Genomic DNA, 57,671 nt, shown 5'->3' with positions numbered 1-57,671 from the left:
TTGATTCGCTTAGAGGTTTCTTGAATCTGCTCGCGAATGGTATTCATACCTTCAATCGAGCGCTGTACCACCTCGGCACCATTATGGGCAATGGCGACCGACTGCTGCGCAACCGACTCTGACTGCGCGGCATTTGAAGATACTTGCTCAATTGAGCTCACCATGTGATCAATCGCAGACGATACTTTGGCAATCTCTTTCGACTGCTGCTCGGAGGCATCTGCAAGCTCGGTTGCAGTAAGCTGAGTTTTTTGCGATGAATCAGCAACGTTTGATGCGGTAGTATTAATTGCCTGCACCAGTTGACGTAGCTGATCAATAGCATAGTTTACTGAGTCTGCAATGGCACCGGTAATATCTTCCGTTACAGTGGCATTGGCTGTCAAATCACCATCAGCCAAATCTCCTAACTCATCAAGCAGGCGTAAAATCGCTTGCTGATTGCGCTCGTTCTCTTCTTGAACCGCTTGTGCGCGCTGAAACTCGACATCCATCTCATCGCGCTGACGCAGTGTCTCTTTTTCGATCAATAAGCGCTGCGTATCACGCCCTGCTTGATATAAGCGATATAGTGCATACAACGTACCTAAAAAGCCTAATAAAAACAGCAAGGCAGGAATGATGATATTGTTACGCGCTAAGATATTTCGGTTAATATCCGCTAAGTTGTCCTGCGTCTGGGCCGCAAAGCTACTGACCGTATTGGCTCTATTTTGAAGCGCTTCTGTTGTCGCCGCTTGGTCTTCTGCGTTAGTGTCAGCTGCAACCTGTGCGCTACTATTAATCACAAACTCAATATCAGGCTTAACGGATTGCCACTGCTCACCCAATGCCTGATAGACTGTTTGGTTATCTAAGGCACTATCAGAGGCATCGGCTAACGCTGATTCATAGCCATTGATGTCCTCTGATAATTGCTGATGAGCACGGCTACTAACCGCAGTATCATTAGAAAAAACGGCATCATTTACGTGGCGAACCAGATTGGATGAGGTCACCTCAAGCTGATTGACGCTACTAACGTAACTGGTGACTTTGTTTAAGGTAACCGTCAAGTACAACAAACTAATCAAGCTTAATAAACCAAAGCCAATTAAAATATAAAGCCATTTTTTTTGATTGCCATCGACCGCTGATAGTGACTTGGTGTTTTGAGAGTGATTGGTATTGCGGGCAGGCACATGGGCTGCATTGTTCATTAGGGGCTATCCTTAAGTTAAGTCTTTTTCACGCGTGGTCGCACACGGCATGGATTATTATTAATGTATTATTTGGGTAATGGCTATTGAATATGCCGTGTGGTATGTCATCTGTCCATGATTATTCTACGCCATAATATGCACAGGTCAGTTAATATCCATAGACTGCTCAACATCCAATTGCCTAGTACAAACCACCCTTATCTACAAACACTAGCAACCCGTTTTGCTACAATGCCGCATCTAAGAAACGAGGGTCTTGGGTTAACAAACTGGGCATAAAAATAGGCCAATGCTGCTCGTCTTGAACAAATTGGCCATGATTGTAAGGCAAAAAAGGAGAGTTATTAGGCAGCGTCTTGGCTAGATATTGTTCGGCAGAAAACTTTTTAATATTCCAAACACTGTCCACCAAAATACCGAACAACATGTCTTGCTGATGAACAACCAACACTTTACGGTGCGATAACTGCTGCGCACGGCTGTTTAGATTTAGAAATTTTGCTAAATCAGCCAGCGGCAAGAGCTGACCTCGCACATTGGCAATACCCAATAGCCAGGGTTTGGTCAAAGGAACAGGGGTTAAGGCAGTCGGCATGGCAATAACCTCAGCAATCTCGCCAATGGGCGCAACAAACCGCTCGCCAGCAACTTCAAAGGCCACACCTTGCCAATCTGGATCTCGATTGTCCGCATTACCTGAAAGCCTTGCCTTGGCCATGCTGTCTAAGCGCAGTAACTCTATAAATCCTTTTAAAGCCACAGCGGTTTATCCTATTACTGAATGAATGGTCGTCAATAACTCATCTTCATGTACGGGTTTGGTCAAATAAGCGCGGGCACCTTGACGCTTGCCCCACACTTTATCGGTCTCTTGGTTTTTGGTGCTAATCATCACCACCGGAATATGACTGGTGCTCTCACCACGCGCCACTTGACGGGTCGCTTGAAAGCCATTCATTTCGGGCATGACGATATCCATCAAGATGACATCAGGCAAATGTTCTATGGCCATCTCAACGCCCATTTTGCCATTGGTTGCTTCAATCACCTCGTAGTTATGCTTTTTGAGCAATTCACGAAACCGTGCCATTTCAGATTGCGAATCTTCAACCACTAAAACCTTAGCCATATTATGCTCCGTTATGCTTGTTTCTGATGCTGTCTTAACGCATCGTACAGCTCATCTTTGCTAAATGGCTTGGTGAGATATTCATCTGCGCCCACAATACGGCCTCGTGCTTTATCAAACAGACCGTCTTTGGAGGACAGCATAATAATAGGCGTATCAGCAAAATCAGGATTGTTTTTGACAATGGCACAGGTTTGATAGCCATCAAGGCGGGGCATCATAATATCGATGAAGATAATATCAGGATGATAATCGGCTATTTTTGCCAAGGCTTCGAACCCATCTACTGCTGTTTCTACTTCACAGCCGACTCTTTGTAGCAACATCTCAGCCGTACGGCGGATGGTTTTTGAGTCATCAATGACCATGACCTTTAAGCCGTCAAAACTAATATCCATTCTGATTATCCTGTGTTATAAACGCCTCTAATACACTAAAAAAGCTTTGCTTTTTATTTTCAAGCTTCGCTTTGATATGTCTATAAGTGCAGCAAAAACCAGTGCTATCACTCACAATCTCAAGAGATTGAGCTGAAAATAAGTAGCCCGTATTAAAGACGTTCTATGATTCTTTATAGTGATGCTATTTTTAGCACAAATTAGCTGCTTTTACTACCAATTTCCTAGGTTTAGCGCTCCTAAAACTCTTTAGGTCAAGACAGATAATATATTTATCTAGTCGCTAAATGCTTTTATTTATCGCTTGCTTCTATTATTCGTACTCACTAAACTCAATATTTATAAAAGACAGCCAATACCGCCCTATTAGGTGGGATTGTGTTAACGAATAATGACTCGTGTAACAATAGCGAGGAATAGTAACAATTTGTGTATTGTTAAGATATACCTTTATTAGGCATTATAGATTTAAAATTGGCATACGTATTTACTGTCTGGCGAGTGATTCAAGTCTTAATAATGAATCATAATCAACAGACCATTAGATATTGCCAAACGTATTAGAGCCTTCTACCACTTTTATAACAATTACTTTTATAACATTTGAATATTTTAAGGATAATAACGATGAGCAAACATATTTTATTAATTGAAGATGATCCAGATTTAGCCGAACTAATCAGCGATTACCTCACGATGAATTATTATGAGGTGCACCATGCCCCTACCGGTCAAGAAGGCTTGGATATCTTAGATACAAAAGAACGCGGCATTGATCTGATTATCCTAGATTTAATGCTACCAGATATGGATGGCATGCAAGTATGTCAGAAAATCCGTGGCGGCAAAAACACTCAAACGAATAAAGTGCCTATCGTGATGTTGACCGCTAAAGGCGACACTACAGACCGTGTACTAGGATTAGAGATGGGTGCTGATGATTATATCGCCAAGCCATTTGAGCCGCGCGAGCTGTTAGCACGTATTCGTGCCGTATTGCGTCGCCATGAGCAGCCAAATCAAGCGGATGGTCAGTCTGATAGTCTAACCTTTGGTCGTTTAAGTGTATTCCCAGACAGCCATGAAGTGACAATTGATGACAAACCGGTTCGCTTAACCACCCATCAATTCCAACTTCTACATTACTTTGCCACTCATGCGGGTAAAGTGTTAAACCGTGAACAATTATGGCAAGCGATGCCAAACGATGACAGTTCAGATAATATTGATCGTGCTATTGACGTGCATATATCAAGGTTAAGAGCGCTCATTGAAGATAATCCCCGTCAACCTAAGCGTATTATCACTGTGCGCGGTGTGGGTTATCAATTTGCCACAGACCAAGTGTAATAAATCGACAGTTACTCTTATATAGCCAGTTAATGGGTCCATTTGACTTAAGTTAGAGCTTTTTATGCCTCGGATTGGTTTTAAAACGGTTTTTAGTAAGCTCTTTGCCAGTGTCACTTTGACACTGGTTTTGTTTGCTATTGCTATGATTGCACTCATGAATATGGTGCATGACAATTCAGCCGACGCGCGCTGGGAAGTACTTGCTAAACAAATCGTTAGTCAGGTCGACCCTTTTATTGATGAGCTAGATAATGCTACGACCACAAACGAGCTGTTACAGGCTCGTTTTATGTTGGCCGTTATCAAAAAGAGTTTTGATATCTTTGATGAGTCGTTGCAAGCGAAAATGGGGCTATATGATCGTCAGGGTCATTTATTGATTCAGACAGATGATAGCGACTTACCTAAGACGTTACCTGAAGACCCCTCTTTAATCTCACGTATGCTACCGGCCTTTTTCTCATCTGATAAACTCAATGTGCAGGCAATGAGTGACCGCGGGTATACTTTACTGTATGAGCCACGTAACCCGCCGCAGCGCTCTGAGCTCTGGGCCGTCTTAAACCTATTTACCGGTACCTTATTACTGCTCGGTATAATGTCAGGCGTATTGTGGTGGATTGCCCGTTCTATGACGTGGCGTATTAATCAGATGAGCCGTCAAATGGCTGCACTTGGGGAGGGTAACTTTAGCGTACGTGTCCCTGCCAAAGTGACTAAAGGTACCGATGAAATCGCTAGCTTGGCGAAAGGCTTTAACCAAGCCGCTCAAAAGATAGAGCAATTAATTAATGCCAACAATCTACTGTTGGCTCATGCTTCACATGAACTACGAACCCCGATTACGCGTATTCGTTTACAAATTGAGATGATGGATATGCTCTCAAGCGAGTTGTCTGAAAACACAAAAGCACAATTCCAGAAACGGGCGCAAGCAGTCAATCGTGATTTAACCGGTCTAAATGATTTGGTTGAAAGTATCTTACTTGTCAGTCGTCTCGACGCGGGTCATGCAGCACAGTCTAATGAGAAATTAAATCTATATGATTTAGTCTGTCAAGAATGTCAGCATTATCCTGAAGCCACCCTGTACGGCAAGGCATTGACAATTGAAGGTCAACCGAAGTTGCTGATCCATCTGATTCGTAATCTATTAAATAATGCTCTGATTCATGGCAAGCCGCCTATTGACGTTCATGTCTATGGCGTGGTGAATAAAGCAGATGCTATCTATCCGCCAGAAGGCTTATTTGATTTGGCTGCACCTAGTACCGAAGAAGATATACAAGATGCAGAGCTGGTCGAGAATACAGATAATGGTATAACGACTGATAATATAGCTGAAGATAAAAACTCGATTGCTTCTAATGACCCGATAACAGAGGATGCGATTCATAGTAACTCAGTAGATTTAGGCGTTACCTCAGCTAATAATGATTCAAAGTATGTAGAGTTACTGTCCACCAATGAGCCTGATGCCAAAGTAAATACTGATGATTTCCAGAATGCTAAGAACACGTCATCTGAGGATAAAGGGAACGCGGTAGCTGAGGACAGCTCGAAAGAAAAACCTGCTAAAACGGCTAAAAAAGGGAAGCCTGAAACCAGTAAACTCAACGAAATGGGCTTTGCTAAACGTTTACGTCGTCCAAAGGCTGAGCCTGTGGTCACGCCAAACTATGCGGTAGTATCTGTTATTGACCAAGGCACCGGCATCCCACTAGACAAGCGTAAAGAGATCTTTAGTCCCTTTGTGCGCTTACAGCAGAAGAATAAAGGATCAGGCTTGGGACTGTCATTGGTTGCACAGATTGTAGAAGCGCATCAAGGCACTATCCGCACTGATACTTATAATGGGCATACGCGCTTTATCGTTGTCCTACCTATCGACGCCAAGTCTCCTACCCAAAAAGAAAAGGGTTAAACCAAGCCCATCAGTAGATGATGCTTAGGTTAACCCTTTTTTACTATCAAATTATTACCTTGGTTTAGACGCTCAATATCCATTATCTTAATAGACGTAATCTAAACCACGCTTTTTTTAATATCTCGTCATACTCTACTCTTTTTCTAACGTTTGAGTCATATGATTGCCCTGCTCTGTATTATTTTTAACTGGAATAGCCGGACTAAATTGTTCTGAGTCTGGCGTAACACCGCGCTCTGCATGCTCTTCTTTGAGTGAAGCAGCTACTTCCGGCGGCATATAGTTCTCATCATGCTTAGCCAATACTTCACTGGCAACAAACACATCGCCTTGCATCTTACCGGTGGCAACCACGCCAGAGTTTTCTGCAAATAAATCCGGTAAAATTCCTTGATAGCTGACAGGCACACTGGCATTAAAGTCAGTGATAGCAAATTGCACTTTTAACTCGTTATTTGGATCACGCTTCACGCTGTCTTTGACCACCATACCACCAGCACGAATACGTTTATTCTGCGGTGCTTCGCCAGCCGCAATTGCGGTAGGGTCGAAATAATAATCTGTCTGTTGACCGATGGCGTAAATCACCAGAACGACAGCGATAATTGCACCGAATAATGTCGCGGCGACCCAAATTAACTTCTTACGGCGTACAGCATTCATAAGATTGCCTTTCATAACCTAAAGTATCCCATCAGCATAGCCGCTAATAAGACACCAATAATGTGTGAGTGAAGAAAATCTCTCTTCGGCTTAACGAAACCTTATTATTAGTCTCTTTAATGCTAAATACATGTCTCTAATATTCAATTTCGGCATCGCATAATATGCTTATCACGATGCCATCTTTCTTTGTTCTTACACAATAATGTTATCTGTTTTGAGAGCCGCGTTTGCGCTGCTGCTGACGGGCATTTTGTATCTTAAGCTCCTTTAACAATCGGCGACGCTGATTCAAGCTATAAAATATCAGACCAAGAATAACGAGCACGGTAATGCCCCAACTACTCCAAACATACGGGCCATGTTCACCCATCGTTAAGAACTCTTGAAAGCTATAAAAATAAGGGTGCACTCTGCTCTCCTTTTAATTGCTGATAATCCAAACGCAGTCTTTTGTGCTTTGCTATTCCTAACCTATATTATGAGGCTATATTTATTACTATCCCTCAACAAAGAAACAGAGACTATTTGGACAAACGTACATACTCTTTGACCCAAGCCTTATTTTGATCACGGCGTAAAATCAATGTATTGGTACGATAGATAGCCAATGCGGCTACCAATAAATAAGTGCCTAGCATCATCATTAATAATGGCATTAACATATCAAGAGACATTTTAGGAGCATCAGTAACGGTAATGGTGGCGCCCTGATGCAGCGTATTCCACCAATTTACTGAGTATTTGATAATCGGCAAGTTAACGGCGCCGACCACAGACAAAATAGCAGCGGCTTTACCTCGGTTCGGGGTGTGTTCAAAAGCGGCAAATAATGCCATCACACCGGCGTATAAAAAGGCCAAAATAAGCATTGAGGTCAAACGCGCATCCCACACCCAAAAGGTGCCCCAAGTTGGCTTAGCCCAAATTGAGCCGGTCAGCAGACTTAATACACACAATGTGAAGCCGATAGGTGCAATCGCTTGTGCCACTAAATTGGCCGTTTTAATTCGCCATACCAAAAAGATAACGCCAAGTACCGCCATCGCAAAATAAATCGATAGCGCAATACCCGCAGCCGGCACATGAATAAAAATAATACGGTAACTGTTGCCTTGTAGATAATCAGGCGGCGCAAACGCCAAGCCCCAAATACCACCGACAACCAATAAAATAGTCGCCAAACCTGCCAACCACTTTACCCATGGCGCAAAGATACGGAAAAACTCTCGCGTGCCAACAGTGGCCAAAAAACCTTGCCAAAGACGTGAGAAAAATCCTGAGTTCTGAGGTGATGATTTAGTATTTGGCATAATAAGACGACCTTGTAAGCCACGGTGAGTTCGACTAAAGACAGATACTATAAAGGAAATCATCCCCTTTATAATTCTATATCACGATGCGTTTATTTATTTCAACAGCCAACTAATCATTCATCATCCCATTGGTATGAGACCGTACTTTCTATGACGCTGGCTTATAAAAAATATCTTGATGCTAGCAAATATTAAGTGACGTATAGATAACCTAATAAGAATCTTCCTATTATAGCAAAGATTGGTCTGATTTAAGCTAATTAAGCCACGCCATCTTTAAGGTCATGGCGATAACCCAAGGCATGACAATCACTGAAATAATACTACCTGCGGCAAGTAGCGCAAGAATCGGTAGTCCATTAAGACCTGTAGCATATAGGTCGACAGCACCGGTGGCAAAAATAAGCACTGGTAACTGCATTGGTAATGCGATGAGTGGTACTAATACTGCACCATTTTTAAGCGATAGTGTCAAACTACTGGCAATTGCCGATAACATCAGCAACATCGGGCTACCGACCAGAATTGAGACCAATAACGCTGTTGCCTCACCCCATGACAGCCCAAACAAGGGCACAGCAAGCAAGCTTAGCAAAGCGACTAAGCCACTGCTGAATACCCAGTGAATCGTCAAGCGTATCAGTACCCAAATAGGTATTGAAGTTCTTGAGACGATTAATTGGGCTAGTGTCCCGTTATCCATAGCGGGTTTAAATAGTCCGTCAACGCCCATGACTAAAGATAATAAAGCAGCAATCCACACCGCAGGAACACCCAAACGCTGTAATAATTGTGGTTCACTGCCCACCGCTAATGGAAACAGGGTGATGATTACCAAAAACAACACTAGCGGATATAGCCATTGTACTGCGCCTTGTTGTTTAACCTGCCATTCGCGGCGCCACAGCTGACGAGTACCAATGCCTGTATGGTCAGAATTTTGAGCATGGGATACAGATTCAGACATCAGTGTGCCCCCTTACTATCCGCAGAATTATCATCATCATTCGCATTAATAGCAGACTCGTAATAGATGCCGTTATCCTCATCTTCATCTTCATCTTCAAAATCATCAGGCTGATATTCAGGCAAATAATTCGATAGATTAAGGATTTTATTGGCCACATCAACATGTTGGTGACTGGTCATCAATACCGCACCCCCAGAGGCCACAAACGACTGTAGCCGCTCTTGAAGACGCGCCACCATACTCACATCTAATGCAGTAAACGGCTCATCAAGTAGCCATAAAGGCGTCTGCTCTGGGGTCATAAGATATAAACGAGCCAACGTAATGCGCCGTGTTTGCCCTGCAGACAGCTGATTGCTACCCATATTCTCAAAACCTGCTAAATCGACCCATTCGAGTGCAGCATCAATCTCTTGATCAGTTGGACGAACACCATACAGATTTAATAAAAAAGACAGGTTTTGTTTTACGGTTAAATTAGGATGGATACCTAATTGATGCGACACATATAGCGGTGCAATGGGAAGTTGCGGCTCACTCAAATACATCACTTTGCCATCAAGTAGCGGCAATAAGCCGGCCAATTGCATTAGCAAAGTAGTTTTACCGGTCCCATTTGCACCTATTAAATGGCATATCTCGCCGTGCTGCAAAGACAAGTTCACCCCGACGCACAGCGGGAAGTCGCCTCGCTGTACGGTCAAATTCTGTAACCCTAAAATGGATGACGGATTGCTCGGTGTCATGGTTCGCAGTGTCTCAAAAGAAGGCATTAACTGGATTACCCGTGGAAAATTACGTTACCACAGCCAAACTCACAGGCTCGATCTGTTGGCATAATGGATGGATTAGCAATATCGGAGTGACTGACATTGATTATAGATACATATTGGCTCATTATTTATAACAGCTAAGGCGTTAAGGCATTGCAATCAGCAAGATTAGCCGTCATATATGAAGTGATATACGAATAAAATACAAAAACAGCATCCTATAACAATAGGGGCTTATCGTATTTACACTTATTTTGAACACTATGTCTAATAATGACTATAGCATAGTATATCAAACCCCGACCCATAACTAACCTATTGTCCTTACTATGAGCTCACAAAATAAACTGTCTTTTTGGCAACGTATCAAAAATCTACTTTTAACAGAAAATAAGACAGGCAGCGCGAACGTCTCTCAAAACGAGGACTATTCACAGTCTTCAAAAGACATGTCTGGACAATCGACTACTGACTCTCATAACGCCTCTGAATCTCATTCAAAATCATTAAGGCAACCCGTAGATAAACACGGCTCACACCCTTACTCTAGCAAGGCCAATACTGACGTCACTACTCATCAGCAAGCGCTATCTGGCGCTAATGTAGAGTCCAGCGACAACCGTAATAATAGCGATGAGAATGGAGCGTTTGGGCGTAGAGCATCTACAGAAACTGCACCTCAGCATTCGCTTGAGAAAGAGTCTGATTATCACAACGCAGAGCGTAAACAGTCAAAATTCATTACGCTATCAAACCTTGATGATGCGGACACCATGAAACAGCGCAGCAGCACCTATCGTAACTCGGACAAGCCAATTACTGATGCTATTCTAGACTTCTTAGAGGCCAGTGACTTAAGTTATTATTATCATGACCCTGAGCAAAGCACTGCCAATCGGGATAGCGCTAATAATGAATCTAAAACAGCCGATAGTGATGCTCAAAACACTCAGAATAATACAGATACTGATGCGCCAAATACTGATGACTCTCGTTCTAATCCAGAGCAGCCACCACATAAAAGCAAAGTGCATCATATCTCGATGGCGATGCGTTACTATAGCGAAAACAGTATTAACGAGCAGGCCTATATGGATGACAGCCTAGATGATATTGCTTCATCTCAGCCCGAAGACTTGGAATGGGGCTGCGTTATTCGGGTCCATGAGCACACTCAACTTGTCGCTATGTACGGTATATTACCGTTTCAACTGCCTGCGTCGCACCTACAAGCTGGGATAACCCTAGCAACTCAGCTCAATTACGACATGATGCTTGGCTGTGTCGAAATTGACATTCGGGATGGTGAGATTCGCTTCAAGAATTCCTTGGATATGGAGCCGATTATCAATGCCAGCGGCGGTATCGTTCCTCCGACGATTATCAGTTATCTACTTAAGGGCATCATGGCGATGACCTCGTCCTTTGCACCCTTGTTTACTGATTTACTTAATAGTGACCCTGAAGCCTTTGAGCTACAAAGCATTCTCGATGAGCTGCATAAAGCCAAAGCAAATAACACCTTCTTTTTAGCAACTACTACGCCGCAGTAGCCTTAATCATGGCTATCGCTGTGCTTATCCATTTTGACTGACTGAAACCAGACTTTTAATGATGCTATGCTACAAATCGCCTACTCCCCTATCTATATCTACGAGGTGCCTGAAAAGCACCGCTTTCCTATGCAAAAATATTGGCTGATTCCTCAGCGCTTGTTGGAGGAAGGTACAGTCACGGAAGCCAATTTTTTTGCGCCACAGCAGTTATCTGAGTCAGAGATTCTCTCCACTCACACACGAGAGTATTGGCATAAATTAAAAACCCAGTCACTGTCTCGCAAAGAAGCACGTCCTATTGGCTTTGAGATGACTCCTAAACTGGTAGAGCGTGGTCGTTATATTGCCCATGCCACTTACGAATGTGCCCAACATGCTCAGCAATATGGCGTATCGTTAAATGTGGCAGGCGGCACACATCACTCATTCGCAGACCATGGTGAAGGTTTTTGTGTGTTCAATGATGTATGTATCGCCAGTAACTTACTGTTAGAACGTGGTGAAGCGCAACGAATCTTAATTGTCGACTTAGATGTACATCAAGGCAATGGCAATGCCAGTATTATGGTGGACGAGCCTAGAGTCTTTGTGTTTAGCATGCATGGTGCGAAAAACTACCCGTTTCGTAAACCACCCTCTGATCTAGATATTGAGTTGCCCAATAATACCGGTGATAAAGAGTATCTACAGATTCTAACCGATACTCTGCCCAAACTTATTGAGCAGCATCAACCTGATGTAATCTTTTATCAGTCAGCAGTTGACGTACTAGAAACCGATAAGCTGGGTAAATTGGCATTAAGCTTAGAGGGCTGCAAACAGCGGGATGAGTTTGTACTCAGACAAGCAAAAGCCCACAACATCCCCATTGCGATTGTTATGGGCGGTGGTTATTCAGAAGACATTGAAGACGTAGTAGAAGCACACTGCAATACCTTTCGACTGGCCAAACAGATATTCTTTGATGAATAAAACAGAGTCAATCAAACTGACTAGTGGCTGACATAACAGAAATGCTTGAGTTAAGGGTGGTATACCTTAAGCAACCTTGACTGCCATAGTAAACTCAGGTGCACGCAAGATATCTACTGATAAATCTATTTGACTGGTTGATCTTGAGCGCTGCGGAACCAGCGTAGCCATATTTCATGCAGAATAAAGAAGAGAACTGCCAATATAAATGGCAAAATATAATAAAGCAGCCTGAAGACAAGCAATACTGCCAACAAATAGGCTTTATCCACTTGCGGCAATGAGGCCATCATAGTCAGTTCAAATACGCCTAAACCACCTGGGACATGGCTCAATATCGCTAATATCATCGATTGTACAAAGGCTGAGAACACGGTGAAATAACCAATGCCAGCATCATGTGGTAATAGTAAATACAACACAAAGGCGACACTTGCTAGATCAATGATTGAGATGATAATCTGCTTAATTAAGACACTGGCCGCCGGCAAGTCAAAACGCCAACTTTTAATATGAATATGGCGCCCTTTGGATCCCGACCAAGCCACAATAGCTACAACTAAAGCTAGTAGAGCAAGTCCCAGCCCTCGTATTAGAGCCACATCGTGCATAAAGTTAGGGATATCTACCGAAACCTCTGCCAGCTGCATATCAAGCTGACTCATCATAATAACAGTGGCGTCAGGGTTGAATGCTATTGATAAAGCAACTAAGGTAGTAATACCAAAGGTAAAAGCCATAGATACCAGCCACACCACATTAGCGATGCTCTCAGGGCGTATATTGTTCACGCTATACATGCGGTAGCGCACACCGGAGGCAGATAAGATTGCTAACCCAATGGTGTGACCAATGGCATAAGCGGTAAAAGAAGTGAAAGCTATTTTTCTGAAAGGTAGCTTGATGTTCATCTGCCGAAAAGCCATGGCATCATACAACGTCAGAATCAAATAACCAAACGCCACAACCAAAACTGCCCAAAAAATATCAATATTAGGAATGTGTTCGATCGCACTTAATACTTCAGAGAGCTGAATACTTTGCGTTAATGAATACAGTGTCTTCAGCGCAAGTACAAATATCGCCAAGGTTAATAAAAATAGAAATCCTCTGAATAAGATAACTTTTGGTTTTAAGACTGCTTTTAGATTAATAGACATACTCACGCTTCGTTATGACGCCTTAATGCTAATAGAGATATTAGGGATGGTCTATATGATAACAGTGTCTGCTCTTCGATTGTGCATTTATCCTAGCTAGATAGGCAGTTGGGTGTGTGATTAAGGTAAGGCAAGCAATAATAACTCAAATTTTAAACCAAAAAAAACGAGCCGCGAGGCTCGTTTTTTATTGTATATTCATTCTCAGTCTGTAGTTACACAGTACGAGTAATCAATTATACTGCTGTGATACCGTGGGCTTGTGGGCCTTTAGCACCTTGAGTTACTGTGAACTCAACTTCTTGGCCTTCAGCTAAGGTTTTGAAACCTGAGCTTGCGATTTCGCTGTAATGAGCAAAAACGTCTGGACCTGATTCTGGAGCAATGAAACCAAAACCTTTAGCTTCGTTAAACCACTTTACTGTACCTTTGATAGTATCTGACATATATATAATCCTAATTTTAAAACATAATGACCAATTTGGTCGGTAACGCTTGGAGCAACTACTGTAAATCTTAAAACGAAGGATTAATGCTAATACTACGAGGTAATGATTTGCTGCAGGACTTCTCTTAAGCAGGTGCCCAGTATATACCAATGGCACAGTTATGCAAGCTTTATTTTAAATAAACTTTAAATAACTTAAGGTTTTGTTAAAAGTAATCACTCTAGCCCTTTGTTCAAAAGGATTTTATTAATAGAAGCAAAACAGTAGATCGCACCCAAATCAAGCCCTGCTTAAACTTTACGCATAAAAAAACGAGCCGCGAGGCTCGTTTTTTATTGTATATTCATTCTCAGTCTGTGGTTACACAGTACGAGTAATCAATTATACTGCTGTGATACCGTGGGCTTGTGGGCCTTTAGCACCTTGAGTTACTGTGAACTCAACTTCTTGGCCTTCAGCTAAGGTTTTGAAACCTGAGCTTGCGATTTCGCTGTAATGAGCAAAAACGTCTGGACCTGATTCTGGAGCAATGAAACCAAAACCTTTAGCTTCGTTAAACCACTTTACTGTACCTTTGATAGTATCTGACATATATATAATCCTAATTTTAAAACATAATGACCAATTTGGTCGGTAACGCTTGGAGCAACTACTGTAAATCTTAAAACGAAGGATTAATGCTAATACTACGAGGTAATGATTTGCTGCAGGACTTCTCTTAAGCAGGTGCCCAGTATATACCAATGGCACAGTTATGCAAGCTTTATTTTAAATAAACTTTAAATAACTTAAGGTTTTGTTAAAAGTAATCACTCTAGCCCTTTGTTCAAAAGGATTTTATTAATAGAAGCAAAACAGTAGATCGCACCCAAATCAAGCCCTGCTTAAACTTTACGCATAAAAAAACGAGCCGCGAGGCTCGTTTTTTATTGTATATTCATTCTCAATCTGTGGTTACACAGTACGAGTAATCAATTATACTGCTGTGATACCGTGGGCTTGTGGGCCTTTAGCACCTTGAGTTACTGTGAACTCAACTTCTTGGCCTTCAGCTAAGGTTTTGAAACCTGAGCTTGCGATTTCGCTGTAATGAGCAAAAACGTCTGGACCTGATTCTGGAGCAATGAAACCAAAACCTTTAGCTTCGTTAAACCACTTTACTGTACCTTTGATAGTATCTGACATATATATAATCCTAATTTTAAAACATAATGACCAATTTGGTCGGTAACGCTTGGAGCAACTACTGTAAATCTTAAAACGAAGGATTAATGCTAATACTACGAGGTAATGATTTGTTGCAGGACTTCTCTTAAGCAGGTGCCCAGTATATACCAATGGCACAGTTATGCAAGCTTTATTTCAAAATAACTTAAAAATAAACCCAATTTATGTTATTTTTATTAAACTAAAAGTAGCTTATCTCCCACTGTGTATAGGTTAACGCATTCTAATACCTTATTGATATAGCCCTATATAAAGCTCAAATCTGTCTTATTCTAGCTATAACGTAGCTTTTATCTCTGTATTAAAACCGACTATATAACCCTATAGGTAGTTAAATAGCGATTAAATGTACTAATCTGAAAGTAAAATGGGGCTGCATCTAATACAAAATAGGCTTATGATAGTAAATATAGAAGACGATTTATCTTAAGTGCGACTTGATGAGTTATATAGCCGGTGAGCCAGTAGTCCAGAGTATTGCACTATATAACAAGCGTCTTCCCTCATTTTCTAACGAACTTATTTACTAACTTAACTATATATAGGTATCGCCATGAGTTATAAACATATTTTATTAGTGACTGACTTACGCTCTGACGCTGATGTCGTGGCTCAAAAAGCAAAGCTTATCTTTTCACGTCAGCAAAATGCTCAGCTATCTGTCCTACACATCATTAAAGATACGGTCGTTGGCTTTGGTTATGAGATGGTTCCAGCTGCCAGTCTGTATGATGAAATTGACGATGAACGCCGTGAGAGCGCTCTTAGCGACTTGGCTGACTTTTTGAACCGTAATGGACTCGATTGTTATAGGCAAGAAGTGACCACGGCCATTTCAAACAGTGAAGGTATTATTAACTACTGTCATAAGCATGAAGTGGATTTGGTGGTGATTGGGCGCCATGAGCGTCATGGCATTTCAGCATGGATTAATGGCGCAACTGCAGACTGCATCTTACCAAACGTACCTTGTGATGTGCTTGTGGTGAAGCTTGATAAACCGGTCAAAGAGTAATTCTCAAAACCTTTATCAAAGGTTTATATCAACCATCCTCTACGATACATAGGGCTTTGAGGGTTAAGCGTCAGGCAAGCGCCATAAATAGACGCCGACACTAAAACAGGTTAACGCCACGACCCAAGCCACCCAGATAAGCTCATCAGGCACTGTGACAAATAGCATGGTGCCTGATATCGTCATCATAATACATGCCAGCCACTTACCTCGGCGAGGCACTGCCCTTCTCTTCTCCCAATCGCGTACGTATTTTCCCATATGCTCATGGTTAATCAGCCATAAGTAAAAACGTCTTGAGCCACGCGCCCAACACGCTGCTGCTAATAATACGAAGGGCGCGGTCGGCATAACTGGCAAAAGCGCGCCGATGATCCCTAATATAAAAAACACCCAGCCTAATATTAAATAGACCCAGCGCATAAGCGGGTGCTTGTGTTGGTTAATATTGCCTGTGTATTGATATTGCTCGGAGTCTTCGGTCATAAATGATTAATAGGCCAGTATGAATAGAAGATAGAATGAATTAGCTAAGAAAGTGAATCAGTTGAAATAAGATTGACAGTTGCAGTACTTGAAAGAACAAGGACAAAGCAATATCCAGCCGCTCGACCAGATATTGCTATCGATCAATTAATCGATCAATTAAACAGGGCTTATATCTTAGCGGCTTGGCCTAGCGTCTGTTCAGTAGCGACTTGTGCAATCTTTAATGCAACAGCAGCATCAAAACTGGCGGCACCCACTGATTTAAATAAGGTAATACCTGTTTTATTACTGTCAGTATCGATAACCAACTCACCGCTGACCAAGTCCATCAACTGTCCGGTTAACTTATTCCAAAACCAGTCGCAGTCTTTATTATCATCGGCCTGAATCAAATCACCGGCTTCGTGTTTACCCCCTTCCAAGTCATCAATAACAACGTGCGAGCTGGCTTCAATCACTGAATCACTCACCTCTTTCATATGTGGCTGATACGCACCTACGGCATTAATATGCGCACTAGGCTTGATTTGATTGACTTCAAACAATCCTTCAGTCGCGCGGGTAGCAAGATTAATCACATCGGCGTCTTTAATCGCCTCTTGCATATCCTCAACGACACTGACAGTAATGCCTTTATCCTTCCATTCAGAATATTGCTCAATAAACTGCTGTTTAAATGCTTCTGCTTTGTCTGTAGTGCGGTTCCATAGATTGATTTGTTTGATATTTGGGCAAACGGTTAATACTGCATTAAGCTGCTCATAGGCCATACCGCCTGTACCGACCACAGCAACTGTGCTGCTATCAGGCCTCGCCATATACTTGGTCGCAACGCCTGATAGTGCCGCAGTGCGCACTTGGGTTACATAAATACCATCCATAAATGCCAGTGTTTGACCTGTCGCTGTATCCGACACTGTAATAGTCGCAATGGTGGTTGGCTTATCACGCTTAGGGTTATCTGGGCAGATAGTGACCAGTTTTACCACCGCGTATTCCTCATTACCATCAAATACAACAGATGGCATAGACAGGTGCGAACCGGTTTGATTATCCTCGCTGTCTTTATAAGTTGGAATCACCAAACGCTCTGGGGTCTTCACCCAGCTTGGGTTTTGATGCTGTACCTTTAATAGATCTTCGATCGCATCAATTGCCATTGGCATGGTTAACTGTTCTTTAACGGTATGAATATCTAGGATTTGCATAACACCTCTTCGTCCTATCTGCTCGGTTATATTGATTGACGTACATATCAGCGTAGCATTTATTATGACGGCAGCATGTTTGAGTAAACAAGGGATAAAGTGTGACAGTTTGTCAGCTCGTGCGCCTGCTATTCATGTGTTGTGTCCTTAGATTGTTTGGGCCTAAGTATGATTTATGACTATTTAAAATAGACTAATATTTATATAGACAACTGTTTTGCTTATTCAAGCCATTCATAAACGTTTTAAAGGATAAGCCATTTGAACCAGCCCAGTGCCAGCACTGAGAGTGCTAAGCCGCACCACCCTGTGATGATTAGCTTTTTGGAGGGCATCGTCATGCTAAATGTGGTATACAAAATAGCCGCATAGCTCAGTATGGACACAATGAGGATTAGCATAATCAATATACGCTGCTCAGACAATACCAATAAGGGCGTAGGGTGCAGCATAAAGCTCAATAATAAGGCGACAATCAATAGCAGCCATATCACTGTGGCATATATCACTGACCTATTGCCCAGTTGATGACGCCGCCACATAAATAATGAAAGGACAATCAATAAAAATAGGACAACCTTCATTATCATAGCATTGTCTTCAAGTCTTTGCGTTTAGCAAAGAAGCCAACCCCTGCCATAATAACGGTCGGTGCCACCCAGCCAAGCCCCAGTTCAGACAACGGCAGCGCATCAAGCGTAAAGTATCCTTCGATAATCCCTGCAGATAGCGGGTTTTCACTGAACTGTTCAGTCGGTAATTGCATGCCTGGTGTTAGATTAATAAACGCCAAGCCACACAATAGTGCAATTATAATTAATAGCGCAGGCGTGAGAATCTTACCAATCACATCTACCAAACGCCCAGAATGCAGTGCTAAAAAATAACAGATGCTAAAAAATACCACCACGTAAAGTATTAAGCTGATACCCTCTGGCAACTCAACAAAGTGTCGGAAGCCCATTTCGTAGCCAACATTGGCAGCGCGCGGAATACCGTACATCACCCCAATCGATAGATAAATCAAAATGGCAAAAATATAAGCAAATATGGGATGAACACGTCTACCAAGATCTAAGATACCACCACCTGATTTAGCAATAGCGATTAAACTCAGCATAGGCAGCGCAATAGCTGTAGTCACAAACCCTATAACAGCAGGCGTAAAATTAACACCTGAATTCATGCCCAGCATAGGCGGAAAAATAAGATTACCTGCTCCAAAGAAAAAAGACAGTAGCATGAACCCTAAGAACAAAGGTTTCGCTTTTAATTGTCGTTCCACTGACGTCTGTTTACCCATAACAATACGTGCCTTTTATCAGTCTTTTTAAAAGTCAGCAATTGTATAGTAACCCTGAATGCGTGGCAAAGCATGATACTTAATTTTTATTAAAATTAATGGCTAATGGTTTTAAGTTATATCGCTTGAAACGACTTTTAATAATATTAATGCATAAAAAAACCACCCATAAAGGTGGTTTAATCATTGTGCCTATAAGGTGACATCAAAATCTTACGCGGTCCTTTTTAGTGTCCTGTCACTCCGCCGGCTAAACCTGTCACGGTACATGCCGTCAAAAACAGCGAACTGGTTAATACCACAGCGACTACCGCCTTTGTTTTGTTTAATAGCTTTAACATAACCGATCCTTATTTCATTTGTGAAAGTGGTCTTCATTTAAGCGTACCACTTACAACCTAAAAACGGCTCACATTGTAAATAGCGTAAACTTAAATAGATTCAGTATCATCAGTGGCTCATATTGGCCGATTTTATAGCGTCATACAATGAAAAACCGTTACAGCGTATTGCTATAACGGCCTTTTACAGATGAAAACTATAATTTATTAAACTAGCGGCAAATGGGCTCTAAGCGTGATTTATAAACATAGTTATAGTTTTTGCCATTGGGATAAGCTTGCTGTAAATCGGCCTTATTGAAGGTCTGATTCAACACAAGCGACTGTCTAGGCTGTAAGTTCATCACTTTAATCGTTGAGAATTCAGGCTCATTGCCATACTTCAAGCCAACTGAGTTTGGATGAGGAATGAGGTTGTAAGTCTCCATACCGGCCTGAGCATAGCTGCCATTTGCTTGGCAGTTAAAGCGGTAGTTATGCGCTTTGCCATTTTTGAAGCTAATCACTGCCGCCTGACCACTCATTTTTTCGGTCATCGCCCAATAGCCATCAGAGATAGCTTGAGGCAACTGATAACCGCTGTTACCTTGCGGATTCGGCATTGTTGGCGCAGCCCCCGTACTGGCACAGCCTGATAAGAATAATGCTCCGCCAATCATGGCAGCAGCAGAAAGTTTAAGATGTTGACTCATAATCGTTCCTTTGATTTTTATCGTTTAAAAGATCCATTTCATAATAACGCTATTTGTGCAGTTTGCAAATGTAATTACTTACAGGTCAGTAGCCTATTGTTGGTGGGACGGCTGGGAAACAATAGTCTTTTGGTATAACGGTAATGGCAATGAGGGTTAGGATGGATTTTGTGACACCCCCGACACTCTCATATTGGGCGCTATCATCAATATCATAATGAACGACTCGCATGGTATTTTCGGGACACAAATCTGAACAATGAAATTCCTCAAGGACGTTCACGCCATTATGGACACCGATTATTGCTCTCGATGTGTTTGATGCGGGTTGGCGATCGTCTTGCTGTGGCACTGACATTGCCACCATTATTCTCTATTGCTTTGACCGCTTCTGCTTTAAACTCTTCACTGTATCTTTTAGCTTTCTTTGTCATGGTAAACTCCTATTTGTCTTCCTTAGGTTACCAAGTTTTTGTCTACGGTTTTTTCAGCATAGCTCAATTTTAATGATGTATATTTTTAGGTCATTACTTAGGTATATTAATTTGAATTAAAGCTTGGGCATAGGGGGGCAAGCGTTGGCGTATAAATATATTGAAGGTCTATACCGTTAGGCATGACTTTTTTTAACTCTAGGTTAGCAATGAAACTTTGATGCATTAACAGTGACTTTTGAGGCTCTAGTGAGATCAACCGAAGCGCTGAATAATGTGATCCATCTTCACGTTTAAGCCCCATGCCATTTGCATCCGGCTCAAGCTCATAGCTGTATGTTTTAAGTTTGTCTATAGTGCCATTGGGGTAACACTTAAACTGATGGATATAAATAAAACCATTGTTAAACTCTACTGTTTGAGAGAGACCATCAATCGTCTTGGTCATCGCCCAATAGCCATCATAAACCTCTTTAGGAAAAGCATAGTTCCCAGTTGAGGAAATACTTGGCAAACCTTGAGTACTTTTAGAGATATTAGAGGATTGAGTGGATTGAGCATTGGAATTGTTTTGGAAAACCTGATTATTGTTTTCTATAGCAATTTTTCTATAACTACTATCAATTAATTCCGCCGTTGCAACGTTCGATAACAGTATTAAACTGGTTAAGCTTACCAAAATCTTAGTTTTATTTATCATAATTTACCCCTAAAACGTCAAATAATTAAGTTAAAAATTAATCACCTATTCTAACCGCAAAAGACCGTTCTTGTTTATTTTAATTTATTTTTTTGCTTAGTATTCAATTGCTTTTAATAAAGTTAGCGACAGTTGAAGTCAGTAATAATTACCTCAAGAAGATTTATTGTTGTAGTAAAATCTTTCAAATCATTAATCACTGCTAATGCAAAATATATCACAGGTTTATACAGGGGGTCATTTCTAACAAACCACCTTAAGCAGTGACATAAGGTTGTAGGTTTGACTTATGAAAGACAAATTATGATAGCGTCAGTCGGTTAATGCTGGTCATACCACCTGCCATTCCCGTAACGGTACAAGCTGTGAGAAAATTTGAGCTGGTTAGAATTAAGGCTAGTGTGAGTTTAATAGTTGTCATGATAGATCCTCTCTAGATGAGTTTAATAGGTTCTATTGTCTCGTTAAACACGCTTCATATATATTAAAAAACCGTTACAGCTTAATGCTATAGCGGTTTTTTCGCCCTAGGCAAACTAAATTTCTATACATTTAATATATAAGTTTTAGATACTAAGGGTGAATTGAGGTTTAATCATATCTATACAGCCTAAATCATGCATAATTTATCGAGTAACATAATTTATCGAGTAACATAGGTACTTAATTTGATATAGGTAATTAATTTGATAATTTTTGCTAAACAATGCTAAATTGAACTCAAATTGTATTAACAGATTAAACCTATGAGCAAATTACTGCGAAGACATTTAGAAGACCGTGAAATAAAAAAAGGATTAGGGCAGGTGTCCGCCTTTATTGCCCTGTCATTAGGTATCCTTACTACGCTTACTGCGCTGTGTTTTTTATTCCCTAATCTGCTCACCACGCCAGATTTTAGACCCTTATACGATGCAAATATTTTACGAGGCTTGTTATTTGCCAGTATCGTTATTGGCTTTGTCTCAGGTGTCATCAGCCTACTGCGTAATCCGTATAAACGGTGGGGCATGGCGGGTATGTTACTCAATGCCCTTGCAGCCCTGCTCGCCTCAGGACAGATTGAACCCAATTACTATGACCGTAGTGTGTATGCAGGCTTGGACTATTTTATTTTGACACTGCTGATTTCCGCATTGGTGTTTATTCCGATGGAGCGGTTTTATGCTAAATATAAAGAGCAAAAGCTGCTACGATCTGGCTGGGTAACCGACATTAAATACTTTATGTTTAGCCATTTGGGTATTCAGCTACTCAGTTTTTTTACCATCATTCCTGCACAGATGTTATTTAACCAGTGGCTTAATCCCACATGGCATCAGCTCGTCAGCGGTCAGCCTTTAGTACTGCAATTTATTGAAATTTTAATTGTGGTGGATTTCTTTAGTTACTGGATTCATCGCACGATGCACGAAGTCCCATTTTTATGGCGCATCCATGCGGTGCATCATTCTTCGCATCAAATGGACTGGCTGGCAGCGAGTCGGGTGCATGTGTTTGAGCTGATTGTGAACCGTTTTGTGGGTTATATTCCGTTATTATTTATGGGCTTCTCTCCCGCGGCAACCTATGCTTATTTGATATTTATCTCTTTTCATGCCATTTTTATTCATGCGAACGTCCGTTTCCGTTTTCCCTATTTTCGTTGGGTGCTTGCAACGCCAGAGTTCCATCATTGGCATCATTCGTCAGAAAAAGAGGCGTGGGATAAAAACTTTGCCGCCTTTCTACCCATTTATGATGTAATCTTCAAAACCGCTCATCTGCCCGCTCACCTACCCAAAAAATATGGGACGACATCAAATACAAAAGTACCTGAAGGTTTTGTGGCGCAAATGGTCTATCCATTACAAAATGAAAAACGTAAGACAAACTGATTTAGCTATCCTAATTTGAATATAGGGTAGCTGTTCCCGCTTTTTGCTTGTAGTTGGTAGGGCGTGGCGCACAGCGCCTAAGTCTAGCGGCGTTCCAACATTCGAGCGACCTCCTCTAGCCAAGGCGCTGTATGCCAATGACCAGCCAATGGTAACCGCTTAGAAATTCTTATTTAAAAGAATTTCTCTTGCGCACCTAAAATTGCGATGCAATTTATTAACGGTGCTCAGGGGCTAAACCGTTCCTACGGCATAGGTCAGTTTGATTAGCCACAATGACTCAAGTAACAAACATAAAAAACCGCTACAGCGTAACACTGTAGCGGTTTAACTCAAAGAGATAAGAAGCAACTTATAGTTTTTCGAGCTGTTTTTCATATTTAGTTACATAGCTTGTAACCTCAGGATCTTGCGTAATTATCTCAGCATTTCTTAAGAGTGATAAACCATGTTCTAACCATTCTGTATTACCTGTTCTTTGAGCAATAATAACTCCAAGACTGCACAGTTCTTTCAGCAGAAATCTATTACTTGGAAAATCTCTAATATAAAGCGTTAAATCATCAACTGCTTGATATAATATTGCATTTCTATCTTCATCCATGATTCCCCTAGTCTTTAGGGCTCTTTCAACCTTTAATTTAATTCGATACCTGTAAATAGTAGGGTCCTTTCCTCCAAAGTCATTCTCATAAATTTTGATTTCAGCCTCACTATTTTCAAAATCCTCCAGATCCACTAAATTTCTAATTAACCTATGTCTTGGTATTCTTTCACTTGGTACCATTGATATAATTTTTCTAAGCAATCTATTCTGTTCAGACCTACTTTTCAAAGAAGGTATACCCGTTTCGAAATTACATAACTCTTTAAGACTTCTTACCTCAATCTCATAAGCAGGAATTATATTATCTACAACTTTCTCAATTAGTTCGAATAACTCAGACTTATCATGAAATTTATAATCAATTATTATCTTAGTAATTACAGGATGTCTACCTCTCCAGCCATATATCCCCTCTTTTCTGTCAATATTGTACTCATATATTATATCTATCAGACTATCTAAGTAATGTGATATAACTTCTGCATCAATCCCTAAAAGCCTTGTAACTAACTGTCGATGTACTCTAACACCGCAATATTCGAGTGCTGATACTAAACGATAAACATCTCTAACCTCATCGTTTAGGCTAGCGTATTCTCTCAAAATAATATCATCAAACTTCTCTGTAGCATAAATATTCTTAAGACATACGAAAGTTTCTGATTCGCACTGAACTTTCAGTCTTCTTTTGATTTCAGAGCGTGTAAAACCATCAAAATTACTATTGATAACCCTTCTAATCGAATCCTGATTTTCAACTACATCTATCAATCTATCTATCTCTGAGTTAGATAATAACTTAATTTCAAAATTTATATTATTTTTGAAATAACTAGGATTTTTAGTTCTAAAAACCCAGCGATCTTTTGAGGATGTTAATATGACGGAAAGAGCACTTATATTATTTTGATCTAAATACTCTATAAATTTCATAACTTCATTCAATGAACTATGAGCATCATCTACTAATAGTACAACCTTATCATCGTTATCTATAAGCTTCCTTGTGTACTCAACCCAATCAAGAAAACTAAATTCATAGTCGAAACGATGCTCGAAGCACTTGAGACCATCATTATGTAAACTAAATAATAACTGTCTGGCTAAAGTAGTTTTACCTACTCCACTAGGTCCTAAAATAGTATATGAAATATATTTCGCTTCAAGAATATCTTTCTTAATATCATTGAAAATATCCCTTTTAAACGTATAGTTGCTCTTTATATCTGAATAGGTTGCAGGGCTTCCGTTAACCATCATATTAACGTTTGGACTTTTAATTAACTCTTCAGATATTACTGTGGTGGTAGGTGCCAAACCCGTAACTATATCAAAAGCGTTTTCAGACTCCACGTTCTCATGAGTAAGATCATTACAGTAAGCATCCATTTTACTGAAAAACTCACTTACACCTCCGAAACAAACCTCAAACCCTCTTTTCTCCCATATCTTTGCTCTATTCTCATCTTCACTATATATTAATAAGGTTACTTTGCTAGTAGCAGTTAATTTACCTTTTTTTACAGCTTCACTCGTTATTTTCTTTATATGCTCATCATTCAATGAGTAACCGATTATTACTAAGTGTGAGTCAATTAAATCAGACTGAAGTCTCTGTATCAAAGAATCTCTATATTCTTCAACTTCATCATAATCAAAATCAGTCAGTACTATACGTGAAGAATCTCCAAAAGCTATGTCCTTATCAATAGTACCATGGAGTTTATAATACTTAGTAGCCTGAGGTGTGATGCGAGAACTAAAGTCATGATTAGATGAATAAACTACCAAATCTTTATTTTTCATCTTATAGCACTGTTCTACTACAGTGTCATAATTTGTAGTATAAATTGCCTTCCATGAATACAAAGGAAGATTCTTTATGCCTCCTATGGGCGTAGTACAACTAAGATATTCTTTTAATTTATTAATTAACTCTCGACGACTAGTATCCTCCTCAATTATTGCAGTAATTTCGCTCAAAGCATAACCTTCAACTTCCATCTGAAAGTCCTGACCTAGCTTCGTCATAAGCTCTGATACAGAGGGCGCATTTGACTCAATCGTAGCACCTGATCCAAAAAAAAGTATTGTTTCTTCAGGAACTATCTTTTTTACTAATTGTTCAAGCTTTATAGACATTAATCGTCCTTGATTTATAATACTAAAGTTTCTATTTTCTAAATTACATATCCTATACGAGGGACGAGCGCTGAGCAAAACCTTTAATAAAAGCCTACGCATGACCCGCATATCTCTCCCCTTTTAAAGGATTAAATGCTGAGGCCATGCTTTTTAGGCTTTTGCTTTTCATTTTTGCTCTTTTAAAGCGCCTCCAACTGCGCCATCTGCTCACTCATTACTTTGAGCTGACCTTGCAATTCCTCAAGCTTCGCCTTTTCCGCATCCACAACGGCAGGAGGTGCTTTACTGACAAAACCCTCATTACCTAGTTTACGGGCGATACCATCAGCTTGCTTTTGTAGCTTCTCTTGCGCTTTACCCAAACGTGCCAGCTCGGCAGTCGGGTCAATTAGCCCTTTCATTGGGACTAAAATACGCAATTTACCCACCATGCTAGATGAAGAAAGCGGAACCTCTTCACCCTCTTTTACAATAGTCAGGCTTTCAACTTTGGCAAGCGCTTTAAACTGGTTTTCGATACGGTTTAGGCTGGCGATTTGCTCATCGGTGATGTTTTGCAACAGCACAGGCAGACGCACCGCATTACCCAGTTTCATTTCACCGCGAATGTTACGCACGCCAGCGATAAGGGCTTGTAGCCATGCCATGTCAGCTTCAACCTGCTCGTTGATTTGGCTATTGTCCGCTTGTGGATAGTCAGCAATCACGATACTGTCGGTATTTTTACGATCAAGCAAGGGCGCAATAGTCTGCCAAATTTCTTCGGTCAGATACGGCATAATCGGATGGGTGAAACGTAGTGCCGTCTCTAATACGTTAAGTAGCACGTAACGAATTTGCGCTTTGCGCTCGTCGCTCACCGAGTTGTCATTAAGACTCGCCTTGGCAAGCTCGACATACCAATCGCAATATTCATTCCAGATAAATTCGTAAATATCTTGGCTGACCATATCGAGGCGATATTGGGCAAAATGCTGATGGATATTGCTGATGGTCGAGTTAAGACGACTCATAATCCATTTTTCAGGCAACTCCCACACGTCAGGATTGGCGGTTTGGTCGATAGGTAATGCGGTCACCTCACCTTCTTCCACTTTTTCAACGCAGTTCATCAGTACAAAACGACTGGCGTTCCAAATTTTGTTGGCAAAGTTACGATAGCCCTCAACCCGTTTTAGGTCAAAGTTGATATCACGACCTGTACTGGCGAGTGAGGTAAAGGTAAAGCGCAACGCATCCGTACCAAAGGCAGGAATGCCGTCGGGGAATTCTTTACGGGTTTGCTTTTCAATCTTTTTGGCGTCTTTGGGGTTCATCATGTTGCTGGTACGTTTTTCGACCAGTGACTCAAGATCGATACCATCAATCAAGTCAATTGGGTCAAGCACGTTGCCCTTTGATTTTGACATTTTTTGACCGTTACCATCACGCACTAGCCCATGCACATAGACCTTTTTGAATGGGACTTGTGGGCTACCATCCTTATTCTTCATAAAGTGCATGGTCAGCATTATCATGCGGGCTACCCAGAAGAAAATGATGTCAAAGCCTGTCACCAACACACTGGTCGGATGGAAAGTCTCAAGCACTCGTTTGTCGTCCGCACTGTTATTAACAACAAGCAGGTCACCCCAACCCAAGGTGCTAAACGTCCATAATCCTGAGCTAAACCACGTATCTAACACGTCTTCATCTTGACGCAATTCGACATTGTCGGCTAGATTGTACTTTTGTCGTACTTCCGCCTCGTCACGAGCCACATAAATGTTGTCATCATTGTCATACCAAGCAGGGATGCGATGCCCCCACCACAATTGACGGCTGATACACCAGTCTTGAATATCGGTCATCCATGCCATATACATGTTTTTGTATTGCGCAGGTACAAACTCGATACTGCCGTCTTCGACCGCATCAATCGCCGGTTTGGCAAGTTGCTCCATCGCCACATACCATTGATCCGTCAACCACGGTTCAACTATCACGCCACTACGATCACCACGAGGCGCTTTAAGTTGGTAGTCTTCAATGTCCTCTAGCCAGCCTTCCTCTTTTGCTTGTGCAACCAGTTGTTTACGGGCCTCAAAACGCTCAAGACCGATGTAGGCTTCGGGAGTGGGTTCAAGCTGTGGGTCGCGGGTTTGCAAGTCTGGATAAATCTCCATCGCTGGCAAGATATGAGCATATTTATCAAAGATATTAATCAGCGCTGTTTCATGACGACGACCCAATTCATAATCGTTAAAGTCATGCGCAGGGGTGATTTTAACCACGCCCGTACCAAACTCAATATCGACATAATCATCGGCAACAATCGGCACTTCGCGACCTGTAATCGGTAGAGAAATCGTTTTGCCAACTAAATGTGCATAACGCTCATCTTTTGGATTGACTGCAACCGCTGTATCGCCTAACAAGGTTTCAGGACGAGTCGTCGCAACGACCACATAGTCTTTGCCGTCTTGAGTCTTAACCGATTTATCAGTGAAATAATAGCGGAAGTGCCATAACGAGCCATTTTCGTCATGGTTTTCAACCTCTAAATCTGATAAGGCGGTTTGGAATTTAGGATCCCAATTGACTAGTCGTTTACCGCGATAAATCAAACCATCTTCATGCAAACGCACAAACACTTCTTTTACCGCATTGGACAAGCCCTCATCCATAGTGAAGCGCTCACGTGACCAATCGACCGAGCTACCTAAACGGCGGATTTGACGGGTAATGTTATCGCCCGACTCTTCTTTCCATTCCCATACTTTATCGATAAAGTCTTCACGGGTCAGGTCAGTACGCTTAATACCCTCGGCATTAAGGCGACGCTCAACCACCATTTGAGTGGCGATACCCGCATGGTCGGTACCCGGCTGCCATAGCGTGTTGTCGCCTAGCATACGGTGATAACGAGTCAACGAATCCATAATGGCGTTGTTAAAGCCATGACCCATGTGTAGGCTACCCGTCACATTGGGCGGTGGCAGCGCAATAGAGAACGACTCCTTGCTATCAAAGCTGGGTTTAAAATAGCCCTTTTCTTCCCAGTTTTGGTACATGCCTTGCTCTACTTCGCTAGGGTTGTAGGCATTTTCTAATTGTTTTAAGGCAGATTGGATAGAGGTGGTTAGTTCAGTTAAATTTGTATTTGCGTTGGGATTGCTCATAATAGAATTGTCTTATTTTTGGTGGTCTTTTGGATTTATTGATTGAATAAAGTTAATAGTAGAGTGATTTTAACGCAGATTAGCGGATTTTGTTAGATGGCAATTGAGATAGCTTTCATTTTAGCCATTTTGACTGGTAAATTTGAGCCAGTTTAGGAATAAATCAATTAAACAAGGTTAATTTCTAAATTTGGTATTACTCTTTTAATAATAAATACTTCATAAAGCCAATTGAAACAATATAGCTAGATTTATAGTATAGATTAAAGACAAACCAAACACTTTAAACGCACTCTAAAATCGACACCAACCTTCTATCTATTGGCTAAACTTAATTGATAAGCTAATACTGATAAGCCAATATCAATATGAACACAGCAGACACTCAAAAAACTGAACCAAATAACCCTTCTTCTCAACGACCTATGACATCACAAGAGGACACTTTGACAGGTGAAAATAACAGAATGATACAAGAAGACGACAGCCATAGCGAGACGGACGATGATCCATCAAATTTAACCAACTCTATCGAAGACGAGGAGTTTGATGATGTTGACCCACAAAGTCGAGAGACCCTAAAAAACTTAGCAGCAGATGAAAGCTATAGTAAGCCTAAAAGCTACGCCAGCATATTAATCGAACAGTTTATTGACGCACGCCATACGCTCAAACGCTCAGATGGATCAGTGTTAACCAGTGCCTTTATCGCTGGGCTAGAGATTGGCATTAGTTATATTATGCTGACCACCGTACTGGCAGTTTTATTACCACTCATGCCAACTGAACACGCCATAACACTGGCATCTTTGCTGTATCCTATCGGCTTTATTGTCGTCGTTGTCGGACAATCCTTACTCTATACCGAGCAAACCTCCTTGCTAAGCTTACCAGTCGTGGTGGGCTTAGAGAGCGTCACAAAGTTGATTAGACTTTGGTTAATCGTCATCGCAGGTAACTTACTTGGTGGATGGGTATTTAGCGCAACGATAGTCGGGCTAGGCTTGAAAATGGGATGGTTTGCTACTGAGCATATCGATTATTTAAGCCATCATGTCCTGCATTATGAGTGGTGGGTACTGCTCAGTAGTGCCATCATGGCAGGCTGGCTGATGGGTCTAGCTGCTTGGCTGGTCACCTCCGCCCGCGACACCTTGAGTCGTATAGTACTGGTGACATTGATCACTGCTTGTATCGGTGTCTTAGGCTTACATCATAGTATAGTCGGCAATATTGAGGTGTTTTCTGGAGTGTTATACACCAATACCGGTTTTGCCGATTATCTACAGTTTATCCTTTTGGCATTGATTGGAAACACAATCGGTGGTGTGGTGTTTGTTACCGTCCTTAAGGCACGGGCATTACAGTACGATATTGAGAAGTTTAAAGAAAAGGATTTAGAAAGGTTTAAAAAGGGCTGGTATGATTAGGGTCTGTTAGGTAAGACAATAAGGCAGGAAAAATAACTCATTCAAAAGCTCAAGTATTTGAGCCCTCTAAAAATCTGGCAACGGCGGTGGAATCTTCGGATTATCAATGGTATACACTGCTGTGCCGTAAGCAATAGCTTCGACCATACTGCCGGCTGCATTGATACTGGTCACTTCTAAACGTATCCCAAACACTTGATTATAGCCCATAAATTGCGCTTCAAGCTTCATACGTACTAATGCCTCACGGCGGGCACGATCCAATAAGGTCTCATAGGTCGTCAAATTTTTACCAAAGAAATTTAGAATTTTGGCAATAATCATCTTAAAATAATCCTGCGCAATCACCACACTACCCATGACCAATGCGCCTTGAGTCTCTTCGGCTATTTTGGGTCGATAAAAGCGCTCACTTGACACCACAATATGACCCAGCTCCTTTTCGGCAGCAGCCAGCTTTTGCAAATGATCGCGTTCATTAAAGCGACCAAAAAGCCAACCTATTAAAAATAGGCCAATAAAGACGCCATTGTTGATTAAAAAATCAAGAAATACGTCCATTAATGTGATGTCCTATTCATTATAGCTTTATGGGATTTGACTTTGTTACAGTTAGTTGGCAACACGATTAGTCTAACTTGTTTAGAGCGTCAGATGCGGGTAAAGGAGGTACGCTAGAGGGTGGCGTTGGCTGAGAAGTAGCATTGTTTGACGCATTGAATTGAGACTCAGCCACTGCTTTTACCGCCGTACCATAAACAAACAGCTCAGAGGCACCCTGAGCAATACTAGATGTAGAAAAGCGCAGACCCACAATGGCATCTGCGCCAAGCGCTTGTGCCTTGACCATCATACGCTCAATGGCTTCTTGTCGTGACTCTTCAAGTAGCTCAGTGTAGGCTGTCAGCTCACCACCCACGAGGTTCTTTAGACCTGCAAATATATCTTTACCCACATGCTTTGAGCGCACTGTACTGCCGTACACCACATCCAAACGTTCGGTAATAACGTAGCCAGGTAAGTGCTCAAGATTTGATAATTGCATGATTGTCGCCTGTCAGTGTTGATTCTTTAGTATAAAGTGCAGATTACTCTTCGGTATGGAACAGTAAGAACAGCTCTGTTAAATTGGCTTCGATATTGTTTGCCATTTGCGCCAGTGCATCATCATCACGACGAATTTCGGCCAAATCTTCATCTTCTTCACCATCAACCGCATCAATGCCACTAAATACCATCATCGGCAGCGTCAGCATAGCCACGTCTTCAGCACTATCTTCATCGTCAAACCAGTCAACGCCTTCATCGCCATACATGGCATCGACAAAGCCAATAGACCAAGCCGTTAGCTCTGATTCTGGTGAGAAATCCATCTCACCTGAGTCTTCATCAAGCTCTAACGGCAACTCAATACCATCTTCATTCTGTAAATCTTCTAGCAGCGCATGACGCCACGCTTTAATCGCTTGTTTAACAGCCTTATCCACCTTGCTGTCTTGACCTTCAAACAGGTGCGACATCCAATTTGGCAGCTCTTTACCGACCACAGTTGCGGTCAAAAAGCCATGGGTTGCCACACTATCAAGGCCGTGTTCGTTGGCATCAGAATCAAGAAAATCTTTTAGCTCATCTAAAGTCATAGCAATCTCTTTTTTGGGTGTTATATATGGATTTATTTAATAAGAATTATAATAGGTTAAGCAGCGGTTATCTGAGAGCAGATAAGAGGCAGGTATAGAGCGAATAACGGATACGAGTCATCCCTATCAAGTGCAGTAAATAAGTAATTTGCAACCCGTTAGTACAACGCCTTAATTGATGAATGAGTAAATGAACAATGACTGATGAGCGGCAAAGACACACGCCGCTGTAGACTAGCTAACTATAACTCACAAAGAACTATAACTCACAAAGATCAACAAAGGCCAGCCAGATCAGTTAATACTGGGCTAGCCTTGTTAACTATTCATCATCTAGATCATCAAAATCATCGTCATCATCAAAGTCGTCGTCATCGAAATCATCGTCGAAGTCGTCATCAAAGCCGTCTTTTAACTCACGGGCTAAACGCTTCTCTTCTAACATATTATCAATAAGACGACGCTTCTCAAGACTCGTTAAGCGTGCTGACTCTGCTTCTGCTTCATCTATCTTTTTGGCATCATCGTCATCTTCAAAGTTATCATCATCGAAATCATCAAGATCATTATCACTCATGTCTTTTTCCTTTTATCTTAATGGTCTGATTCGACCTGTTGATTATGGGTTATGTGATTGCACAAAATCAATATGAAAGCGTTGATCAGCTTTAATACTTATCTTTTATTTAGTTGGTTGCTGATAACAATACCGCATTTCTGACACTAATTAAACGATCCATCATTGATTCGCTAACGCCTTTTAATGAGGCGCAATCACGCTCATAGACGGTGGTTGGGTTTTTTAAGTTATCTAACTGAATTTGCCCACTTAATTGCTTGATACCCGCGGTTGGCAATAATGCCAAGATATCATTTGCCTCAGCATTATTCTGTAACAGTTGAGCCATCTTATCGCTGGCCGCATCATCGCTGACACCGACACGCACTTCTAATGCAAAACGCTGTAACTCGCGGTGCTTGATATAAGTCACCTGATTGAGCATGACATAGGCCTTTGCAAGCATCATTGCCGCAAGCGCTGCCTTACTATGGCTGCTATTGTTACTAAATTCAACCGTGGCGCCATTTTGATTAAATACTGGCGTGTTCTTAACGGTCACACCGAATAATAATGGCTGCTTTAATAACTCATCTATCGTGCGCTCTAACAACTGAGTACATAACGCAAAATAAGGTTTGGACTTCTCAGCCGCTAACGTACCCATTAAATTATTAGGATCATAAAACTGTATTTGCACTGTCGCCACTTCAAGCGGACGATTTGACATCAGACCAAGTGGCTTGTTTTGCGCTGTCGTTTGCGTAGTCTTAGCGGCTACTAATGACTGCTCAGAACCCCTATTTTGATTCTGATCTTTGGCGTTATTATCATCTATTTTGGTTAAAATGTCTTGCACTGCAGGCGTTGTTTTTTGAGTATTATCTGCTTGACCTAATGTCCTATTATTAGAGACTGAATTTGCCGGCTCTTGCTCGCCATCCTCATCTTGATGCGATTGAATATATTGATTCAATGCATGATGTAGATTCGGACCCAACACACTTTCACCGCGATTCTCTGTATCGGTGTCGTCAACCTGAGCGACACGGCGACTAACACCCATCTCTTGCTGCTGCAATCGCAGACGCTCTTGCACATCACGGCTAAGTTTGGCCAGCTGCGCACGCGTCGGACGCGCAATATACCCATAAATGAGCCAAATAAATAGATGGGTAATAAAAGAACCCAAAATAAATATCCATTGGGAAGCGATAATCTCACCATTACTGGTATCACGCAAGGTCATATCAACCTTACCAATGACCGTGTCACCCATAATCACTTGCTTACTGATGGTATCACCGCCTAACAGCTGCGCTTGCCCTGTCTGTAGCAATACCTCACCATCAATGTCTTTCACTGTTAAGCTTGCAACGTTATTTTCACTGGTATATCGACCAGTTAAGACGCTTAAGCTGACTTTATCTTTACTTAATAAAGGCAACTTAACCTCTTCAATAAGTTGAATCAACATTCTTTCGCCCGTCTGCATTTTCAGCTCATCAAGCTGCTGATCGGTACTGATAAGCAGTAACGTGGTCTGAATAAAGAAGCTGATGAGAATAATTATGGCAAACAAGCCTTGCCGTGGCGCTAAATAGGTCATGTTATGCTAAACTTTTGTTAATAGGTAGGAGGTGCTTCAATTTTGAGCACGCCCTATTATTCCTAATCTTGCTTACGCTTACAAGGGGCTTAGCTCGCCATGACAAAAAATACTACAACTAATAACCAAAATAATGACTTTTTGGCCCATCAAACCACTTCAAACACCATATCAGACGCCGAAGCCAACTTTGCGACCTTCGGTGCCGGCATGACCGCACATTTAAAGTCGTGGTTGAGCGCTTTGCAACAAGCTAATGATTTGTTGCCCAGTCACCTGCGTTTTGATGATGTTAATTTGGATAATGACAGCCAAAGTCAGGGCAAAATCTCTTTGCCTCTAATCGAACAGTTAGAGGCGCTACCTGTTTTCGCTCTATCTGTGGTGGTGCAAGAGCAAGCGTTACGTGCTGGCGACTCTTATGAAGAGAAGAAGGCCGCTTTTGAGGCACATATTGATGATTGGGATGCCCAAAACCCGCTTTGGCAGCTTATCAAAGTGGTACGTAGCACCGATAATCTAGATGACCAAACCGGCAGCGACCGTTTGACCTCGGTACTCACCTATCGCTACATCCTCATGCCTGCTGATACCAAAACCATGCAACCTGGCAAAAAGAATGCCGCCGCGCATCTGTTAGATGATGGCATGACTTCACATCTGCGCCAGTTTATCGATACCCTACCAATTACTGATACCCTTGGTGGTGATGCAGCCATTGACTGTCATATCGTATCGCTGGCCAATATGCTACGTCCGCACCGTATTGCTGTGTTTGATATGGACTCAACGCTTATCGAGCAAGAAGTGATTAATGAGCTCGCCAAACATGCCAATATTGGTGAGCAAGTTAGCGAAATCACCGAGTCTGCGATGCGAGGAGAAATTGACTTTGATACCTCCTTTAGCGAGCGTGTGGCACTGCTTGAAGGATTATCGATAGAAGCACTTGATAAGATTCAGGCTCAATTAACCTTATCTGCAGGTGCACGCACCTTACTTGCGACATTAAAGTCACTCGGCTACCATACTGTACTGGTATCGGGCGGCTTTACTTATTTTGCTGAGCGTATTGCTAAAGAGCTTGGCATTGATGAGATTCATGCCAATGAGTTAGATATTGAAAATGGCGTGGTCACCGGCAATGTGGTATTGCCTATCGTTAATGGCGAGCGAAAAGCAACACTGGTTGAGCAAATCGCTGAACGTATTGGCGTGACCACCGCACAAGTTATCTGTGTTGGTGACGGTGCTAATGATCTTGCCATGATGGCTATTGCTGATTTGGGCATTGCTTATCATGCCAAGCCGATTGTGCGTGCGCGCGCTGATGCCGCTATCAATGCCACTGGACTTGAGGGCGTACTATACGTGCTCGGCTATTCTGCGAAAGACCTATTGTAATCTGCACCCTATTAGATTTTATTTTTTATTAGGCTATCATTTTATTTTGCTTAATTGACCTAATAACCGACTCAGATTTGGGTCGGTTATTTTATGGTCACCAGCTGATATTTTAGACAAATAAAACCAGCTCATCAGCACTTTGTTTTGTCACATTTGAGTTTAACAAAAATTTAATAATTTAATTTTCTTGGGTTAATAAAACTCAGCCATTGCCACTTATAGCGTGCGCGACTGTGTCAAATTTTCATTAAAATAACACGACAGGTGTTGTCGCAAATTACTGTTCGCGCCTTTGTATTTTATAAAAAGATGGGCATAATAACTGGCAACCAATCGCAAAACACCCCTATATAATCGCGCCGTACATGGAGCACCGTACGTAGATAGGGTATTCGTAGGAAGGACCTTAAAAGCACGCACGTTATTTGCTTTTCTTTAGTGTCACTTCTCATTCGTTGACAGTTCACGAGGCAAAAAAACATGGCAACTCAAACCATTATAGCCACTGGTCAAACTTGGCTTACCGGCTCTTTATCTTGGTCTACACTGGGCTATACAATGCTTGCAATAGGCATTGTCGCTACATTTTTCTCTAGCCGCCGCTATTTATTAGGCTATCTTTTAGGCGGTATGGGCTACTATCTTGTGGTTGAAGGTGTGCAATCTGCTATCACAGCGGTCACCCCTGCAAGTACTACCGTCAGCTATATCGCTGCATTTGCTTTGACTATATTTGTAACCTTTGCACTTATCGTTTATCGCTATAACAAAGCTCAACAGAGCAAGCCTGTGACCTCTAACCGTCGTATGGCACCTTTATTTCGCAGCAGAAAACGTTTGGCTACTCAAGCTGACAAATATATCGAACACACCCCTATTTACAAAAACTACACACCAAGATTTCGCAATTAATTGTTGAAACACTTAAGGTATATCCGTTTTACGTAAGCCCTCACTATTAACTAAATCAATAAAATAACTATAAGCCTCTTACTCCGAAAAAAAGCCAAGCCCTAAACGGCTTGGCTTTTTTCTGCTTATCGTCACTCAGGACGGTTTAACCACAAATACGACAGTCTTTTACTAAGCGCTTTAAAAAAGTGTACAAGTCGCAATATTCTAAAGCCCGTATTTCATTTAAAATATTGATATAATATTTGGTTAATCTATTTTAAAATAAACGCATAAATGGCTTGTTAAAATTTGCTTAAGATTCTAAGCTTATTGCTTAAAGACATAACCCATTGGATATATCTTTGATAAGCACTTCTTATCGGATTTCTAGCCTGCTATTGACATTAATATCATATCGACACTAACCCATTCACTCACTCAAACTTGGATTTCATTATGTTTACTGTTCCTATCTTAAATATCAAAGCCAACCCACTAGACGCGCTACTTGCTACTGTGGGTTATCGTTTGGCCATGCTTGCTAAAAGCGGCGATCCTAATATCGAAGAGATTTTAAAAGATCGTAAAGTAAGCATCGAGCTTGGTAGTGAAGCGGATGATGTTGCCCGTTATTATGTGTTTGATGAAGGCACTTTCCAGCAGTATTCAGGTAAAGCGAATAATCCAAGCTTACGTATCAACTTCAAAGATTCTATGACTGGCGTTAAGCTGTTAACAGGTGGCGATGTTGCCGCATTTATGACTGCTATTCAGGACAAAGAGTTAACCATGGAAGGCGATTACAGTTTACTAATGTGGTTTAACCAGTTAGCGAAGCACATCGTGCCACCTATTCCTGAGGACATAAAACCACTGCTTAAAAAAGCACGTCCATTTGCAACCAAAGCACAAGGTATCGCCGCTCAGTTATTTAATGCTGCCAAACAAAGAATGTCTAAATAGAACACTCTATAAGATAGCGTAATTTAAATCGCATTAACGTTCGATTACTCGCGATATATCGCTATTTAGATGTCTGTTTAGTCAGCGACCCTAAGACGCCCAGTGGTATAACGCCGCTGGGCATTTTGTATCCAGTACAAAGCGGTTAAGTGCTACAATTATAGGCTATGAACTTAGCGTTAACGTTAAAGGATTGCTCTATGTCTTCTGTATTATCCGCCACCAAATCGAGCCACACACCAAATAAAGCTGCAAATAATATGCAGCCAAATAATAATACAGCCATTGATAATCTTGATGATGGCTCTGTCACTGACAAATCCACCTCTACTCAAGGCAGTATTTTGACTCGCGAGAAGGTAGCGCAGCTGTTTGATTTACCCTTTATGGACTTGTTATTGCAGGCACAAACCGTTCATCGTCAGCACTTTAACGCCAATGAAGTACAGATTAGCACCTTATTATCGATTAAAACTGGCAACTGCCCTGAAGACTGTGGCTATTGTTCTCAGTCAGGACATCATCGCGACAAAACTGGTTTGCAAGCTGAGAGACGTATTGCAGTTGATAAAGTTATTGCTGCGGCCAAGCAGGCCAAAGCGGCAGGGTCTTCCCGCTTCTGTATGGGTGCAGCGTGGAGACATCCAAGCGCCAAAGACATGCCTTATATCGCCGAGCTGATAAAAGAAGTTAAAGCCTTAGGGCTTGAGACGTGTATGACACTGGGTATGCTAAGCACAGAGCAAGCTGAGCAATTGGCGGATGCTGGCCTTGATTACTACAATCACAACTTAGATACCTCTCGCCGTTATTATGATCAGGTGGTCAGCACCCGCAGTTATGACGAGCGCCTAGCAACCATTGATAATGTGCGCAAATCAGGCATTAATGTGTGTAGTGGCAGTATTGTGGGTATGGGTGAGACGCGAGAAGACCGTATTGACTGGGTATATGAGCTTGCCCGCATGCCAATTCCACCAGAGTCTATCCCTGTTAATTTACTGGTACCGATCAAAGGTACCCCACTTGGTGACAAAGTCTTAGAGGAGGGGCAATTGCCTGTGCTCGAATGGATACGTACCATTGCGGTGACACGGATCTGCTGCCCAAAAAGCTACGTACGTTTATCAGCAGGACGGGAAAGTCTATCAGACTCAGAGCAAGCGTTGGCATTTATGGCAGGGGCTAATTCGTTCTTTTACGGTGATAAGCTACTTACCACTGGCAATGCCAGTCAGTCTAATGACGACAGACTAATGAGGACTTTAGGGCTTAGCCCTACTGCCCCTCGACCTGCACTACCTGTAGTAGATGCCGTCAGTGGCCTCAAACAGTATTTGTAAAGATAGAGTTTATAAAGACAGAATTTACAGAAACAAAAACACCCTATATTTAATCCATGAGGAGCCACTATGGCAGAGTATTTAAACTGGATAAAGGCCGCGCATGTCATTTCTATGGTGTGTTGGTTTGCGGCGATTTTTTATCTACCTAGGCTGTTTGTGTATCATGCGATGAGTGATGACAAAATCAGCCAAGACCGCTTTGTGATTATGGAGCGCAAGCTGTACCGCGGTATTATGACGCCCTCTATGATTGCCACCTGGGTATTTGGTTTATGGATGCTATATATCGGCTGGGATGTATATAAAACACAAGGCTGGCTGCACCTTAAGCTACTATTGGTCGTCTTATTATCCGCTTATCACGGCATGTGCGGCGCGTACCGCAAGAAGCTAGCAGACAACCCACATCACAAAACCCACGTCTTCTGGCGCTGGTTTAATGAGCTGCCCGTGTTTATTCTAATTGCAGTGGTGATTTTGGTTATCGTAAAACCGTTCTAACCCTCCCTCTATAAACTCTTGCTATTATAGACTGGGGCGTATGATGTTATAGGTGTGTGAGACGTCATACACCTTATAACGTGCAGGCTCTCGTCGATTTTCACCAGCATAGCTTAGAATCAGCGCTTGGTTTTGAGCTTTGTCTAGCCAGCCCACAAACAGTCCGCTATGCTCAACGTCATGATAGCTGTGATTGACATAATATAGCCAATCGCCCGGCTGAATCTCATTGGTATCGACGAACGGTCCGGCAGGATATTCACCTTTAAAGACGGTATCGCGCCCTACTCCTGCTCTGCTAAATGCTGCATTCAAATAATCCCAGCACGACCCTTTAATAATCTCTTTATTGTCTAGTGCCATCTGACGCACCATTTGCAATACCTGCTTGCTCGGCCAACTTGCGCTTTGCTCAGCAGCATATAAGGTATCGATATGCTCAGCATCGATATTTGGTACAGCTGCATAACTCATATGAAAGCTTGGCGGTGCTGCTGACATAAAAGGCGATATGCTGCTTGTTCTGGCACCAGAATGAGAGGGCGCAGAAGGCGGTGTATAGGTTTGGTTCTTTTGCTGAATTAAATCGCCAAGGGCATCGGCATGCACCAATGGGCTTGCTAACGTGCCAAATAAGGCCGTCACTATAATAGCTTTTTTAAGAATAGAGCATGGTTTGATAGATTTGATACACATCATAGCCAAAGTGTCCGCATCCATGGGGCACTCCTTAACATTAGGCCTAAAGGATAATCACGATAGACTTAGAATATAAACCGGTTATCGGCTTGAATTCAAGCAGAATATTAGCTATTTAGCTGTTTTTATAGATATTTTTATAATAATGTCAAAGACGTTAGGCTATGCGAGGATATGATTTATAGAGAAAATAACTTATAGAGCTTATGAGGACTGCATTTTGATGTTGGCATTACGCTTGCCAAACTGCTGTCCTTGCAAGATTGCCTTCATCACCTGAGCCTCTTTATTAGACTCAAAACCGGTAATGTGACATTTACGATTGCCATTGGTGTCGGTAATAATGAGTGCTGCGTTATCTAGTTCAATGTGATCATCCGCTTGTACAAAGACCGTTTGGGTTTTGCCAAGCATATTATGCACGAACATGCCTTGTTGAACCTTTAGGATGCCGGAGCTAATTTCGCCATGACTGGCGTTTTTTTGTTTATTACGCATCACGTTAAAGGCAAAGCTGCCAATAATCAATACCGCCAGTGCACCTATTGCCAAACGTTCTGGCAATAAGCTCATCGCCATAGCAACACCGATAGCGCCTATTAGTAGGGCCACACCAAACCAGAATATGCCATCGCCTTGTCCGGTGGCTTTACCCGACAAGGTAATGTTTGCGCCTGTGTCTGTGACTTGTAGCATAGTGACCCTACTTTTAACTTTGTTTTTGCTTTTAGATGAGTCTGCGCTTATTTTAGCCCAACCGTGGTGTCTGACCTATGGCTTATTGTTACCAGCCCAAAGCGGTTTGTTGTAATTTAACCAAATCAGCAATGCCTTTTTCTGCCATTGCTAGCATTTTATCGGCTTCAGCACGGGTAAAAGGTTTCTCTTCTGCGGTGCCTTGAATCTCGATAAACTCGCCTTTTTGAGTCATCACAACATTCAAATCAGTATCACAGCTTGAGTCTTCTTCATAATTTAAATCAAGTAAAATTTCACCATTTTTAACACCCACAGATACCGCTGCAACCAGTCCAATTAAGGGATCAGTATTTAGCTTTTTCTGACGCTGTAATGTCTCTAGTGCATCAATCATAGCAATGGCTGCGCCTGTGATACTAGCTGTACGTGTGCCACCATCTGCTTGCAATACATCACAATCGACATAAATGGTGTTTTCGCCAAGCTTACTCATATCGACCATGGCACGAAGGCTGCGACCGATTAGACGTTGAATTTCTTGGGTACGTCCTGACTGTTTGCCACGAGCCGCTTCACGTTGATTACGGGTATTTGTAGCGCGTGGTAGCATGCCGTATTCTGCTGTTACCCAGCCTTTACCCTTGCCTTTTAACCAGCGCGGTACGCCCGATTCAACACTGGCCGTACATAATACTTTGGTATCACCAAAGCAAACAAGTACCGAGCCTTCAGCGTGTTTGGTGTAGTTGCGCTCAAAAGTAACTTGGCGAAGTTGATCGTGCTCACGATTGTCTATACGCATAGTGAGGGGGTGTCCTTTATATTTAATCAGATGCAATTTGAGGGCAGATTTTAATCATAAAATACTGCGATTGATGGCAGCTATCGTAACGTGATGCTAAAACAATAGCAAGATAAGCACCTAGCGCACTTATCTTGCTGTTATCTCGTTAAGACACTGATTCGTTGGCCTATTGTTTGGTAATGAACCAGTGAACTGGATCAGACTTATTCTAAGCCTTCCATTTTACGAAGCTCTTTACGTAGAATTTTACCAACGTTTGATTTTGGTAATTCATCAACGAACTGCACATGGCGTGGGCGTTTGTAACCTGTCAGCTGTTTTTTACCGAAGTCTAATAACTCTTTTTCGGTTACGTTCGCGCCTTTTTTCTTCACCACGAAGATTTTTGGCTCTTCACCGCGCTCTTCGCTTGGTACACCAATCGCACCCACTTCTAGGACCGCAGGGTGTTCAGTTATCGCCTCTTCAATCTCATTTGGATAGACGTTAAAGCCAGATACCAAAATCATGTCTTTTTTGCGGTCGACGATTTTGATAAAACCCTTTTCATCCATAATACCAATGTCGCCGGTCTTGAAGTAACCATCTTCAGTGAAGGTGTTCTTGGTTTCTTCTGGACGATTTTGATAGCCAACCATCACCTGTGGACCTTTTACACAAATCTCGCCGCGCTCACCCATTGGCATCACGTTGCCATCATCGTCAATTAAGATAACGTCAGTATCCGGTGCAGGCACACCAATTTTGGCGGTGAATTCAGAGATATTCATTGGGTTGAAGCTCACCACAGGTGAGGTTTCTGATAAACCATAACCTTCTACAATTGGTAGCCCAGTTGCTTCGTGCCATGCTTTGGCCACACTTGGTAATACTGACATACCGCCGCCGATAGAAGCTTTAAGGTTTGAGAAGTCTAGCTTCTTGAAGTCGTCATGATGCACAAGACCATTGAACAGGGTGTTTACTGATGGGATAAAGGCCGGCTTATATTTGGCCATCTCTTTGATTAGACCATCAAGGTCACGTGGGTTTGGAATAAGTAGCGACGTACAGCCTTGATACATGGCATAAATACCGCACACCATGAATGAGAACACGTGATATAACGGTAGCGCAGCTAGAATAACTTCCGCTTCGACAGACTCATCAAAAGCAGCAGTGATAACAGCATTAATTTGTAGCATGTTCGCGACTAAGTTACCGTGTGTTAGCATTGCGCCTTTTGCCACACCCGTTGTGCCGCCCGTGTACTGTAGCAATGCCACGTGACTTAAGTCTAACTCTGGACGCTGATACTGATGCGCCGACACAGAGTCTAATGCTTTTTTGAATGTGATGCTGTTTGGCAGCGAGTAGCTTGGCACCATCTTTTTAACATGGCGAACAACAGTATTGACCACAAAGCCTTTTACTAAACCTAACATGTCACCCATGCTACATAGCACGATATGCTCAACATCGCCTTTGTCTTCGACATCTTCAAAGGTCTTAGCAAAATTCTCAACGACAAAGATGGCTTTTGCACCACTGTCGTGAATCTGATGTTCAAGCTCACGGCTGGTATATAGTGGGTTTACGTTCACTAAAATCATGCCGGCACGTAACACGCCCAGAGCCACAATCGGATACTGCAGTACGTTTGGCATCATCGCCGCTACTTTGTCACCTACTTTTAGGCCTAGCGACTGCAGGTAGGCGGCAATCTGACGGCTGTAGTTATCGAGCTCACGATAAGTAATCGATGCACCCATGCAGGTAAAGGCATTACGGTTGCCATAACGGGCAAAGTTACGCTCAAATACTTCAATTAATGAAGTGTTATCAGCAGGCATCTCAATATGATCTGGCAGATCGTAGCGCTTATAAGAAGCAAACCAAGGGCGGTCACTTGGAACTTCCGGATAGGTCGGAAATGTGCCGTGTAACTTACTAATAGTCGATGCATTAGGGGTATGATTTGAAGCTGTAGTCATGAAGTTACCTGTAAAATGAATGATGGATATAATTGGACTCGGGCATATATTCTTGTTTGTTCATATGGCCCCATAATATAGGGAGATAAAATCGTAACAAATTCTAGCAAATTAAGGAGACTTGCGTTGCTATTTATATGATTTTATTGAAAATAGTGTAACTAATTAATCATACTAATTACGCTGCTTTTAGCAAAATATATCTATAACCACGCCTATTTAATCAGATAGTGATTAAAAATAGAATCCAGTATTAAACACTTTTAAACAAAAATTCAAACGAAAAAAAGGACACGGCATTAGCTCGCATCCTTTTTGAGTGTTTTAATTGTACTCGTTAACCACTGAAACTTAAAGCATGAGATTCATTCATCGGTTAACGAGAGATTGCCTTTATTGCTTGTTTTGTGACTCTTCCATCTCACGTAAGTCTTTACGTAAGATTTTACCGACGTTTGACTTAGGTAATTCATCAACAAATTCAACAGCACGAGGACGTTTGTAGCCAGTCAAATGCTCTTTGGCGTAATCAATCACTTCTTGCTCAGTTAAGCTGTTGTCGCTACGTACGATAAAGATTTTTGGTACTTCGCCGCTCTTATCGCTGTGGATACCTATCACACCACACTCTAAGATTTTTGGATGATTTGACATCACGTCTTCTACTTCGTTTGGATAAACGTTGAAGCCAGATACGATAATCATGTCTTTTTTGCGGTCAACAATCTTGAAGTAACCCTCTTCGTCCATCACACCGATATCACCGGTACGGAAATAACCGTCTTCGGTCATCACCTTAGCAGTGGCATCTTCACGTTTCCAGTAACCTTTCATAACCTGTGGGCCGCGAACACAAATCTCGCCACGCTCACCGATTTCAACTTCGTTACCCTCTTCATCAAGAATGGCCATATCGGTCGCTGGGAATGGCACACCAATGTTACCTGGGAATTCATCTAAGCCCATTGGGTTGGCTGAAGCAACTGGTGAGGTCTCTGACAAACCATAACCTTGTACAATTACGTTGCCGGTGCCTGCTTTCCACTTCTCAGCGGTGTCTTTGAGTACTGCCATACCGCCGCCCATCGACATCTCAAGCTTGCTGTGATCAAGCACTCGGAAATGTTCGCTGTTAATTAGACCATTGAACAAGGTATTAACCGCTGGAAAGAAAGCAGGTGGATAATCTTTATAGGCCTTTAGTAAGCTTTTGCCGTCACGTGGGTTTGGCACAAGCGAGTTGATCGCACCCTTGCGTAGACCGTACATACCACAAACGGTAAATGAGAAGATATGATATAAAGGCAATGCTGTCATGATGACTGGCTGCTCGTTTTTCTCTTCAAACTTATTGAAGGCATTACCAATATAAGTGTCGGCCTGAATTAGATTAGCCACTAAATTGCCATGGGTTAGCATCGCACCTTTAGCCACACCAGTTGTGCCGCCTGTATACTGTAATACTGCCACGTCTTCTAGAACGATATCGGTCGGACGGGTGTACTTTTTACTCGCGCCAACTTTAAGTGCTTTTTTAAACGGTACGCTCTTTGGGATATCAAAAGCCGGAACCATCTTCTTAACATGACGGACCACGGTATTAACAAGTAAGCCTTTAAGCGGGCTCATCAAGTCGCCCATCGCAGTTACAATCACGTGATCTACCGTCTTTTTAGGAATATCGGCATAAGTCTTAGCAAAGTTCTCTAGAATAATCAGTACTTTGGTTTCTGAGTCTTCTAACTGATGTGCAAGCTCGTTTGTGGTGTATAACGGGTTTACGTTCACCAAAATATAGCCTGCACGCAAAATAGCCAAAATAGCGACCGGTGCTTGCAGGATATTTGGCATCATTACCGCCACTTTGTCGCCTTTTTTGAGGCCCAGTGATTGCAGGTAAGCGGCCATGTTTTTGCTGTGACGATCCAAATCGTCATAAGACAGCTCTTGGTTCATACAAACGAAAGAGATTCTGCCTTTATGATTAACAAAGTTTTCTTCAAGGATGTCAATTAAAGAGGTGTCAGCAGGCGGCATTTCAATATCATACTGCATGCCAAGCTTTTCGTAGGTTTTCAGCCAAGGTCTATCATTACGGCGAAATTGATTGTCTTGATTATCCATAATCTGTGGAACTCCTAAGCATAGTACTTAATGGGGGTAATTAATATTAGATGGGGCAGTTGTGCAATTTATCGTTAAATAACAGCTAAATAACAGCGATTTTAATACCTAAATCTAAAATACACTATTTAGCTGACTTATGACAACTGCAAAGTGCATAAATAGCTATAAAATAGAGAACTGTCCTGTTTATAAAACCACGACTTAATAAAGTATACCTTGTTTTAGCCGTATAAAACTTTTTAGTTGAGACGAATAGCTTGGTTTAACTAAGCTGCGTCAGCCGATGACGCTTATCGGTGATACTCTCTTTTCTATTGCACCAATATCCGTTAGGATAAGCGTACCTCAATCCCTTATTCTGATTGCAGTCTCAATGCCCTTTTAGGCTTAATATAAATGTTTAAAATATCAGCAATGAAAGACAAGCAATAACATTGTCTCAAGCTGTACTATTATTACACTATTAACCTGATACAAAACTTAGATGACGTAACTCTATTTTAGCTTTCAATCAACATTAATTTATTATTCACACATTTATTCTATAAAAGGCAAAATCACTCATTATGTCTGATATTACCAGTATTCCCCCAAGCTCGGCTGTGATTCCAAATGAAGCCATGGACACCCGCTCTGTGGCCGAATTTACCGAGCAGGCTTACCTGAACTATGCCATGTACGTCATTATGGACCGTGCGCTACCGCATATAGCCGATGGTCTAAAGCCGGTTCAGCGCCGTATTATTTATGCCATGAGCGAGCTTGGCCTAAAGTCGACTACTAAGCCCAAGAAATCTGCCCGTACCGTCGGTGATGTGCTCGGTAAATACCATCCGCATGGTGATACCGCCTGTTATGAAGCCATGGTCTTAATGGCGCAGCCATTTAGCTACCGCTATCCGCTGATTACCGGTCAAGGTAACTGGGGTAGCCCAGATGACCCCAAATCCTTCGCGGCGATGCGTTATACCGAAGCCAAAATGTCGGCCTATGCCAACACGCTGCTTGCTGAGCTTGGGCAAGGTACAGTTGATTGGCAAGATAACTTTGATGGCTCAATGCAAGAACCGGTCACTTTGCCTGCTCGCCTGCCGAATATTCTACTTAACGGCACTACCGGTATCGCTGTTGGTATGGCCACCGATATTCCACCGCATAACCTAAATGAAGTCGTGCGTGCGGCAATTCGCCTGCTCAAAAACCCAGACTTATCGGTAAAACAGCTGACCCAATCGATTCCAGCGCCAGATTTACCAACACCGGCTGAAATCATTACATCCAAAAAAGACTTGCAGCAAATGTACGAGACCGGCCGTGGTAGTTACAAGATGCGCGCTATTTATCACGTCGATAAAAACGAGAAAAATCTGGTGATTATCGACGCCCTTCCCTATCAAGTCTCTGGCAACAAGATTCAAGAGCAAATTGCCAAGCTGATGATAGATAAGAAGCTGCCTTGGGTGGTGGATATTCATGATGAATCGGATCATGAAAATGCTTGCCGCATTGTGTTAGAGCTTCGCTCAACCCGTGTCGATGTTGATCGTGTTATGAGCCACTTGTTTGCCACAACTGACCTTGAGAGCAATTATCGGGTCAATATGAATATGATTGGCCTAAACGGTAAGCCACAGGTTAAAAACTTAAAAGAAATCTTGAGTGAGTGGCTGATTAGCCGCCGTAATGTAGTGACTCGCCGTATTGAATACCGTTTGGATAAGATTGATAAACGTCTGCATATCTTGGCCGGTCTATTAATCGCTTATCTTAATATTGACGAAGTGATTCGTATTATTCGTGAAGAAGATGACCCAAAACAAGAGCTAATGGGCCGGTATGATTTAAGCGAACTTCAAGCCAATGCAATTCTAGACATCCGCCTACGTCAGTTAGCACGCTTACAAGAGATTGAACTAAAACGTGAACAAGAAGAATTGGCCGCTGAGCGAGCGACGTTGCAAGAGCTGCTCGATAATCCAGAGAGTCTAAACAACTTGATGGCAGAAGAGCTGACAGCCGATATGAAAGAACATGGCAATGACCGTATGTCGCCTGTGGTCGAGCGTGATGAAGCCACCGCTCTTAAAGAATCAGACTTGGTACCGAGCGAGCCGATTACTGCTATCTTATCCAAAGCCGGCTGGATTCGTGCAGCCAAAGGCCATGACGTTGATGCCACCGGTATGAGCTATCGCTCGGGAGACAGCTATCAAGCGCATGTGCGCGGCAAGTCTAATGAGAAGATTTATATCATGGACAGCACCGGCCGCAGCTATAGTATTGATGCACATACTCTAGCCTCAGCGCGTGGTCAAGGCGACCCACTGACCAGTGTCTTAAAACCACCGGCAGGCGCAAGCTTTGAGCAGCTACTTGCCGGCGATGATGATCAACGTATCATCCTAGCAAGCTCGCAAGGCTATGGCTTTATTAACACGCTTGGAAATCTTGAGACCAATCAAAAAGCCGGTAAAAACATCATTAACTTCTCTGATGATGCCAAACTATTAACCGTGTCTCAAATTGATGCTACAACCGAAGACGATGCTGATCAGCCAGCTGCGCAAGATCAGATTGCCGTGGTCACCTCAGCCGGTTATTTGCTGATATTTGCGATTGACGAGTTGCCGGAACAACAGCGTGGTAAAGGCAATAAATTGATTAACCTAAAAGACGGTGAAGAAGTCTTGGCAGTCATTGCGCTAAATCATAACGACAGCCTAACTGTGACTGCGGGCAAGCGTCATGTCACTTTAAAACCAATCGACTTAGCGAATTACACGGGCAAACGTGGCAACCGCGGTAGCCAACTACCGCGCGGCTTCCAGAATGTGAGTAGTATTGATGTTGCTGAATAATAGTCGCTGTTAAACACTATTATTAAAGCCTTTATTTCTAAAAAGCTGTCTGCTTCAAACACCATGTTGGGGCAGACTTTTTTGTAGTCAGTAGACCACTAAACGGTTACGGTGTTAACCAATTATAATAAGGACAGCCATCATGAGTAATGAGGCTCAGCGCACTCAACATAAAAAGAAGCAATTGCAGGCATCCGCTACCCCATCGGCACAATATAATACACAGCCCTTTTATTCATTAAATGGCAGAATAGGACGGCTGCACTATTTGGCCTATGGGTTTATATTAACGGTGTTACTATTTATGATTCTAGCGGCCTTATTAACTGCTGCGGCAGGCATCCTTGTATTGATTGTTAATGAGGAATCTACATGGGCTGCTGGTATTCCCCACTTATTCTCAAGCATTATTCTGCTGACTATTACACTTGGCCCGCCGTTGATCTATATGGCGCTTTCCAGACGACGCTTGCACGATATGAATGTTAGCGGCTGGGTATCGCTGTTATTTTTGGTACCTGTGATTAATATTGTGTTCTGGCTCTATCTGGTTTTTGCCCCTGGCGATTCAGGAGTAAATCATTATGGATTACCTGCCACGCCGCCCTCTGCGCTTATGAAAGGTGTCGCTCATCTGGCTGCACTGGTTATTGTGTGTAGCTTTATCGGCTCCATCCAGTTATTCATCAGCACCTAGATAGCCCCTTATAAGTGCAGCTTCTTTATTATCAATAGTCATTTATAATCAGTAGCGACAGGCTGAAACATTAATCTTATTAATACAATTTATAATCTGAGTCAGACTCAACCCCTTATCAGGAAAATAGCATGTCAGTTTCATTTACATCATCTTCTCAAAAAACCTCTCGATTATTAACCGCAGCATTACTTATAGTTGGCGCTGTTAGTAGTAGCCAAGCAATGGCATCAGAGTTTTGTGATGGCAGATATGATCAAGCATCGCTAAATCAATGCGCTTATGATGACTATAAAGCAGCTGACAGACAATTAAACCGTACCTATCAAACGCTGCGAGGTTTGTTAGATAAGCAAGATAAAGAACAGCTTAAACAAGTACAGCTGGCTTGGATTGATTTTAGAGATAAAGCCTGTGATTTTGAAAATCGTCATGAAAAAGGCGGCAGTATTTATCCATTACTGACCAGTAGCTGTCTAATGCAATACACCAAACAGCGTGATAAGCAGTTAAAAGGTGAGATTAACTGGGTACGTGAAACTCAGCAATAGAGCGAATACTTAGCAATAGCGCCAATACTTTGCTTAGCGTGCGATAAGACGATATATACCGGTACCGATTTTGTAGAAGATAAAGGCGATAAGCACCATTAACAAAATAGCGATGATATAGACCAGTGCATCGGGGAAAGGACTCAGCCAACCGATACTAAACACAAGGTTCTGAAACCCTTCGCTTGGCCACTGCGCCAACGGTGTGTTATTGCCTGAGTTAAAGATTGCCATGGTCAAAACCAGACCAATAATTGCAAACAGGATGCCTATTAACTTTTGCATTATTTTTATCTCCTTTATATCTAAATGTCGTGTTTTATATTTTTATAATCAGTACTCTTATAGTCAAAGAGGTCTAAAATGGTGATAAGGCAAGCGAGCGCCAGTACTACAAGTGTAGGCTTAGCAAGGTTAATACCGTAACCGTTTAGTCGTTCGCTGGCTATATGATAAGCCTACCTAATATTATTACCAACCTCCTATCACTTAAGATAAACAGTTTGCAACGAAAAGCCCTCGTAAGAAAACTTACGAGGGCTTTTACGTTTATAATCAATATAAAGCTTGTTTAGCAACTAGCCATCACGCAATCCTAAAATAGGAATCACTAGGTCTTCCTCGTCAGTTAAATGCTGTGATAAAAAGTCTGTACCGGTCACCAGATTCTTATGTAAGCGCTCGGCAAGTCCTTTGTCTTCTTCTTCGGCTTTTGTCAACTCATCATTGAGTATCAGTAAATCGTCGAGCAGGCCATCTAGCTTGACATGGTCTTTTTCTAAAATCTCAAAACCACGCTTAAGCTGAGGATACGAGCTGACAAAGTCTGGGAAAAAGCCGCGGTCTTCAACACTATGATGTTGATGCAATTTTAACACATGCATACTAATACGCTGCAAGACCTGCGAGCGGTAGTTTTGCCAATTTAACGCACCCATTAAATGCTCTTCGGTCAACTGTCTTAAAATACGCTGACGCTTGCGAATATTGGTGTGTACGTTAAGCCAACCTGAGGTTTTATAGGCGTAATCAGAGGAATACCACTGATTGGCCGGCAATTTCTCATATAAGAACAGCCAGTCAGGGTCCAAACGGCTCTCAGGATGACGCGGCGTCACAGCAGGTTTTTTGTCATCACTCTTGGTTTGGGTATCTGGATTTTGAATGGTATTACTCATTGCTGTTCTCCTTTCTAAACAGAGTAAGCACCTATTACTTAAGTTGCTTAGAACCGCTTATTGCACTTACGACCTTCTGCTTGGGAGTTAAGGTCTTCAAAACAGGTTATAGGATTAATATAAATTAAATAACCCGACACTTCTATAAACAATTTGTTAATAATACTAAATCTAATTGTATCAATGTGTAGTATATATATAGGGTTGATTTGCTGAAAATCAAATTACCCGTATTCTCAAGCTTATTAATTGATAAGCTAACAAAGTCGGTAGTCATTTCAATTAAATCAAACTGCTTATGCATAAAAAAAGCCCTCAACAACGTGAGGGCTCATTATTGATGCTGTTAAAAACAGCATCAAATATGGCAACATCATCGCCACTAACGTATCGACACCGGAGTCTCTCTTATAACGCATTGCAACCGCAAGAATCAGACCCATGTAGCTCATCATTGGCGAGATAATATTGGTAGTTGAACCACCAATCAATACGGTATGCCGCTTGGATCATCTCAGGCGCATAACCGGTTAGCATCAGCATAGGTACAGGTACAGGTACAGGTACAGGTACAGGTACAGGTACAGGTACAAAGATAGTTTGCATTAGGCAAAGTTATATGTAGCTGAGCAGTTATTTATTTGACTTTATTTGAGCCCAGATATCAGTGAATATCTCTGATAAATGCGACCTCATCTCTAAAGTAAGTTTGGTACATAAATGACGTAACCCGTGCACAGTCACGCCAGCCACTTCGGTTACAGCATAATATGCTTCCATATTACCCATTAGCGGTAGCTTCTTGACAGTAACTTCATTACCCTCACCATACTGCTCTAAAAACCGGTCAAATGAACGCCATCCCATACATAAGATGTGTTTGGGATTTATTTGCTCGATATCTAATTGGGTCAGCTCATGGTGTAAGACCTGCATCTCATCAGATAATTCTGCCAATTGCGCTTGTAATACCGCCTCTTTTGGTGCGGCGAAGTAAGACACAAAGCTGGTCTCAGCACAGCGCTCTAAGCGGCTGATATCGCCCTGACAAATCACATCAACAATGCGATTGGCATAACGGCTACCACGAGCCACATCCGCAATATACTTACACGGCACTACTTCGAAATCTTTAACCACCGCTTGTGCTCGGCGCGCTTCAATATCGCCCCAGTCCTCTCGATTACTGTGCCCAGGATTGATGCTCACAAACAAAATATCAGGATTCAAAATTTTACCGCTAATAAAGTCACCGGTATAACATAAGGGGTCATCCCCGAGTATTAAATTAGCGCGCGCTACAAACTCATTGATCCGTTGTTGTTTGTCTTCAAAGTAAGCATAGGTCATTAATACCTCTCCGCTTTTCGCTAAAGTTATTAGTGATTTAAAAGTTATCAGTGATTTAAACGCATTCACTGCCTTTTAAGATCAGGTCTAAAAACGATAAGTTCATGTCTAAAAAAATCATTCTGCGACCCTTAAATTAGCATTTCCCCGATAATACCCACTAAGAATCCCAAGGTTGCCCCAAGCGACGTATAATAGTCGTCAATCAGCTTACTTTCTGGAATAATGTCTTGAATCAATAAGTATAAAATTCCGCCACTGGCAAAGATCATCAAATGAGCGGTTAAGTCAGGATACCCTCTTAAAAAAGTATGTCCTATCAGGGCACCCATGATGCCAAGAAAGCTGAGACCAAAGAAAATAGATAGTGTGGTTTTTGCGGTAAAGCCACTTTGTACTAAATCACGAAAAGCATTGAAGGACTCAGGTAAATTTTGTAAGCCTATAAATACGGCTAACAACATTGCCATATCTGGCTGGATTGCAAATACTGCCCCTAGCGCTATCGCTTCAGGCACAAAATCCATGAGCATTGCAAGAAGCGTTGCCATCTGACCGCCTTTGGTAGCCAAATAGCGATCAATCAGCATGAACAAAATAGCCCCAATAGAAAATGAGCTCGCCAACCCTATGATACTTAGCTCCTCTAAGCCTTTGGGTACCAACACTAAGGCAATTGCAGACAAAATAATACCTGCACCGAAGCTCATCAGAGTATGCACACATTGATCTTTAAATAGACTTTTTTTGACGTGATGATCAAACTGATAGGCTAGCAAACCACCAATTAATACCGTAATGCCTGAAAAACCAGCAAACATTAATAACTGTAGTGGCATGTTAATATCCTTTTAAAACATGAATCGTTAAATCCTGTATGTTCATAAACACTTTATTCATAAGCACTTTGTTCATGGCATCGGGACCAGCGAACAAAATTTTTCCTCTTGAGCATATCTCTTGAGCTTATAAGGTTAGTTGCACCTTAAACGAATTTCTAGCTTATCACGACAAAACAAACCTGCTTAGACATCCAAATTACTCTCACCACCATGAGCATGAATACGGCGCTGCTCCTGCCGCTGATAGCGTAGCCCTGAAGCTGCATACCATTGTGCTTTACTTTCTTTGAGCAAGTCACTTAAGCTTTGTAACTGTCCTTGTAGAGTTTGAGTCAGCCAAAAATAACCCTGCCATTCAAAACCTAACTGGTGAATACTCGGATAATCGGATACTTTAATACGGGTAATAGGGCGAAACACCTCATCACTGGGACTTCTTAACACCGCTGCCATATGGCGCATGGCTTGTGTTAACTCAGAATGATAATGTGCCAGTAAGATACGATTATCCCCATCAATAGGGTGCTGGTTTAATGTTGGAGCAGCGCTTAATAATAAGTCGATAGTGCCAATAATATTACGATGCATGCGCTGGATTTGATCAAGGGTTTGTTTATCGATACCTGTCTCATTAGCAGTGGCAGCAATATGGGCACGTACTTTTAACAGGCGTTGGTTAATCTTTTTGAGACGTTGCACCATATCATCATTCACGAGACTACCTATAGTGGTATCACTTAGCTCGCCTATTGACGTAATCGTTGTGGCACCAAGATCCACTCTCGCTTCTCGGCTGGGGGTTAATATATGATCGGCTAAGTCTTCTTGTTCTATAGAAGCTGCCTTGATAGTCGGAGCTAAAGCTTCTAATGATGGCGGGTGTAACTGCTGATTATCATTGGGCTCTTGAACGTGCAGCCCTACCCCATCGTATACTTCTGCGCAGGCTTCAAGATTATTCGCTAACAAGAAACGCCACATCAAGGTGGATTTAAGGGGCAAAATAACCGTCGCAACCACCGATATCAGCGTGCCAATAATGACATTCAACGCACGGTATAGCCCATCTTCGCCGACATTACTGGTGCTTGAGATAATCATACACATGGTGATACCCGTCAACATACCGATATAACCCAGTTGGCGAATGGCATAATAGCCAATGATGGCACTCACCACCCCTATTACCAAATAATATAGCCATTGCTCACTTAGCATATTATGGTTCAAAAATAATAGTACCAATCCTATAATGATACCTAGAGCGGTGCCAGCGATACGTTCAATCGCCTTGGTATATATCGCCCCTTGATATTGCAGTAGCCCCAAAATGATAAAGACGGTAATTGTCGTCCACTCACCATGCGGTAGTTCCGTCACTTGGTTGATAATTAACGCCGTCACAACGGCTAAACCAATGCGCATGGCATGTAGCAAGTCCGCATTTTGGTAGCGGGCATAAGGCTCGACAAAAAGGGCAGCTAGACGTTGTTTTAGTGACTTATTTTCCACAATCTGTTATTTCCAAAAGCAATTTAGACAGCCATTTTTAGTTACACGGTTTTTTAAAAGTAGTTTCTGCAAAAGCAAAGCCACTTTTGGATAGTCTTACACGATATTAAGTATAGATTTAACGTTGCCCTATATCCCTTAGCAAACTTATTTAAAATCTTTATGATTAACAATTAATTCATAATCTCGAATATCGTCAAATATTTCAATATCCGCTGGCGTGTCGCTAGTCTTTATCACGCTCATATCGCCCGTCGTCTCCATCACCATAGCAAATACTTCAGAAGTAGACTTGATGCCATTTTTTCGCAGCACTTCTTGCAAATCATTTTTCGACATTTTGGCTTCTTTAATATTGTTCCAATTAAACTCACCATGCGCCATCAAGACGATAGGCTGATTGTCAACCAGCCTTCTAAAGGCGGTTGATTTCCGGCGTATCACAGAAATACAACCTTGCAATACGAACAAAATCGCAATCGCCAGCAGACCTTTTAACAAAGCAGGCGACTTTGATAAAATAGTAGACGCCAAAATACTACCCATAGCGACCGTCATGGCAAAGTCATAGCTTGAAAACTTAGCAAAGCTACGCAATCCCATCACTCTGGAGTAAACTATAATAGCGAAGTAGACCACAATTGCCGACAGCACCACCGCCAGAGCAACCTCCCAATCTATAAATAACCACTTTGACCAATCCATATTTTCCCTCAATGTTGAACAGACTTTAATCTTTATCTATATAGGGTAACATTATCAACCTAGTGAACTCTTTAACAGTCATAGTGCTATTTTGTAGTCATGTGTCACGCTTTAATATTGTTAGCACCTGATGACTCTATTCACTATTCACTATTCACTATTCACTATTCACTATTCACTGTCATAACCTACTCTTGTTGTTCCCACCACGGCGAGGTAGGTAAGTTATCTAAATCAAAAACTTGTCCAATCAGTGGTGTGGCAAGCTTGATTCTATCCGCTTCAGGCTGAATGCTATTATGAGTATCAATGGCTGATGTAATTCGTCTCACAGGCTCCCGCCATTCATGGTTAGACAAGTCAAACTTGCCCCAATGTATAGGCAAAATCACTTTGGCTTGCACATCAATACCCGCTTGGGCAGACTCCTCTGGGAGCATATGCACCTCTCGCCAGCGTTCGTTATAAGCCCCATCCTCAATAAAGGCGATATCAAAACCCCCAAAGCGTTCACCAATCTTCGCAAACTCAGTAGAATACCCACCATCACCACTAAAATATACCGACAACTCTGGCGACTGTACCGCCCAACTGCCCCATAATGTCTCACGATGTCCCGTAATACCTCGACCACTAAAATGACGACTGGGGGTAAACGCAATCGTAATAGCTTGACCATCGCTCCCAGCTATCTGTGTACTCTCATACCAATCATATTCGTTAACCTTTGACTCCGCCACATCCCAACGAAGCAGATGCGCCTTAACGCCTAAAGGTACATAGAACTGACCAACCTTATCTTTCATTTGCTTGATGGCTTTATAATCCAAGTGATCATAATGATCATGCGAAATAAGTACCGCATCGATATAAGGCAAGTCGTCAACGCTAGGCATAGGTGCCATATCAAAAGGCTTAGCACCAATAGGAATAGGCGATGCTCGATGGAAAACTGGATCAGTAATCAGCGTTTTACCGGCTATGTTAAACAATACCGTAGAATGAGCTAACCAAACAAACTCACCGTTTTTTAGAGTGGTGTTCGCAGCACTGTGTTTTAGAGCTTTCCGAGAATTGTCTTTTGAATCGGAAGTATCAGCGATTAAATTTAATGGCATTGTATTGATTGGTTGACTGGGGTTTTTACCTTTTGGCGGAAATAAAAACTCCCATAGCACATTACCATTTTGAGCAGACTCGCCTTTAAGGACACCGGAGAAATCAACCGTACTGGCCTGCGTTTGGGTTAAATTAACGAACGTCTCACCATTAAAATTTGGTGACGATTGAATGCGAGACTGGCTATCAGAATCAGGCTTACCCCCAAACGTTGGCGCAAACTTTAAAAATAAAAGGGTTAAAATCATCAGGATAATGATAATAATCACCAACCACTTAATAACCAATAAGAAGATATGCATAAAAGGAAAATCCAACCGTCGTGTGTGTGTAGTGCGTTATACTAAGGTATCTGAAACAGTCATCTTCAAAGCATAGCTTGACCAATGATTACCTGAGAGTTCAATCATTATCCAATCTAAATCGTCATTATTTTTAGATGATAGGTTTAGATAAAAAGCTTAAATAGTGACAGTTCAACATAACTTTATTATGCAGTCAATTTAAGTAATCACAATGAGACATTTATATGATCTATGACATTATTGGTGATATCCATGGGCATGCCCATAAGCTGAAAGGTCTACTTGACCATTTAGGTTATACCCTCACTCATCATCCCTCATTAGATATAGACTATTATCATCCCCCTGAAGGACATCGGGCGATATTCATTGGTGATCTAATCGATAGAGGTCCTGAAGAGTTAGAAACCTTGCAAATTGTGTTTGCTATGTTAGATGCCAATGTGGCAGAGGCTATTATGGGCAATCATGAGTATAACGCACTTGCCTTTGCCACTGTTAACGAGTTAGGCCATCCTAAATCGAACAATACTCAGTCAGACCATCCAAACATTGCCAAAAAAACTTATTTGCGTCGTCATAATACCGCCCATACCCGTCAACATCAGGCATTTTTAGATGAGATTCCATTTGGCTCAGAGCAGCATAAATATTGGCTAGACCGTTTTTATGAATTGCCCTTATGGATAGAGACCGAACATGCCTGCTTTGTACATGCGTGCTGGGATGAAGACAAAATGGCCGTGTTAAAACCACTGCTAACCGATGACAACCGCCTTACCCCTGAAGCTCTGCAGCAAACAGGACAAAAGGACTCAGACGCTTATGATGCACT

The 57,671-nt window shown here is 41.9% G+C and carries 56 protein-coding genes and 1 pseudogene (2 of these 57 cut by a window edge); 16 read left to right on the top strand and 41 right to left on the bottom strand.

Features of this window, described 5'->3' with window-relative positions; translation table 11 throughout:
- The 4 genes and pseudogenes from AC2SLO_RS02950 to pilG form a co-directional block, all read right to left on the bottom strand.
- Positions 1-479: pseudogene (locus tag AC2SLO_RS02950) on the bottom strand (methyl-accepting chemotaxis protein) (its annotated part extends 580 nt beyond the left edge of the window); the annotation flags it as partial.
- Between the two features lie 949 nt (positions 480-1,428).
- Complete coding sequence (locus tag AC2SLO_RS02945; RefSeq protein WP_486543758.1) at positions 1,429-1,962, bottom strand: chemotaxis protein CheW; 534 nt, start codon at positions 1,960-1,962, stop codon at positions 1,429-1,431.
- 6 nt (positions 1,963-1,968) lie between these two features.
- On the bottom strand, positions 1,969-2,331 hold the full coding sequence (locus tag AC2SLO_RS02940) for a response regulator (RefSeq protein ID WP_486543757.1): 363 nt from the start codon (positions 2,329-2,331) through the stop codon (positions 1,969-1,971).
- Between the two features lie 11 nt (positions 2,332-2,342).
- Positions 2,343-2,729, bottom strand: a complete 387-nt coding sequence (pilG, locus tag AC2SLO_RS02935) for a twitching motility response regulator PilG (RefSeq protein WP_486543756.1) — start codon at positions 2,727-2,729, stop codon at positions 2,343-2,345.
- A gap of 627 nt (positions 2,730-3,356) precedes the next feature.
- On the opposite strand from pilG, the gene AC2SLO_RS02930 reads away from it, so the two are divergent.
- A complete protein-coding gene (locus tag AC2SLO_RS02930; RefSeq protein WP_486543755.1) occupies positions 3,357-4,079 on the top strand; it encodes a response regulator transcription factor in 723 nt (240 codons plus the stop codon).
- A gap of 64 nt (positions 4,080-4,143) precedes the next feature.
- Positions 4,144-6,006, top strand: coding sequence for an ATP-binding protein (locus AC2SLO_RS02925; protein ID WP_486543754.1), 1,863 nt, complete (start codon positions 4,144-4,146; stop codon positions 6,004-6,006).
- Positions 6,007-6,141: 135 nt separating this feature from the next.
- Here the strand turns inward: AC2SLO_RS02925 and ccmE are convergent, their stop codons facing one another.
- From ccmE to ccmA, 5 genes are all read right to left on the bottom strand, one after another.
- The gene (gene ccmE, locus AC2SLO_RS02920) at positions 6,142-6,672 is read right to left on the bottom strand and encodes a cytochrome c maturation protein CcmE (protein ID WP_486543781.1); all 531 of its coding nucleotides are present in this window, start codon (positions 6,670-6,672) and stop codon (positions 6,142-6,144) included.
- A gap of 208 nt (positions 6,673-6,880) precedes the next feature.
- Positions 6,881-7,084, bottom strand: a complete 204-nt coding sequence (gene ccmD, locus AC2SLO_RS02915; RefSeq protein WP_486543753.1) for a heme exporter protein CcmD — start codon at positions 7,082-7,084, stop codon at positions 6,881-6,883.
- Between the two features lie 112 nt (positions 7,085-7,196).
- Complete coding sequence (gene ccmC / locus AC2SLO_RS02910) at positions 7,197-7,985, bottom strand: heme ABC transporter permease CcmC (protein WP_486543752.1); 789 nt, start codon at positions 7,983-7,985, stop codon at positions 7,197-7,199.
- A 259-nt stretch (positions 7,986-8,244) separates the two neighbouring features.
- Positions 8,245-8,955: a heme exporter protein CcmB gene (locus tag AC2SLO_RS02905; protein WP_486543751.1), complete on the bottom strand. Its 711-nt coding sequence runs from the start codon at positions 8,953-8,955 to the stop codon at positions 8,245-8,247.
- Positions 8,955-9,731: a heme ABC exporter ATP-binding protein CcmA gene (gene ccmA / locus AC2SLO_RS02900; RefSeq protein WP_486543750.1), complete on the bottom strand. Its 777-nt coding sequence runs from the start codon at positions 9,729-9,731 to the stop codon at positions 8,955-8,957. Before ccmA ends, AC2SLO_RS02905 begins: the two co-directional genes overlap by 1 nt.
- Positions 9,732-10,060: 329 nt before the next feature.
- Here ccmA and AC2SLO_RS02895 point away from each other — a divergent pair, with 329 nt between their 5' ends.
- Positions 10,061-11,284 carry a type III secretion system chaperone family protein gene (locus tag AC2SLO_RS02895; RefSeq protein ID WP_486543749.1) on the top strand — a complete coding sequence of 408 codons (1,224 nt, stop codon included), beginning with the start codon at positions 10,061-10,063 and terminating at the stop codon, positions 11,282-11,284.
- Positions 11,285-11,350: 66 nt separating this feature from the next.
- Positions 11,351-12,259 (top strand): histone deacetylase family protein, encoded by a 909-nt coding sequence (locus AC2SLO_RS02890; RefSeq protein WP_486543748.1) that lies wholly within the window; start codon positions 11,351-11,353, stop codon positions 12,257-12,259.
- A 125-nt stretch (positions 12,260-12,384) separates the two neighbouring features.
- Here the strand turns inward: AC2SLO_RS02890 and AC2SLO_RS02885 are convergent, their stop codons facing one another.
- The 4 genes from AC2SLO_RS02885 to AC2SLO_RS02870 all read right to left on the bottom strand — a co-directional run bounded on the left by AC2SLO_RS02885 (position 12,385) and on the right by AC2SLO_RS02870 (position 15,053).
- Positions 12,385-13,419: a putative bifunctional lysylphosphatidylglycerol flippase/synthetase gene (locus AC2SLO_RS02885; RefSeq protein WP_486543780.1), complete on the bottom strand. Its 1,035-nt coding sequence runs from the start codon at positions 13,417-13,419 to the stop codon at positions 12,385-12,387.
- 236 nt (positions 13,420-13,655) lie between these two features.
- Positions 13,656-13,865 (bottom strand): cold-shock protein, encoded by a 210-nt coding sequence (locus AC2SLO_RS02880; RefSeq protein WP_096065670.1) that lies wholly within the window; start codon positions 13,863-13,865, stop codon positions 13,656-13,658.
- Between the two features lie 384 nt (positions 13,866-14,249).
- Positions 14,250-14,459: a cold-shock protein gene (locus tag AC2SLO_RS02875; protein ID WP_096065670.1), complete on the bottom strand. Its 210-nt coding sequence runs from the start codon at positions 14,457-14,459 to the stop codon at positions 14,250-14,252.
- 384 nt (positions 14,460-14,843) lie between these two features.
- Entirely contained in the window at positions 14,844-15,053 is a 210-nt protein-coding gene (locus tag AC2SLO_RS02870; RefSeq protein ID WP_096065670.1) for a cold-shock protein, read from the bottom strand.
- Between the two features lie 595 nt (positions 15,054-15,648).
- Here AC2SLO_RS02870 and AC2SLO_RS02865 point away from each other — a divergent pair.
- Complete coding sequence (locus AC2SLO_RS02865; RefSeq protein ID WP_486542065.1) at positions 15,649-16,110, top strand: universal stress protein; 462 nt, start codon at positions 15,649-15,651, stop codon at positions 16,108-16,110.
- 63 nt (positions 16,111-16,173) lie between these two features.
- Here AC2SLO_RS02865 and AC2SLO_RS02860 read toward each other — a convergent pair whose 3' ends face one another.
- The 7 genes from AC2SLO_RS02860 to AC2SLO_RS02830 form a co-directional block, all read right to left on the bottom strand.
- Positions 16,174-16,596: a YbaN family protein gene (locus AC2SLO_RS02860; protein WP_486542063.1), complete on the bottom strand. Its 423-nt coding sequence runs from the start codon at positions 16,594-16,596 to the stop codon at positions 16,174-16,176.
- Between the two features lie 170 nt (positions 16,597-16,766).
- The gene (locus AC2SLO_RS02855) at positions 16,767-17,807 is read right to left on the bottom strand and encodes an ornithine cyclodeaminase family protein (protein WP_486542061.1); all 1,041 of its coding nucleotides are present in this window, start codon (positions 17,805-17,807) and stop codon (positions 16,767-16,769) included.
- A gap of 245 nt (positions 17,808-18,052) precedes the next feature.
- Complete coding sequence (locus tag AC2SLO_RS02850; protein ID WP_486542059.1) at positions 18,053-18,397, bottom strand: hypothetical protein; 345 nt, start codon at positions 18,395-18,397, stop codon at positions 18,053-18,055.
- Positions 18,394-19,110, bottom strand: a complete 717-nt coding sequence (locus AC2SLO_RS02845) for a branched-chain amino acid transport system II carrier protein (RefSeq protein WP_486542057.1) — start codon at positions 19,108-19,110, stop codon at positions 18,394-18,396. The genes AC2SLO_RS02850 and AC2SLO_RS02845 overlap by 4 nt, the downstream gene beginning before the upstream one ends.
- 553 nt (positions 19,111-19,663) lie before the next feature.
- Complete coding sequence (locus AC2SLO_RS02840) at positions 19,664-20,143, bottom strand: hypothetical protein (protein WP_486542055.1); 480 nt, start codon at positions 20,141-20,143, stop codon at positions 19,664-19,666.
- A gap of 287 nt (positions 20,144-20,430) precedes the next feature.
- Positions 20,431-20,577, bottom strand: coding sequence for a transposase (locus AC2SLO_RS02835; RefSeq protein ID WP_486542053.1), 147 nt, complete (start codon positions 20,575-20,577; stop codon positions 20,431-20,433).
- Between the two features lie 106 nt (positions 20,578-20,683).
- A complete protein-coding gene (locus tag AC2SLO_RS02830; RefSeq protein WP_486542051.1) occupies positions 20,684-21,277 on the bottom strand; it encodes a hypothetical protein in 594 nt (197 codons plus the stop codon).
- A 746-nt stretch (positions 21,278-22,023) separates the two neighbouring features.
- Here AC2SLO_RS02830 and AC2SLO_RS02825 point away from each other — a divergent pair.
- Positions 22,024-23,154, top strand: coding sequence for a sterol desaturase family protein (locus AC2SLO_RS02825; RefSeq protein ID WP_486542049.1), 1,131 nt, complete (start codon positions 22,024-22,026; stop codon positions 23,152-23,154).
- 352 nt (positions 23,155-23,506) lie between these two features.
- On the opposite strand, the gene AC2SLO_RS02820 is transcribed toward AC2SLO_RS02825, so the two are convergent.
- Together AC2SLO_RS02820 and AC2SLO_RS02815 are read right to left on the bottom strand one after the other, a co-directional pair.
- The gene (locus AC2SLO_RS02820) at positions 23,507-25,903 is read right to left on the bottom strand and encodes an SIR2 family protein (RefSeq protein ID WP_486542047.1); all 2,397 of its coding nucleotides are present in this window, start codon (positions 25,901-25,903) and stop codon (positions 23,507-23,509) included.
- Between the two features lie 182 nt (positions 25,904-26,085).
- On the bottom strand, positions 26,086-29,067 hold the full coding sequence (locus AC2SLO_RS02815; RefSeq protein ID WP_486542045.1) for a valine--tRNA ligase: 2,982 nt from the start codon (positions 29,065-29,067) through the stop codon (positions 26,086-26,088).
- Between the two features lie 368 nt (positions 29,068-29,435).
- On the opposite strand from AC2SLO_RS02815, the gene AC2SLO_RS02810 reads away from it, so the two are divergent.
- Positions 29,436-30,497 carry a formate/nitrite transporter family protein gene (locus AC2SLO_RS02810; protein WP_486542043.1) on the top strand — a complete coding sequence of 354 codons (1,062 nt, stop codon included), beginning with the start codon at positions 29,436-29,438 and terminating at the stop codon, positions 30,495-30,497.
- 66 nt (positions 30,498-30,563) lie between these two features.
- Here AC2SLO_RS02810 and AC2SLO_RS02805 read toward each other — a convergent pair whose 3' ends face one another.
- The 5 genes from AC2SLO_RS02805 to AC2SLO_RS02785 all read right to left on the bottom strand — a co-directional run bounded on the left by AC2SLO_RS02805 (position 30,564) and on the right by AC2SLO_RS02785 (position 34,305).
- Positions 30,564-31,058, bottom strand: a complete 495-nt coding sequence (locus AC2SLO_RS02805) for a YbjQ family protein (protein WP_486542041.1) — start codon at positions 31,056-31,058, stop codon at positions 30,564-30,566.
- 67 nt (positions 31,059-31,125) lie between these two features.
- Positions 31,126-31,542: a YbjQ family protein gene (locus AC2SLO_RS02800; protein WP_486542039.1), complete on the bottom strand. Its 417-nt coding sequence runs from the start codon at positions 31,540-31,542 to the stop codon at positions 31,126-31,128.
- 43 nt (positions 31,543-31,585) lie between these two features.
- Positions 31,586-32,137, bottom strand: a complete 552-nt coding sequence (locus tag AC2SLO_RS02795; protein WP_486542037.1) for a YecA/YgfB family protein — start codon at positions 32,135-32,137, stop codon at positions 31,586-31,588.
- A 322-nt stretch (positions 32,138-32,459) separates the two neighbouring features.
- Complete coding sequence (locus AC2SLO_RS02790; protein ID WP_486542035.1) at positions 32,460-32,714, bottom strand: PA3496 family putative envelope integrity protein; 255 nt, start codon at positions 32,712-32,714, stop codon at positions 32,460-32,462.
- A gap of 109 nt (positions 32,715-32,823) precedes the next feature.
- On the bottom strand, positions 32,824-34,305 hold the full coding sequence (locus AC2SLO_RS02785) for a hypothetical protein (RefSeq protein WP_486542033.1): 1,482 nt from the start codon (positions 34,303-34,305) through the stop codon (positions 32,824-32,826).
- Positions 34,306-34,404: 99 nt separating this feature from the next.
- Here AC2SLO_RS02785 and serB point away from each other — a divergent pair, with 99 nt between their 5' ends.
- From serB to hemJ, 5 genes are all read left to right on the top strand, one after another.
- Positions 34,405-35,709: a phosphoserine phosphatase SerB gene (gene serB, locus AC2SLO_RS02780; protein ID WP_486542031.1), complete on the top strand. Its 1,305-nt coding sequence runs from the start codon at positions 34,405-34,407 to the stop codon at positions 35,707-35,709.
- A gap of 483 nt (positions 35,710-36,192) precedes the next feature.
- Positions 36,193-36,624 (top strand): AciT family ciprofloxacin tolerance protein, encoded by a 432-nt coding sequence (aciT, locus tag AC2SLO_RS02775; RefSeq protein WP_486542029.1) that lies wholly within the window; start codon positions 36,193-36,195, stop codon positions 36,622-36,624.
- Between the two features lie 438 nt (positions 36,625-37,062).
- Entirely contained in the window at positions 37,063-37,569 is a 507-nt protein-coding gene (locus AC2SLO_RS02770; protein WP_486542027.1) for a hypothetical protein, read from the top strand.
- A gap of 200 nt (positions 37,570-37,769) precedes the next feature.
- Positions 37,770-38,912 (top strand): biotin synthase BioB, encoded by a 1,143-nt coding sequence (gene bioB / locus AC2SLO_RS02765; RefSeq protein WP_486542025.1) that lies wholly within the window; start codon positions 37,770-37,772, stop codon positions 38,910-38,912.
- Positions 38,913-38,981: 69 nt separating this feature from the next.
- Complete coding sequence (gene hemJ / locus AC2SLO_RS02760) at positions 38,982-39,416, top strand: protoporphyrinogen oxidase HemJ (protein WP_486542023.1); 435 nt, start codon at positions 38,982-38,984, stop codon at positions 39,414-39,416.
- 24 nt (positions 39,417-39,440) lie between these two features.
- On the opposite strand, the gene AC2SLO_RS02755 is transcribed toward hemJ, so the two are convergent.
- The 5 genes from AC2SLO_RS02755 to AC2SLO_RS02735 form a co-directional block, all read right to left on the bottom strand.
- Entirely contained in the window at positions 39,441-40,136 is a 696-nt protein-coding gene (locus AC2SLO_RS02755; protein ID WP_486542021.1) for a hypothetical protein, read from the bottom strand.
- Positions 40,137-40,319: 183 nt separating this feature from the next.
- Positions 40,320-40,811, bottom strand: a complete 492-nt coding sequence (locus tag AC2SLO_RS02750; RefSeq protein WP_486542019.1) for a hypothetical protein — start codon at positions 40,809-40,811, stop codon at positions 40,320-40,322.
- A gap of 88 nt (positions 40,812-40,899) precedes the next feature.
- Entirely contained in the window at positions 40,900-41,616 is a 717-nt protein-coding gene (gene rph / locus AC2SLO_RS02745) for a ribonuclease PH (protein WP_486542017.1), read from the bottom strand.
- A gap of 206 nt (positions 41,617-41,822) precedes the next feature.
- Entirely contained in the window at positions 41,823-43,592 is a 1,770-nt protein-coding gene (locus AC2SLO_RS02740) for an AMP-binding protein (protein WP_486542015.1), read from the bottom strand.
- Between the two features lie 393 nt (positions 43,593-43,985).
- Complete coding sequence (locus AC2SLO_RS02735; RefSeq protein WP_486542013.1) at positions 43,986-45,716, bottom strand: AMP-binding protein; 1,731 nt, start codon at positions 45,714-45,716, stop codon at positions 43,986-43,988.
- Positions 45,717-46,285: 569 nt separating this feature from the next.
- Here AC2SLO_RS02735 and parC point away from each other — a divergent pair.
- The 3 genes from parC (at position 46,286) to AC2SLO_RS02720 (ending at position 49,825) form a co-directional block, all read left to right on the top strand.
- Entirely contained in the window at positions 46,286-48,577 is a 2,292-nt protein-coding gene (gene parC, locus AC2SLO_RS02730; RefSeq protein ID WP_486542011.1) for a DNA topoisomerase IV subunit A, read from the top strand.
- Between the two features lie 142 nt (positions 48,578-48,719).
- A complete protein-coding gene (locus AC2SLO_RS02725) occupies positions 48,720-49,274 on the top strand; it encodes a DUF805 domain-containing protein (RefSeq protein WP_486542009.1) in 555 nt (184 codons plus the stop codon).
- A gap of 131 nt (positions 49,275-49,405) precedes the next feature.
- Complete coding sequence (locus AC2SLO_RS02720) at positions 49,406-49,825, top strand: lysozyme inhibitor LprI family protein (protein ID WP_486542007.1); 420 nt, start codon at positions 49,406-49,408, stop codon at positions 49,823-49,825.
- A gap of 33 nt (positions 49,826-49,858) precedes the next feature.
- Here the strand turns inward: AC2SLO_RS02720 and AC2SLO_RS02715 are convergent, their stop codons facing one another.
- From AC2SLO_RS02715 to AC2SLO_RS02675, 9 genes are all read right to left on the bottom strand, one after another.
- Entirely contained in the window at positions 49,859-50,110 is a 252-nt protein-coding gene (locus AC2SLO_RS02715) for a hypothetical protein (protein ID WP_486542005.1), read from the bottom strand.
- 293 nt (positions 50,111-50,403) lie between these two features.
- Positions 50,404-51,003 (bottom strand): hemerythrin domain-containing protein, encoded by a 600-nt coding sequence (locus tag AC2SLO_RS02710; RefSeq protein WP_486542003.1) that lies wholly within the window; start codon positions 51,001-51,003, stop codon positions 50,404-50,406.
- Between the two features lie 296 nt (positions 51,004-51,299).
- Positions 51,300-51,446 carry a hypothetical protein gene (locus AC2SLO_RS02705; RefSeq protein WP_486542001.1) on the bottom strand — a complete coding sequence of 49 codons (147 nt, stop codon included), beginning with the start codon at positions 51,444-51,446 and terminating at the stop codon, positions 51,300-51,302.
- Entirely contained in the window at positions 51,412-51,609 is a 198-nt protein-coding gene (locus AC2SLO_RS02700; protein WP_486541999.1) for a hypothetical protein, read from the bottom strand. Before AC2SLO_RS02700 ends, AC2SLO_RS02705 begins: the two co-directional genes overlap by 35 nt.
- A gap of 27 nt (positions 51,610-51,636) precedes the next feature.
- Complete coding sequence (locus AC2SLO_RS02695; protein WP_486541997.1) at positions 51,637-52,353, bottom strand: hypothetical protein; 717 nt, start codon at positions 52,351-52,353, stop codon at positions 51,637-51,639.
- Between the two features lie 131 nt (positions 52,354-52,484).
- Complete coding sequence (locus AC2SLO_RS02690; RefSeq protein WP_486541995.1) at positions 52,485-53,192, bottom strand: ZIP family metal transporter; 708 nt, start codon at positions 53,190-53,192, stop codon at positions 52,485-52,487.
- Between the two features lie 186 nt (positions 53,193-53,378).
- On the bottom strand, positions 53,379-54,707 hold the full coding sequence (locus AC2SLO_RS02685) for an FUSC family protein (RefSeq protein WP_486541993.1): 1,329 nt from the start codon (positions 54,705-54,707) through the stop codon (positions 53,379-53,381).
- 147 nt (positions 54,708-54,854) lie between these two features.
- Positions 54,855-55,412, bottom strand: coding sequence for a DUF421 domain-containing protein (locus tag AC2SLO_RS02680; RefSeq protein WP_486541991.1), 558 nt, complete (start codon positions 55,410-55,412; stop codon positions 54,855-54,857).
- Positions 55,413-55,600: 188 nt separating this feature from the next.
- Positions 55,601-56,833 carry an MBL fold metallo-hydrolase gene (locus AC2SLO_RS02675; protein WP_486541989.1) on the bottom strand — a complete coding sequence of 411 codons (1,233 nt, stop codon included), beginning with the start codon at positions 56,831-56,833 and terminating at the stop codon, positions 55,601-55,603.
- A 227-nt stretch (positions 56,834-57,060) separates the two neighbouring features.
- Here AC2SLO_RS02675 and AC2SLO_RS02670 point away from each other — a divergent pair, with 227 nt between their 5' ends.
- Positions 57,061-57,671, top strand: partial view of a metallophosphoesterase gene (locus tag AC2SLO_RS02670; protein WP_486541987.1) — the 5' portion only. The gene runs 406 nt beyond the window's last position; the window shows 611 of its 1,017 coding nt (coding positions 1-611); the start codon lies at positions 57,061-57,063; its stop codon lies off the right edge, out of view.

Source organism: Psychrobacter sp. CX14, assembly GCF_057396205.2.
This window is presented reverse-complemented; position numbering and strand designations above follow the sequence as displayed.

Excerpts from the sequence above, each read along its gene's own strand:
- AC2SLO_RS02825 (WP_486542049.1), top strand. The coding sequence starts at position 22,024 with ATGAGCAAATTACTGCGAAGACATTTAGAAGACCGTGAAATAAAAAAA.
- hemJ (WP_486542023.1), top strand. The coding sequence starts at position 38,982 with ATGGCAGAGTATTTAAACTGGATAAAGGCCGCGCATGTCATTTCTATG.
- AC2SLO_RS02710 (WP_486542003.1), bottom strand. The coding sequence starts at position 51,003 with ATGAGTAATACCATTCAAAATCCAGATACCCAAACCAAGAGTGATGAC.
- AC2SLO_RS02860 (WP_486542063.1), bottom strand. The coding sequence starts at position 16,596 with ATGACCGAAGACTCCGAGCAATATCAATACACAGGCAATATTAACCAA.
- bioB (WP_486542025.1), top strand. The coding sequence starts at position 37,770 with ATGTCTTCTGTATTATCCGCCACCAAATCGAGCCACACACCAAATAAA.
- AC2SLO_RS02850 (WP_486542059.1), bottom strand. The coding sequence starts at position 18,397 with ATGATAATGAAGGTTGTCCTATTTTTATTGATTGTCCTTTCATTATTT.
- AC2SLO_RS02870 (WP_096065670.1), bottom strand. The coding sequence starts at position 15,053 with ATGTCAGATACTATCAAAGGTACAGTAAAGTGGTTTAACGAAGCTAAA.
- AC2SLO_RS02770 (WP_486542027.1), top strand. The coding sequence starts at position 37,063 with ATGTTTACTGTTCCTATCTTAAATATCAAAGCCAACCCACTAGACGCG.
- AC2SLO_RS02865 (WP_486542065.1), top strand. The coding sequence starts at position 15,649 with ATGAGTTATAAACATATTTTATTAGTGACTGACTTACGCTCTGACGCT.
- AC2SLO_RS02705 (WP_486542001.1), bottom strand. The coding sequence starts at position 51,446 with ATGGGTCTGATTCTTGCGGTTGCAATGCGTTATAAGAGAGACTCCGGT.
- AC2SLO_RS02715 (WP_486542005.1), bottom strand. The coding sequence starts at position 50,110 with ATGCAAAAGTTAATAGGCATCCTGTTTGCAATTATTGGTCTGGTTTTG.
- ccmC (WP_486543752.1), bottom strand. The coding sequence starts at position 7,985 with ATGCCAAATACTAAATCATCACCTCAGAACTCAGGATTTTTCTCACGT.
- AC2SLO_RS02795 (WP_486542037.1), bottom strand. The coding sequence starts at position 32,137 with ATGACTTTAGATGAGCTAAAAGATTTTCTTGATTCTGATGCCAACGAA.
- AC2SLO_RS02895 (WP_486543749.1), top strand. The coding sequence starts at position 10,061 with ATGAGCTCACAAAATAAACTGTCTTTTTGGCAACGTATCAAAAATCTA.
- AC2SLO_RS02735 (WP_486542013.1), bottom strand. The coding sequence starts at position 45,716 with ATGGATAATCAAGACAATCAATTTCGCCGTAATGATAGACCTTGGCTG.
- ccmE (WP_486543781.1), bottom strand. The coding sequence starts at position 6,672 with ATGAATGCTGTACGCCGTAAGAAGTTAATTTGGGTCGCCGCGACATTA.
- AC2SLO_RS02835 (WP_486542053.1), bottom strand. The coding sequence starts at position 20,577 with ATGACAAAGAAAGCTAAAAGATACAGTGAAGAGTTTAAAGCAGAAGCG.
- aciT (WP_486542029.1), top strand. The coding sequence starts at position 36,193 with ATGGCAACTCAAACCATTATAGCCACTGGTCAAACTTGGCTTACCGGC.
- AC2SLO_RS02725 (WP_486542009.1), top strand. The coding sequence starts at position 48,720 with ATGAGTAATGAGGCTCAGCGCACTCAACATAAAAAGAAGCAATTGCAG.
- AC2SLO_RS02820 (WP_486542047.1), bottom strand. The coding sequence starts at position 25,903 with ATGTCTATAAAGCTTGAACAATTAGTAAAAAAGATAGTTCCTGAAGAA.
- AC2SLO_RS02885 (WP_486543780.1), bottom strand. The coding sequence starts at position 13,419 with ATGTCTATTAATCTAAAAGCAGTCTTAAAACCAAAAGTTATCTTATTC.
- AC2SLO_RS02855 (WP_486542061.1), bottom strand. The coding sequence starts at position 17,807 with ATGCAAATCCTAGATATTCATACCGTTAAAGAACAGTTAACCATGCCA.
- AC2SLO_RS02695 (WP_486541997.1), bottom strand. The coding sequence starts at position 52,353 with ATGACCTATGCTTACTTTGAAGACAAACAACAACGGATCAATGAGTTT.
- AC2SLO_RS02875 (WP_096065670.1), bottom strand. The coding sequence starts at position 14,459 with ATGTCAGATACTATCAAAGGTACAGTAAAGTGGTTTAACGAAGCTAAA.
- parC (WP_486542011.1), top strand. The coding sequence starts at position 46,286 with ATGTCTGATATTACCAGTATTCCCCCAAGCTCGGCTGTGATTCCAAAT.
- AC2SLO_RS02785 (WP_486542033.1), bottom strand. The coding sequence starts at position 34,305 with ATGACCTATTTAGCGCCACGGCAAGGCTTGTTTGCCATAATTATTCTC.
- AC2SLO_RS02755 (WP_486542021.1), bottom strand. The coding sequence starts at position 40,136 with ATGGATGCGGACACTTTGGCTATGATGTGTATCAAATCTATCAAACCA.
- AC2SLO_RS02675 (WP_486541989.1), bottom strand. The coding sequence starts at position 56,833 with ATGCATATCTTCTTATTGGTTATTAAGTGGTTGGTGATTATTATCATT.
- AC2SLO_RS02880 (WP_096065670.1), bottom strand. The coding sequence starts at position 13,865 with ATGTCAGATACTATCAAAGGTACAGTAAAGTGGTTTAACGAAGCTAAA.
- AC2SLO_RS02740 (WP_486542015.1), bottom strand. The coding sequence starts at position 43,592 with ATGACTACAGCTTCAAATCATACCCCTAATGCATCGACTATTAGTAAG.
- AC2SLO_RS02690 (WP_486541995.1), bottom strand. The coding sequence starts at position 53,192 with ATGCCACTACAGTTATTAATGTTTGCTGGTTTTTCAGGCATTACGGTA.
- AC2SLO_RS02810 (WP_486542043.1), top strand. The coding sequence starts at position 29,436 with ATGAACACAGCAGACACTCAAAAAACTGAACCAAATAACCCTTCTTCT.
- AC2SLO_RS02845 (WP_486542057.1), bottom strand. The coding sequence starts at position 19,110 with ATGGGTAAACAGACGTCAGTGGAACGACAATTAAAAGCGAAACCTTTG.
- ccmA (WP_486543750.1), bottom strand. The coding sequence starts at position 9,731 with ATGCCTTCTTTTGAGACACTGCGAACCATGACACCGAGCAATCCGTCA.
- pilG (WP_486543756.1), bottom strand. The coding sequence starts at position 2,729 with ATGGATATTAGTTTTGACGGCTTAAAGGTCATGGTCATTGATGACTCA.
- AC2SLO_RS02830 (WP_486542051.1), bottom strand. The coding sequence starts at position 21,277 with ATGATAAATAAAACTAAGATTTTGGTAAGCTTAACCAGTTTAATACTG.
- AC2SLO_RS02815 (WP_486542045.1), bottom strand. The coding sequence starts at position 29,067 with ATGAGCAATCCCAACGCAAATACAAATTTAACTGAACTAACCACCTCT.
- AC2SLO_RS02680 (WP_486541991.1), bottom strand. The coding sequence starts at position 55,412 with ATGGATTGGTCAAAGTGGTTATTTATAGATTGGGAGGTTGCTCTGGCG.
- serB (WP_486542031.1), top strand. The coding sequence starts at position 34,405 with ATGACAAAAAATACTACAACTAATAACCAAAATAATGACTTTTTGGCC.
- AC2SLO_RS02805 (WP_486542041.1), bottom strand. The coding sequence starts at position 31,058 with ATGGACGTATTTCTTGATTTTTTAATCAACAATGGCGTCTTTATTGGC.
- AC2SLO_RS02890 (WP_486543748.1), top strand. The coding sequence starts at position 11,351 with ATGCTACAAATCGCCTACTCCCCTATCTATATCTACGAGGTGCCTGAA.
- AC2SLO_RS02720 (WP_486542007.1), top strand. The coding sequence starts at position 49,406 with ATGTCAGTTTCATTTACATCATCTTCTCAAAAAACCTCTCGATTATTA.
- AC2SLO_RS02905 (WP_486543751.1), bottom strand. The coding sequence starts at position 8,955 with ATGTCTGAATCTGTATCCCATGCTCAAAATTCTGACCATACAGGCATT.
- AC2SLO_RS02700 (WP_486541999.1), bottom strand. The coding sequence starts at position 51,609 with ATGCAAACTATCTTTGTACCTGTACCTGTACCTGTACCTGTACCTGTA.
- AC2SLO_RS02790 (WP_486542035.1), bottom strand. The coding sequence starts at position 32,714 with ATGAGTGATAATGATCTTGATGATTTCGATGATGATAACTTTGAAGAT.
- AC2SLO_RS02840 (WP_486542055.1), bottom strand. The coding sequence starts at position 20,143 with ATGAGTCAACATCTTAAACTTTCTGCTGCTGCCATGATTGGCGGAGCA.
- AC2SLO_RS02925 (WP_486543754.1), top strand. The coding sequence starts at position 4,144 with ATGCCTCGGATTGGTTTTAAAACGGTTTTTAGTAAGCTCTTTGCCAGT.
- AC2SLO_RS02930 (WP_486543755.1), top strand. The coding sequence starts at position 3,357 with ATGAGCAAACATATTTTATTAATTGAAGATGATCCAGATTTAGCCGAA.
- AC2SLO_RS02750 (WP_486542019.1), bottom strand. The coding sequence starts at position 40,811 with ATGCTACAAGTCACAGACACAGGCGCAAACATTACCTTGTCGGGTAAA.
- AC2SLO_RS02940 (WP_486543757.1), bottom strand. The coding sequence starts at position 2,331 with ATGGCTAAGGTTTTAGTGGTTGAAGATTCGCAATCTGAAATGGCACGG.
- rph (WP_486542017.1), bottom strand. The coding sequence starts at position 41,616 with ATGCGTATAGACAATCGTGAGCACGATCAACTTCGCCAAGTTACTTTT.
- AC2SLO_RS02800 (WP_486542039.1), bottom strand. The coding sequence starts at position 31,542 with ATGCAATTATCAAATCTTGAGCACTTACCTGGCTACGTTATTACCGAA.